Source organism: Proteus hauseri (assembly GCF_040139125.1).
Lineage (GTDB): Bacteria > Pseudomonadota > Gammaproteobacteria > Enterobacterales > Enterobacteriaceae > Proteus > Proteus hauseri_B.
Window position 1 is genome coordinate 1 of sequence record NZ_JBEEUB010000012.1, and the last position, 57,671, is coordinate 57,671.

General features: G+C 38.3%; 53 protein-coding genes (1 of these 53 running past the window's edge). 10 read left to right on the top strand and 43 right to left on the bottom strand.

Annotated features, from left to right (window positions below):
• Nucleotides 1–170: 170 nt before the first annotated feature.
• The 4 genes from ABN099_RS16750 to ABN099_RS16765 form a co-directional block, all read right to left on the bottom strand.
• The gene (locus ABN099_RS16750; RefSeq protein WP_349465439.1) at nucleotides 171–518 is read right to left on the bottom strand and encodes a YfiM family lipoprotein; all 348 of its coding nucleotides are present in this window, start codon (nucleotides 516–518) and stop codon (nucleotides 171–173) included.
• A gap of 131 nt (nucleotides 519–649) precedes the next feature.
• Entirely contained in the window at nucleotides 650–2,008 is a 1,359-nt protein-coding gene (gene pssA, locus ABN099_RS16755) for a CDP-diacylglycerol--serine O-phosphatidyltransferase (RefSeq protein WP_349465645.1), read from the bottom strand.
• A 188-nt stretch (nucleotides 2,009–2,196) separates the two neighbouring features.
• Entirely contained in the window at nucleotides 2,197–4,857 is a 2,661-nt protein-coding gene (locus ABN099_RS16760) for a bifunctional acetate--CoA ligase family protein/GNAT family N-acetyltransferase (protein ID WP_349465441.1), read from the bottom strand.
• Between the two features lie 28 nt (nucleotides 4,858–4,885).
• Nucleotides 4,886–5,587: a tRNA-uridine aminocarboxypropyltransferase gene (locus ABN099_RS16765; protein ID WP_349465443.1), complete on the bottom strand. Its 702-nt coding sequence runs from the start codon at nucleotides 5,585–5,587 to the stop codon at nucleotides 4,886–4,888.
• A gap of 140 nt (nucleotides 5,588–5,727) precedes the next feature.
• Between ABN099_RS16765 and ABN099_RS16770 the strand changes: the two genes are divergently transcribed.
• Nucleotides 5,728–6,807 (top strand): hypothetical protein, encoded by a 1,080-nt coding sequence (locus ABN099_RS16770; RefSeq protein WP_349465445.1) that lies wholly within the window; start codon nucleotides 5,728–5,730, stop codon nucleotides 6,805–6,807.
• Nucleotides 6,808–6,972: 165 nt separating this feature from the next.
• Complete coding sequence (locus ABN099_RS16775; RefSeq protein WP_349465447.1) at nucleotides 6,973–8,133, top strand: tRNA/rRNA methyltransferase; 1,161 nt, start codon at nucleotides 6,973–6,975, stop codon at nucleotides 8,131–8,133.
• A 99-nt stretch (nucleotides 8,134–8,232) separates the two neighbouring features.
• Here ABN099_RS16775 and emrB read toward each other — a convergent pair whose 3' ends face one another.
• The 8 genes from emrB to ABN099_RS16815 form a co-directional block, all read right to left on the bottom strand.
• Nucleotides 8,233–9,711, bottom strand: a complete 1,479-nt coding sequence (gene emrB, locus ABN099_RS16780) for a multidrug efflux MFS transporter permease subunit EmrB (protein ID WP_432807519.1) — start codon at nucleotides 9,709–9,711, stop codon at nucleotides 8,233–8,235.
• Nucleotides 9,712–9,768: 57 nt separating this feature from the next.
• A complete protein-coding gene (emrA, locus tag ABN099_RS16785) occupies nucleotides 9,769–10,944 on the bottom strand; it encodes a multidrug efflux MFS transporter periplasmic adaptor subunit EmrA (protein WP_349465451.1) in 1,176 nt (391 codons plus the stop codon).
• Nucleotides 10,945–11,138: 194 nt separating this feature from the next.
• Complete coding sequence (mprA, locus tag ABN099_RS16790; protein ID WP_349465453.1) at nucleotides 11,139–11,666, bottom strand: transcriptional repressor MprA; 528 nt, start codon at nucleotides 11,664–11,666, stop codon at nucleotides 11,139–11,141.
• Between the two features lie 493 nt (nucleotides 11,667–12,159).
• Complete coding sequence (locus tag ABN099_RS16795) at nucleotides 12,160–13,368, bottom strand: MFS transporter (RefSeq protein WP_349465455.1); 1,209 nt, start codon at nucleotides 13,366–13,368, stop codon at nucleotides 12,160–12,162.
• Between the two features lie 168 nt (nucleotides 13,369–13,536).
• Nucleotides 13,537–13,944 carry a hypothetical protein gene (locus ABN099_RS16800; protein WP_349465457.1) on the bottom strand — a complete coding sequence of 136 codons (408 nt, stop codon included), beginning with the start codon at nucleotides 13,942–13,944 and terminating at the stop codon, nucleotides 13,537–13,539.
• Between the two features lie 10 nt (nucleotides 13,945–13,954).
• Nucleotides 13,955–15,286, bottom strand: a complete 1,332-nt coding sequence (locus ABN099_RS16805; protein WP_432807520.1) for a phosphatase PAP2/dual specificity phosphatase family protein — start codon at nucleotides 15,284–15,286, stop codon at nucleotides 13,955–13,957.
• A gap of 106 nt (nucleotides 15,287–15,392) precedes the next feature.
• Nucleotides 15,393–17,162: a bifunctional alpha/beta hydrolase/class I SAM-dependent methyltransferase gene (locus ABN099_RS16810; protein ID WP_349465461.1), complete on the bottom strand. Its 1,770-nt coding sequence runs from the start codon at nucleotides 17,160–17,162 to the stop codon at nucleotides 15,393–15,395.
• Nucleotides 17,159–17,794 carry a CDP-alcohol phosphatidyltransferase family protein gene (locus ABN099_RS16815; RefSeq protein ID WP_349465463.1) on the bottom strand — a complete coding sequence of 212 codons (636 nt, stop codon included), beginning with the start codon at nucleotides 17,792–17,794 and terminating at the stop codon, nucleotides 17,159–17,161. The genes ABN099_RS16810 and ABN099_RS16815 overlap by 4 nt, the downstream gene beginning before the upstream one ends.
• A gap of 502 nt (nucleotides 17,795–18,296) precedes the next feature.
• Here ABN099_RS16815 and ABN099_RS16820 point away from each other — a divergent pair.
• The gene (locus tag ABN099_RS16820; RefSeq protein WP_349465465.1) at nucleotides 18,297–20,630 is read left to right on the top strand and encodes a TonB-dependent hemoglobin/transferrin/lactoferrin family receptor; all 2,334 of its coding nucleotides are present in this window, start codon (nucleotides 18,297–18,299) and stop codon (nucleotides 20,628–20,630) included.
• A gap of 85 nt (nucleotides 20,631–20,715) precedes the next feature.
• Here the strand turns inward: ABN099_RS16820 and ABN099_RS16825 are convergent, their stop codons facing one another.
• The 8 genes from ABN099_RS16825 to ABN099_RS16860 form a co-directional block, all read right to left on the bottom strand.
• The gene (locus ABN099_RS16825) at nucleotides 20,716–21,072 is read right to left on the bottom strand and encodes a ribonuclease G (RefSeq protein ID WP_349465467.1); all 357 of its coding nucleotides are present in this window, start codon (nucleotides 21,070–21,072) and stop codon (nucleotides 20,716–20,718) included.
• Nucleotides 21,073–21,457: 385 nt separating this feature from the next.
• Nucleotides 21,458–22,453 (bottom strand): glycine betaine/L-proline ABC transporter substrate-binding protein ProX, encoded by a 996-nt coding sequence (proX, locus tag ABN099_RS16830; RefSeq protein WP_349465469.1) that lies wholly within the window; start codon nucleotides 22,451–22,453, stop codon nucleotides 21,458–21,460.
• 126 nt (nucleotides 22,454–22,579) lie between these two features.
• Nucleotides 22,580–23,752 carry a glycine betaine/L-proline ABC transporter permease ProW gene (gene proW / locus ABN099_RS16835; protein ID WP_349465471.1) on the bottom strand — a complete coding sequence of 391 codons (1,173 nt, stop codon included), beginning with the start codon at nucleotides 23,750–23,752 and terminating at the stop codon, nucleotides 22,580–22,582.
• Nucleotides 23,745–24,944 (bottom strand): glycine betaine/L-proline ABC transporter ATP-binding protein ProV, encoded by a 1,200-nt coding sequence (gene proV / locus ABN099_RS16840; protein WP_349465473.1) that lies wholly within the window; start codon nucleotides 24,942–24,944, stop codon nucleotides 23,745–23,747. The genes proW and proV overlap by 8 nt, the downstream gene beginning before the upstream one ends.
• A gap of 622 nt (nucleotides 24,945–25,566) precedes the next feature.
• Nucleotides 25,567–26,535 carry a class 1b ribonucleoside-diphosphate reductase subunit beta gene (gene nrdF, locus ABN099_RS16845; RefSeq protein ID WP_349465475.1) on the bottom strand — a complete coding sequence of 323 codons (969 nt, stop codon included), beginning with the start codon at nucleotides 26,533–26,535 and terminating at the stop codon, nucleotides 25,567–25,569.
• Nucleotides 26,536–26,566: 31 nt separating this feature from the next.
• Nucleotides 26,567–28,693, bottom strand: a complete 2,127-nt coding sequence (gene nrdE / locus ABN099_RS16850) for a class 1b ribonucleoside-diphosphate reductase subunit alpha (protein ID WP_349465477.1) — start codon at nucleotides 28,691–28,693, stop codon at nucleotides 26,567–26,569.
• A 13-nt stretch (nucleotides 28,694–28,706) separates the two neighbouring features.
• A complete protein-coding gene (nrdI, locus tag ABN099_RS16855) occupies nucleotides 28,707–29,123 on the bottom strand; it encodes a class Ib ribonucleoside-diphosphate reductase assembly flavoprotein NrdI (protein ID WP_349465479.1) in 417 nt (138 codons plus the stop codon).
• Nucleotides 29,124–29,135: 12 nt separating this feature from the next.
• Nucleotides 29,136–29,360: a glutaredoxin family protein gene (locus tag ABN099_RS16860; RefSeq protein ID WP_349465481.1), complete on the bottom strand. Its 225-nt coding sequence runs from the start codon at nucleotides 29,358–29,360 to the stop codon at nucleotides 29,136–29,138.
• A 282-nt stretch (nucleotides 29,361–29,642) separates the two neighbouring features.
• Between ABN099_RS16860 and ABN099_RS16865 the strand changes: the two genes are divergently transcribed.
• Nucleotides 29,643–30,116: a methylated-DNA--[protein]-cysteine S-methyltransferase gene (locus tag ABN099_RS16865; protein WP_349465483.1), complete on the top strand. Its 474-nt coding sequence runs from the start codon at nucleotides 29,643–29,645 to the stop codon at nucleotides 30,114–30,116.
• Between the two features lie 197 nt (nucleotides 30,117–30,313).
• Nucleotides 30,314–30,523, top strand: a complete 210-nt coding sequence (cspE, locus tag ABN099_RS16870; protein WP_023581133.1) for a transcription antiterminator/RNA stability regulator CspE — start codon at nucleotides 30,314–30,316, stop codon at nucleotides 30,521–30,523.
• 111 nt (nucleotides 30,524–30,634) lie between these two features.
• Here cspE and crcB read toward each other — a convergent pair whose 3' ends face one another.
• From crcB to rsfS, 10 genes are all read right to left on the bottom strand, one after another.
• Nucleotides 30,635–31,009, bottom strand: coding sequence for a fluoride efflux transporter CrcB (crcB, locus tag ABN099_RS16875; protein WP_349465485.1), 375 nt, complete (start codon nucleotides 31,007–31,009; stop codon nucleotides 30,635–30,637).
• Nucleotides 31,010–31,022: 13 nt separating this feature from the next.
• Nucleotides 31,023–31,988 carry a lipoyl synthase gene (gene lipA / locus ABN099_RS16880; protein ID WP_349465487.1) on the bottom strand — a complete coding sequence of 322 codons (966 nt, stop codon included), beginning with the start codon at nucleotides 31,986–31,988 and terminating at the stop codon, nucleotides 31,023–31,025.
• Nucleotides 31,989–32,089: 101 nt separating this feature from the next.
• Nucleotides 32,090–32,734 (bottom strand): lipoyl(octanoyl) transferase LipB, encoded by a 645-nt coding sequence (gene lipB / locus ABN099_RS16885; RefSeq protein WP_349465489.1) that lies wholly within the window; start codon nucleotides 32,732–32,734, stop codon nucleotides 32,090–32,092.
• Nucleotides 32,735–32,895: 161 nt separating this feature from the next.
• Entirely contained in the window at nucleotides 32,896–33,159 is a 264-nt protein-coding gene (gene ybeD, locus ABN099_RS16890) for a DUF493 family protein YbeD (protein WP_349465491.1), read from the bottom strand.
• A 195-nt stretch (nucleotides 33,160–33,354) separates the two neighbouring features.
• The gene (gene dacA / locus ABN099_RS16895; protein WP_349465493.1) at nucleotides 33,355–34,566 is read right to left on the bottom strand and encodes a D-alanyl-D-alanine carboxypeptidase DacA; all 1,212 of its coding nucleotides are present in this window, start codon (nucleotides 34,564–34,566) and stop codon (nucleotides 33,355–33,357) included.
• A gap of 123 nt (nucleotides 34,567–34,689) precedes the next feature.
• Nucleotides 34,690–35,652 carry an endolytic peptidoglycan transglycosylase RlpA gene (gene rlpA / locus ABN099_RS16900; protein WP_349465495.1) on the bottom strand — a complete coding sequence of 321 codons (963 nt, stop codon included), beginning with the start codon at nucleotides 35,650–35,652 and terminating at the stop codon, nucleotides 34,690–34,692.
• A gap of 10 nt (nucleotides 35,653–35,662) precedes the next feature.
• The gene (gene mrdB / locus ABN099_RS16905; protein WP_349465497.1) at nucleotides 35,663–36,775 is read right to left on the bottom strand and encodes a peptidoglycan glycosyltransferase MrdB; all 1,113 of its coding nucleotides are present in this window, start codon (nucleotides 36,773–36,775) and stop codon (nucleotides 35,663–35,665) included.
• A gap of 5 nt (nucleotides 36,776–36,780) precedes the next feature.
• Complete coding sequence (mrdA, locus tag ABN099_RS16910; protein WP_349465647.1) at nucleotides 36,781–38,676, bottom strand: peptidoglycan DD-transpeptidase MrdA; 1,896 nt, start codon at nucleotides 38,674–38,676, stop codon at nucleotides 36,781–36,783.
• 37 nt (nucleotides 38,677–38,713) lie between these two features.
• Nucleotides 38,714–39,184 (bottom strand): 23S rRNA (pseudouridine(1915)-N(3))-methyltransferase RlmH, encoded by a 471-nt coding sequence (gene rlmH / locus ABN099_RS16915; RefSeq protein WP_349465499.1) that lies wholly within the window; start codon nucleotides 39,182–39,184, stop codon nucleotides 38,714–38,716.
• A 2-nt stretch (nucleotides 39,185–39,186) separates the two neighbouring features.
• Complete coding sequence (gene rsfS, locus ABN099_RS16920) at nucleotides 39,187–39,513, bottom strand: ribosome silencing factor (RefSeq protein ID WP_349465501.1); 327 nt, start codon at nucleotides 39,511–39,513, stop codon at nucleotides 39,187–39,189.
• 390 nt (nucleotides 39,514–39,903) lie between these two features.
• On the opposite strand from rsfS, the gene ABN099_RS16925 reads away from it, so the two are divergent.
• The gene (locus tag ABN099_RS16925) at nucleotides 39,904–40,647 is read left to right on the top strand and encodes a YbgA family protein (RefSeq protein WP_349465503.1); all 744 of its coding nucleotides are present in this window, start codon (nucleotides 39,904–39,906) and stop codon (nucleotides 40,645–40,647) included.
• 13 nt (nucleotides 40,648–40,660) lie between these two features.
• Here the strand turns inward: ABN099_RS16925 and nadD are convergent, their stop codons facing one another.
• From nadD to ABN099_RS16965, 8 genes are all read right to left on the bottom strand, one after another.
• Entirely contained in the window at nucleotides 40,661–41,332 is a 672-nt protein-coding gene (gene nadD / locus ABN099_RS16930) for a nicotinate-nucleotide adenylyltransferase (RefSeq protein ID WP_349465505.1), read from the bottom strand.
• Nucleotides 41,325–42,359 (bottom strand): DNA polymerase III subunit delta, encoded by a 1,035-nt coding sequence (gene holA, locus ABN099_RS16935; RefSeq protein ID WP_349465507.1) that lies wholly within the window; start codon nucleotides 42,357–42,359, stop codon nucleotides 41,325–41,327. The genes nadD and holA overlap by 8 nt, the downstream gene beginning before the upstream one ends.
• On the bottom strand, nucleotides 42,356–42,904 hold the full coding sequence (lptE, locus tag ABN099_RS16940) for an LPS assembly lipoprotein LptE (RefSeq protein WP_349465509.1): 549 nt from the start codon (nucleotides 42,902–42,904) through the stop codon (nucleotides 42,356–42,358). The genes holA and lptE overlap by 4 nt, the downstream gene beginning before the upstream one ends.
• Before the next feature lie 12 nt (nucleotides 42,905–42,916).
• Nucleotides 42,917–45,499, bottom strand: a complete 2,583-nt coding sequence (gene leuS, locus ABN099_RS16945) for a leucine--tRNA ligase (protein ID WP_349465511.1) — start codon at nucleotides 45,497–45,499, stop codon at nucleotides 42,917–42,919.
• Between the two features lie 339 nt (nucleotides 45,500–45,838).
• Complete coding sequence (locus tag ABN099_RS16950) at nucleotides 45,839–46,564, bottom strand: amino acid ABC transporter ATP-binding protein (protein ID WP_349465513.1); 726 nt, start codon at nucleotides 46,562–46,564, stop codon at nucleotides 45,839–45,841.
• A complete protein-coding gene (gene gltK, locus ABN099_RS16955) occupies nucleotides 46,565–47,239 on the bottom strand; it encodes a glutamate/aspartate ABC transporter permease GltK (RefSeq protein ID WP_349465515.1) in 675 nt (224 codons plus the stop codon).
• On the bottom strand, nucleotides 47,239–47,979 hold the full coding sequence (locus ABN099_RS16960; RefSeq protein WP_349465517.1) for an amino acid ABC transporter permease: 741 nt from the start codon (nucleotides 47,977–47,979) through the stop codon (nucleotides 47,239–47,241). Before ABN099_RS16960 ends, gltK begins: the two co-directional genes overlap by 1 nt.
• A 129-nt stretch (nucleotides 47,980–48,108) precedes the next feature.
• On the bottom strand, nucleotides 48,109–49,002 hold the full coding sequence (locus ABN099_RS16965; RefSeq protein WP_349465519.1) for an amino acid ABC transporter substrate-binding protein: 894 nt from the start codon (nucleotides 49,000–49,002) through the stop codon (nucleotides 48,109–48,111).
• Nucleotides 49,003–49,365: 363 nt separating this feature from the next.
• Here ABN099_RS16965 and ABN099_RS16970 point away from each other — a divergent pair, with 363 nt between their 5' ends.
• The 4 genes from ABN099_RS16970 (at nucleotide 49,366) to ABN099_RS16985 (ending at nucleotide 53,118) form a co-directional block, all read left to right on the top strand.
• Complete coding sequence (locus ABN099_RS16970) at nucleotides 49,366–49,755, top strand: metal resistance protein (protein ID WP_349465521.1); 390 nt, start codon at nucleotides 49,366–49,368, stop codon at nucleotides 49,753–49,755.
• 83 nt (nucleotides 49,756–49,838) lie between these two features.
• Nucleotides 49,839–51,884, top strand: coding sequence for a protein-disulfide reductase DsbD family protein (locus tag ABN099_RS16975; RefSeq protein ID WP_349465523.1), 2,046 nt, complete (start codon nucleotides 49,839–49,841; stop codon nucleotides 51,882–51,884).
• Nucleotides 51,884–52,615, top strand: a complete 732-nt coding sequence (locus ABN099_RS16980; RefSeq protein ID WP_349465525.1) for a DsbA family protein — start codon at nucleotides 51,884–51,886, stop codon at nucleotides 52,613–52,615. The genes ABN099_RS16975 and ABN099_RS16980 overlap by 1 nt, the downstream gene beginning before the upstream one ends.
• Nucleotides 52,615–53,118 carry a protein disulfide oxidoreductase gene (locus ABN099_RS16985; RefSeq protein ID WP_349465527.1) on the top strand — a complete coding sequence of 168 codons (504 nt, stop codon included), beginning with the start codon at nucleotides 52,615–52,617 and terminating at the stop codon, nucleotides 53,116–53,118. The genes ABN099_RS16980 and ABN099_RS16985 overlap by 1 nt, the downstream gene beginning before the upstream one ends.
• Nucleotides 53,119–53,126: 8 nt before the next feature.
• On the opposite strand, the gene ABN099_RS16990 is transcribed toward ABN099_RS16985, so the two are convergent.
• The 5 genes from ABN099_RS16990 to ABN099_RS17010 all read right to left on the bottom strand — a co-directional run.
• Complete coding sequence (locus ABN099_RS16990; protein ID WP_349465529.1) at nucleotides 53,127–53,813, bottom strand: hypothetical protein; 687 nt, start codon at nucleotides 53,811–53,813, stop codon at nucleotides 53,127–53,129.
• A 58-nt stretch (nucleotides 53,814–53,871) separates the two neighbouring features.
• A complete protein-coding gene (lnt, locus tag ABN099_RS16995; protein ID WP_349465531.1) occupies nucleotides 53,872–55,398 on the bottom strand; it encodes an apolipoprotein N-acyltransferase in 1,527 nt (508 codons plus the stop codon).
• 7 nt (nucleotides 55,399–55,405) lie between these two features.
• Complete coding sequence (corC, locus tag ABN099_RS17000) at nucleotides 55,406–56,287, bottom strand: CNNM family magnesium/cobalt transport protein CorC (RefSeq protein ID WP_064719314.1); 882 nt, start codon at nucleotides 56,285–56,287, stop codon at nucleotides 55,406–55,408.
• Nucleotides 56,288–56,358: 71 nt separating this feature from the next.
• The gene (ybeY, locus tag ABN099_RS17005) at nucleotides 56,359–56,826 is read right to left on the bottom strand and encodes an rRNA maturation RNase YbeY (RefSeq protein ID WP_349465533.1); all 468 of its coding nucleotides are present in this window, start codon (nucleotides 56,824–56,826) and stop codon (nucleotides 56,359–56,361) included.
• A protein-coding gene (locus ABN099_RS17010) for a PhoH family protein (protein ID WP_349465535.1) crosses the window boundary here: on the bottom strand, nucleotides 56,819–57,671 show its 3' portion. The gene runs 209 nt beyond the window's last position; only the last 853 of its 1,062 coding nucleotides appear in the window; its start codon lies beyond the right edge, outside the window — the gene reads right to left on this strand; its stop codon occupies nucleotides 56,819–56,821. The genes ybeY and ABN099_RS17010 overlap by 8 nt, the downstream gene beginning before the upstream one ends.

Sequence of the window (57,671 nt, forward strand, 5' to 3'; positions counted from 1 at the left end):
GTAGCGCCGATGGTAGTGTGGGGTCTCCCCATGTGAGAGTAGGGAACTGCCAGGCATTAAATAAGACGAGAAAGCCAACCCACTGGGTTGGCTTTTTTGCGTTTGGAATTTGGTCTGATTAATGAATTAATAAAACAAACATTATCATTTTGTATCTATTTTTCAGTCTATTACTTCAATTGTTGATAAAGTAGTGAACCCGCGGCTGCACCTGCAACATCATAAGCAAAATCGTGCCAACTCCAACCAGTACCTTCAGGTCGACTATCATATAACTCTTTTGCTGCACCTAATGCTATTGAAAAACTCAGTCCTAATAAGAGTCCCTCCCTATGCCCATAATTTTGATGATCAGCATAAGCATTTGCTCCTGCTGATGCCGCCATTGAAAATAAAAAATGTTGAGCTTTATCTTTTCCTCGCCAATTATCATTAGCAAAATGAAATGATTGGCAACCGGTTAAAAGAGTGATCGAAAATAAGATAACCAGATAATAAGAGTTAAGCTTTAGTTTCATAAAAATTAAAAGTCTTTTTACTAATAATAAAGGGTTATAGATGAATTTATTAAGTATAGAAGAGAATAGATAAAAATAAAAAAACCTTACTAAAAAGTAAGGTTTAGGATGAGAACCAGCGAGATTAAAAATTAAAGAATACGACTAATTAGTCTATCTACACGAATACGACGTAGACGCTTAATTAATTTTTTCACTTTAAGTGGATAAAGTTTAATACTCTCTAGATCCTGATAATGTTTAATAATAACAGTATGTTCACGAATACAGGTTAATTCTTTTTGGCGCTGTTCATGTAATTCATGGTTTGGATCATGAATTAATACAGCATTTTCTAAATCTAATCCCCATGCACGAGGATTGAGGTTATTACCTGTAATTAATTGCCATGTATCATCAACCCATATACCTTTTAAGTGATAGGTATTGTCGCTATCTTTCCAAAGGCGTACTGTTAATTGGTCATTATCTACAAATCGTTGAAAACGCGAAGTAAATTTACGCAGATTCATTTCATAGAGGTAAGGTAATGCACCAATAATTTTAAATGGTTCTTCTGGTGGAATATAAAAATCATTTGCTGTTTTATCACCAATAATAATTTCTACTTGTTTACCATTTCTTAATAAGTTACTAATTTGGCGAACAATAATGGCTGGTAAATTAAAATAAGGTGTACAAATAACTAATTTTTCTTCAGTAACAGCCATAAGGTGAGAAATAGTCTTATTTAGCAGGTTTTTCTTACCTAAACCCATCAATGGTGTTACAGCTAATTCACTGTTAGAGGCATTGCCTTTAATATCATAGCCATCGCGTGTGCGCAGATTAAAACGAAGTTGGCGTATATAATTTTTAATCTCAGCACAGCGCACTCTATCTTTAATATCGAGTCGCTGAATTGCATCTGACTGTAATAAATCAGCGATAACAAATTGCTTCATTGTTGCCGCAAGTTCAGCATTATGAATAATGTGATATCTGTCATAACGATATTTATCGAGTTTATGCAAGTAGACATTATTGATACTTGCACCACTATAAATAACAGTATCGTCGAAAATAAAGCCTTTTAGGTGCAATACGCCTAACGCTTCTCGTGTATTAACAGGAATACCATAAATAGGAACTTCTACATCAGGGTGTTGTTGAGCAACATGGTAATACCAATCTGCATTTGTGGCATCTGAAGAGACACCAATACGTCCACGTTGTGCTCGATGCCAGTCAACAATAACAGTAATAGACAGTTCAGGTCGTTGTTGTTTTGCAGCATAAAGTGCAGCAAGGATCTCTTCACCAGCTTCATCATGTTCTAAATAAAGAGCAGTGATAAAGATCTCTTTCTCTGCTTGAGCAATATATTTCAATAAGGTGCTGCGAAACGCGGACGTTTGATAAAGCGTTTCAACATCAGCAACTGACTGAGCTAATTTAGGCAGTTGTGCAAGGTGTTGTTGATGCTTTGCAAGTTTTAATTTAGACAACATCACAGTGCTTATTTCTCTTGTTTATGATGGCAGATGGAGCCACCGTCCGTAGTTAAATTTTCTTAAACCAATCTGCTGATCATAACATTAGTTATATGGGATGTACGCATAAAATCATCATATCTTGCTAATTTATCAAAGGATACGTGAACTATCACATATCGAAACTTTAGTTGATGATAATAATATTAGGTCGCTTTTGGTGGTTCAAGAAGTAAGTCAAGATTAACAATTCCTTCATCAAACTGTACTTCAACGCTAAAGCCTAGTTTTTTCGCTAGACTGATCATATTTCGGTTTTCAGGCATAGTAATCGCCGTTAAACGTTTAATACCGTGTTCTCTAGTATAGTTAATAAGTTTAGTCATAAGTTGATGACCGAGAGTATTTCCTTTTAGATCTGAACGCACCAATATAGCAAATTCGGCTTGTTGATTATCAGGATCTGCCATTGCGCGAGCTACACCAATGATCTCTGGTTGGTTATTTGAGCTTCTTATTGCGACAAACGCCATTTCACGGTCATAATCAATTTGCGTCATATTTGCGAGGTCGTCATGAGTAAACTCACTTATTTCACTAAAATAACGGTAATAAAGATCTTCTTTTGTGACTTGATTGATAAAAATTTTTAATAAAGGCTCATCTTCAGGCAAAATTGGGCGAATAAAACAAGGAGTGTTATCTCTTAATAAAAAAGTCTCTTCTAGTTCATTAGGGTAAGGGCGAATGGATAACCGTTGATGAGGATCGCCACTTAATGGTGCTAACTCCATTGCGACATCTAATAATGTAAAATCATTGCCAGAAACTAATAGCGGATGAATATCTAGTCGCATAATTTGAGGGCAATCCAATAATAGATGTGAAACTTGAACTAAAAAATGACTTAAACTCAAAATATTTAAAGGTTGTAAGGCGCTTCTAGGCTGTATTTTTCCACTCTTAATCGCATTAATAACCAGATATCGCGCAAGTGCCATATTGAGTGGTGGTAATGCCACAGCTGCTTTGGTTTCTATTTGCCACTCAACGCCGCCTTCACCTAATAAAATAAGAGGACCAAATATAGGATCTTGCTCAATAGCGACACGCAACTCTTGAGAACCCGCTCGGTTTGCCATACTTTGCACTAATAAGCCTTGGATTTGAGCTTGAGGATAGTGTTCACTTACCCGCTCAATAATCGCGTGAGCAGCAGATTCAACTTCTGTTTTATCTCTTAAATAGAGCATTACCCCTTGCACTTCTGATTTATGAGGAATGTCAGGAGAGCGTAATTTTAAGGCAACGGGATAACCAATTTTTTCAGCAATATTAACAGCTTCTTGTGCATTATGGGCAATCCATGTGGGTAATGTATTAAAACCATAGGCTTCCATAATGGGTTGTACTTGATGTGTATCTAATCGATACTGTTTTTGCTCTAGAGCCTCTTCAATGCAGCGATGTGCTTGTTGAGTATTCATTTTGACATCTAAAGGTAATGCGGGGGTCTCTTTAAGCTGTTTCTGATTTCGGCGATATTCCACCATATGCATAAATGCGGTTACTGCACCTTCAGGGGTACGATAAGTAGGAATGCCCGCTTCACTAAACAACTTACGTGATTGTTGAGAGGAGTATTCACCACCCCAGTTAGTAAAAATGGTTAACCACTTTCTTCTAGGGTGCTTTGCGATAGTATCGATAACCTTTTGTGCGGTTTCAATACTTGGTGCTATTGCACTAGGCGTATGAATTAATAGTAACGCGTCATGATCATGACTATCTAGTAAACAGTTAAGTGCGGCAATATAGCGATCGACTGTTGTATCATCGCCCAAATTTAGAGGATTACGTAGAGTATTTTTTTCTAGTACTACTTTTTGTAATTGCAGCTGTGTTTCTTCAGAAAGTTGAGCAAGTTTGCCTGAGTGTAAGAATAGTTCATCAACCGCCATTGCCGCAGGGGCAGAGCCATTACTAATAATCATCACTCTTTCCCCTTTTAACGGGGTCATATAACTGAGTGTTTCGACCGCTGAAAACATTTCGTGAGTATCTTGAACGCGTAGTAATCCAGCGCGTTGAAAAGCGGCGTCGTAAGCCACATCGTAACTTGGAGTATCGCCTAATAAGAACTGTGCTTTTTGAGTTCGTCCGCTTTTAATAACCAAAATAGGTTTATTACGTGAAGCACTACGAGATGCCGACATAAAGCGTCTTGCGTCATGAATATGTTCTAAATGTAATAATATGGCACTGGTTTTGCTATCTCTTGCGAGAAAGTCGAGCAGATCATCAACTTGAATATCTTGGTTATCACCCAGTGCGATAAAATAAGAAAACCCGATATTGCGATAATATGCCCAATCTAAAATAGTATTGGCTACGGCTGCCGATTGTGAAATAAAAGCCAATTTCCCTTTTTTAACCGGAAGTGGAGAAAAACTCGCGTTTAATCCTTGCCAAGGCGCTAATAATCCCAGGCTATTAGGACCAAGTAAGCGAATATGGTATTGCTGACAAATCAATTTCATTGGCTGAAATTGTTCGGGTTGTGCAGAAAGTACAATCACCGCTTTACAGCCCGATTTACCCAACTGTTCAAGTAGTTCAAGGTTTCGATGATGATGAGTACAAATAATTGCCAAATCAGGAATTTGTGGTAATTGGCTTATTTCAGGATAAGTAAACACACCTGAAACTGAGCGACGAGAGGGATTAACTGGAAACACGGGGCCATTGAATCCACCACTGAGCAGGTTTTTCATCATGGTTGTACCTGCTCTGCCTATTTTTTCAGAGGCACCAATAACAGCGATTGATTTCGGGCGTAATAGTGCTTCAAGACCTCGTTGGCTCATATCAACTCCTGAACTTTGTAATCATCATTTATTCAATGTAGCTGATTTGTTCTTCTTTTGCTGGGTGTCTGTCGGGTTTTCCAAGTAAATATTGCTGGCGAAAGTAGGAAAAGTGAGAAAACAGCTGTTGTGCTGCTTGAGTGTCATTCATGCTTTCTAAAATAGAAGCGGCAACCTCGGCAGTACAGTGTTGGTCTTCTCTAGCGGCTTGGCGAAGTACGTACTCGCATTTAGTCGCTTCATTGATAGAAAATAGAGGTAATGAATCTAGATAGGGGCTTTTACGAAACATCTTTCTTGCTTCGGCCCATGTACCATCAAGCATAATAAAGAGGGGGGGTTTGCTATTTTCTGGTACTTGGTTATAAACCACACGACCACTTGGTGCGTAACTTTCAGGAAAAACCACATAAGCTTGGCGTTGCGGATCGTTAATTAGATCTAGAAGCGCTTTTTCAGGATTAGTACGTGACCATAAAAAAGCCTGCGTATCAGGTAATATATCTGCAATTAGTTTTCCGGTATTACTGGGTTTCATTACCTCAGTATCATACATCATTAAACAGAAACGACTTTTTGCGGTTTGAGCGACAATTGTTTCACATAAGCACAGTTTTTCAGGTAATAAGCAGTAAGCGCAACGTATTACACGAAAACCTCTAGCTTTAAAAGGGCGGGTCGAAATAGATAATCGATATTGACGAAGTCGAGATACTGCATTGTCACGCATAACAGATAGACCAAAAATCATAAATAAAGAAGTAAATATTACCATGATAATAAAAAGTCTACTATCAGTTGTTTTTTTTATGAAAGTTAATTTATATGGCAGTAATAGGATTATTATTATTTAATAAATTATGGTGACTTATGAATATAACACCAATCTCTTTTATAGATAATAGACAAAATATTAAAGCTAATGAAATCAAATCGCTTTTTGATATCTTTAATATACAATTTTATGATGTTAATAATGATGAGTTTGATTATGATTTTAACATTGCTGAGGCTCAAATAAATGAACTCGCTGACTCAATAAAGAAAGGAAGCTTAAAGGATCTGGAATATTTAATAAACATTATGTTTCATAAGGATTTAAACATAAGTTTATGTGCAACTAACCAACTTTATTTACTCTATTCAGAGTTACATGATTCGGTAAAAATAGATATTAAAGAATTTATTAAATCACTTTATACAATAAAAATAAAAGATGATAAAGAGTACTTTAAAGAGCGACCTCTTTTAAGTGCAATGGCATGTGGATCTGAAATAGCCACACAGCAAGGCGCAGGGAATAACACCTTTATCTCAGCGATTGATAACTATTTAAATATGAAATGTAATTATGCTGTATTGGCTAATAGTACTGAAAGCGTAAGTAGTAGTGACCGTTATATATCCTCATCAGAATTAGCATCTTGGATTTCATTTAAACCCTATCAATGTGATATCGGTGGATATGAAACCATACTTGATAAAATAGAAAATACTAAAAAGTCAGATGAGTTAAAAAATCACGTAATTTTAGTAAATAACAACCATTGGGTTGCATTGTTTACTTATAAAGATAGTTGTTTTTTATGTGATTCATTATCATCAACCAAGAGAGAAAATGATGACCGCAATAAATTATTAACCAGACTAGAGGAAAAAGGATTTAATTCCTTTAATATAGCCGATAATTTACAAAAAAACGCGCCTAATGGATGTGGTCTTTTTGCACTTAATTACATTGATAGTTTACAAAATGAATTGAAAAAATTAAATAATGAAAAAGTAACCGATTTAACATCTACAATAGAAACCGTATTACAAAATACCGGAAAAATTTTTCTAAGTAAGAGTGATATAGACCAAGCCGCATTTAATCATGACGCTAGAAAAACATTGATAATGGATGCACTTTATCGTTCTGTTGAGAACCGTTATAAAAAACATCCTTAAATGTTGATATGCAAGTGGTTTTTTATTGAAGAAAAGTTAAATTTAATCTTATTTTTACAGAGAGTGTTTTTTGATATAGGTTTATCTCTTACTCTGCGTGATTCTCTCGGTGACAGTTGCTAAACTATCAGGTAATCTGCGCCCCTATTGCAGTTGGAGAGACAAATGAACGATTCCTATCAAGGTAAAAACGGCAAAGTAAAAGTAATGTATGTCCGTAGTGAAGACGATGCCGATAATAAACCGAAAAAACCATCCCGTCGCCCAGAAAATGGTCGTGGTGATAGCCGTGATAACAAACGCGGTGATAACCGTGACGACAAAAATCGTGATAACAGACGTGGTGATAACCGCGATGATAAAAATCGCGATAATAGACGTGGTGATAACAAATTTTCTCGTCGTGATGACCGTGGCGCAGGTAAGCCTTCTGGACGTGGTACATCACGTAATGAGACCAAACCAGCTCGTGATGATGAAGGTGGTAGCTTCTCACCTTGGAGAACGATTTCTCGTCCTGGCGAAGAGAGCATCAAAGATCACGACGGTATTACAGGGAAAAGCCAAATTGACCCTGAACAACTACGTCGCCAGCGTTTAGAAGAAACCCGTATTTATGGGGAAAATGCTTGTCAGGCAATGTTCAAAAATCGTCCCGATGCTATTGTTCGTGCATGGTTTTTACAAGATGTAACGCCACGTTTTCGTGATGCACTAAAATGGATGGCTGCTAACCGCAAAGCCTATCACGTTGTTGAAGAAGAAGAGATGGTAAAAGCAGCTCGTACTGACCATCATGGTGGTGTCTGCTTCCTTATCAAAAAACGTGCTGGTCATGATGCTGAAACGTATTTGAAAGATGCACCAGCACAAGATTGTGTTCTTGCACTTGAAGATGTCGGTAATCCACATAACGTGGGTGCTATTATGCGTAGTTGCGCTCATTTCGGTGTGAAAGGAGTTATCTCACCTGATTCAGCCGTATTAGAGTCTGGTGCTGCTGTTCGTACTGCTGAAGGTGGTGCGGAATATATTCAAGGTATTGATGCTGATAACTTTATTCAAACTTTAGATCAATTCAGAAAAGCCGGCTATACATTAGTAACGACCTCTAGCCATAAAGGCAGTGTGCCATTAGCTAAAGCTCAGTTACCTGCAAAAATGGTATTGATTTTAGGTCAAGAGAAAGATGGTTTAAGTGAAAGCACTTTAAACCAAGGTGATATGAGTATCTACATCGGTGGTACAGGACACGTTGAAAGCCTGAATGTTTCTGTTGCTTCAGGTGTGTTATTAGCGGAATGGTGGCGTCAGCACCAAAATTAATCGCAACTTATCACATTAAGTTATGAATAAAAAAACCCCGTTTTAAACGGGGTTTTTGCTATCAGTAATAGATGATTTTTACTGGTATTAGTGTAAAAATTATTTTCCTGGTGAGAATGGTGGTCTAGCAAACCAAACAACAACCATCATGATAAGGAAGATACCTGCGGCTAGCCAAAAAATCTCATTAGCTGAAAGAATAAGCCCTTGTTCTGTAATAGTTTTGGCAATATAAGCAGACGTTTGTTCATTAGAAAGACCTAATTCGCTCATTTGCTGATAAACCATTTGTGAATCAGGATCAAAAGGATTTATTTTTTCTACAAAGGTTTCATGGTGCAGTGATTCTCTTTGTGTCCAAATCGTTGTGGTTAATGACGCACCAATAGCGCCCGCCAACGTTCTTAAAAAGTTCGATAAACTAGATGCCGAAGCCATTTTTTCTGGTGGTAATCCAGATAATGTCATAGTCGTTAATGGCATAAAGAAACATGCAACCGCTAAACCTTGCCAAAACTGAGGCCATGCCACGGTGGCAAAATCCATTCCTGGTTCGAAAGTATAAGCTCGCCAGTAAAAGCAAATAGCAAACATAACAAAGCTAAAACTGATGATATAGCGCAGGTCTACTTTGCCACCAAATTTACCAATCAGTGGTGTGATAATCAGAGGAAGTAATCCTACCGATGCAGAAGCAAGTCCAGCCCAAGTTGCGGTATAACCAAAGACTTCTTGTAAAAGCAAGGGAAGTAAAACAATCGTTCCAAAGTAAATCATATAAGCGAGACTTAGCGTTACACACCCAATGGTAAAATTTCGACTTTTAAATAATGAGAGGTCGATAACAGGGTGGTCATCCGTTAATTCCCAAACGATTAAGAAACTTAAAGCAATAACGGCAACAACAGTAAGTACGATTATCTCCGTTGAATTAAACCAATCGAGCTCTTTACCTTGATCAAGCATTATCTGCAATGCACCAATACCGACAACCAATAGCACTAAGCCAATGGTATCGATGGGCTTGATTTCTGTTTTCGTTTCTCGTCCTTCTAACGTATTTGATATACACATAATTATCAAAATGCCAAAAGGAACGTTAATAAAGAAAATCCATCCCCAATGATAGTTATCACTAATATATCCACCCAAAATAGGACCAAGAATAGGGGCGACAACGATAGTCACTGACCATAAAGCTAACGCCATATTACGTTTTGCTGGCGGATAGTTATTTAATAACAAGCTTTGTGATAACGGGATAAGTGGTCCTGCAACTAAACCTTGAAGTACACGAAAGAAGATAAGCATTTCAAGACTTTGTGAAATACCACACAGCCAAGATGTTAATGCAAAAAGTGCAGTTGACCACATAAATAGCCGAACTTCGCCTATACGTTTTGCAAGCCATCCGGTAATGGGAATAGAGATGGCATTGGCAACACCAAATGAGGTAATAACCCAAGTTCCTTGTGAATTCGAGGCTCCAAGGTTTCCTGCAATAGTGGGTATTGCTACGTTTGCGATAGTAGAATCGAGAACTTGCATAAAGGTTGCCAGCGCTAATGCGATGGTCATTATGGCAAGTTTCCCTCCTTGTAATGGCCCTTTAATCACCTTTACACCTCGCCTTTATTATCCTGCATTTTGTTCAATGATTTTATTGATCAGTTTATTTATCTCTGACATATCAATAGTAAGAGCGTCAGTATGATAAGCAGGGGCTTGGCGTTCACTTTGCGATAGAACTTTGCCATCAAGGTTTATGGTATCAACGGTCACTTCTGTAGAAAGACCAATACGCAATGGTTTATCTGTAACTTCTTTTTCATCAAGTGCAATACGAACAGGTAGACGTTGTACTACTTTTATCCAGTTACCACTTGCATTTTGTGCGGGTAATAAAGAGAATGCGCTGCCAGTTCCCATATCTAAACCAAGCACAGTACCGTGATAAATAACTTTTTTACCATAAAAATCAGTCGTGATTTTAGCTGGTTGTCCAATACGCATGTTGGCAAGTTGAGTCTCTTTAAAGTTGGCATCAATCCACATCCCTGTTGCTGGAACAACGGCCATTAATGGTTTTCCAGGAGCGACTTGTGCGCCAACTTGTACACTACGACGTGAGATATAACCATCTGCGGGACTAAGAATTTTGGTTCTTTCTAATGCCATCCATGCGTTACGTACATCTGTTGCTGCTTGTAAAACAGGGGGTTGTTTTGCAATTGGGGTATTTAAAATAATTGCCTGATTTGCATTATATTGCTCTTTAGCAACCTCTAATGCTGCTCTTGCGGTCGTTACTGCTTCTCTGGCATGTTGAAGTTCTTCTTTGCCAATAACATTGCGCTCACCTAATACTTCTCGGCGTCGTAGATCATTTTGTAATTTTGTGAGTTCAGTTTCACGTAACACAATATTGGCTTTTAATTGACGGCCATTAATTATCTGCTGATGCATTTGGCGAACACTATTTGCTAACGCCGTTTTCGCTTTTTCTAATGCGAGTTCTTCATCACGAGGATCTAATTGTACTAGTGGTTCACCCGCTTTTACATAATCAGTATTATCAACAAAAACTGTTGTCACTGAACCTGAAATTTGTGGCATAACCATAATTTGATTGCCAGTAACATAAGCGTTATCGGTAGTTTCATGATGTCTTAATACGGTAAACCAATAAGCTGTATAAGCCGCCCCTGCAATAAGAAACAAAAAGGTAAGTAGCAATAAAACGTTTCGGCGAGTTCGTTTTTTATTGCGAATGGGAGCCTGAGGGGGGATATTTTCCTCATTAACACTCATTTAGAAGATCTCCATAGAAACCAGAAAAACATCATCAGATATGTTTCCAGTATTGATACTGGAAACATAGGTATAAGGTTAATCTTAGAATAATTATTAGCGTGAGGAGCAGATTATAATGGCTAATGAGTAAGTATGTTTGCCGATTTATGGCGTAAATAGGATTAGATCAATAAAACTATTTATTCCGTTGCTTATTCACAGCCTTTTTCAGCTAAGGTATCAAGTTGTAACAACAGTTTACGCATTAGTGTTTCTAGTTCTTTTTGTTCATGAAAGTCAAGAACTGACCAGATTTTTTTCAGACACTGATGCTGTGGTGGTAACAAGCTATTTAAAAACTCTTCGCCCGCGTCGGTAAGATGAAGATGTAAACAACGGCGGTCATTGTGGCTTTCTCGACGTTCTATCCAACCTTGTTTTTCTAGCTCATCCGCGATACGAGTGGCATTAGTTCTTGAAGAACCTAATGCTGCACTAAGCTCAGAAGGCTGTATGCTGCGGTTTTCTGTTGTATCTAAAATCATTAGTGCCATAAATAGCGTCTCGTTAATACCTTGAGACTTCAACATATTATTACGACTTTCAAGAAGTTTGCTTTGTACGTGCATAGAAAGACGGGTTAACAAAATTTCTTGATAAGGAATATCCTTGTTAAGCGATTTCTGTTGTGTAGCGCGAGTGTTTAGTAATTCTTCTGTTGGCGTAAATGAGCTTTCCATTTTTAGACACCTTGTTAGTTTCGAAAATTAGGATAACTGCTGTTATCAACATGTTAAATGGTATATTAAACACACAATTTAGCAATTTTTATTATTTATAGGCACTCTATTTTTTTGATTATGCTACCTGATTCATAAATTTTATGAATGATAACACAAAAAAATGGATCGGTGCTTATCTCTTTGCAATAAGTTAACAAAATCAATTTATCACTTATCCGACAATGAATAATAGTCTATTTGCGAAAGAATGGATCGTTTTTTACGACAATACACGTAATAAATTTATTGCTTTGGGTAATTATTTTCTTGTTGATATTACCATTTTGAAACTATATTTTTAATAGTTTATTGGCAAGATTGATATAATTTTCTTAATAAAGAATGAATTGATGATATACATCAATAGTAATCACGGAGTTAAAACATTCATGTTTTATTCTGAGTGGCGAGGAATTCGAGGAATAAAATAACCCATCCTTGGTAAGAATAATTATTCAGCCTGAATAATTGGATCATTTTTATAACCTAGTAACCATGCAAGAAGTCCTAAGATGCCGATGACTAAACCTGCAATAGAAACACCAATCCATCCATATTGATGATAAGCATATCCTGATAATAACGACCCTAAAGCACCACCAATAAAGTAGCTTGTCATATAGGCAGCGGTTAAGCGGTTTCTTGCCTCTGGTAAAATACGATAAATAGTACTTTGATTGGTAACATGAACACCTTGAACTGCTAAATCTAGCAGAATAACGCCAATAATAAAGCTAATGACACCAATCCAGTGAAAATAAGGCGCAACAATAATAAATCCCCAAGAAATAAATAGGATGATTAATCCGGCGGTTGTCGTGGTTTTTCCTTTTCCTTTATCAACCCATACGCCCGCTTTACCTGCCATTAATGCACCAGCGGCACCAATAAGACCAAATAATCCAATGACAGCATCTGAATAATTAAAGGGATCTGACGACAATAGAAACGCCATTGATGTCCACAATAAACCAAAGTGAGCAAAAATAAGCGCACCAATTAATGAACGTGTTCTTAATACTGGTGTGGTGACAAAAAGTTTAAAAATAGAGCCTAATAGCTGAAAGTAATTGAGTTCTGTTTGGCTTTTATAGGTGGGTAAACAACGCCATAAGGTGATAGCCAATATAGCCAAAAATAGACTCGCAACCCAGAAAATACCTTGCCAATTAGTAATGGATGCCATTAATCCTGAAACTGTTCTTGCGAGTAAAATACCCAGCAATAAACCACTCATAATAGTTCCTACCGCTTTTCCTCTTTGATGAGGTGCAGCAAGCGTTGCCGCAAAAGGAACGAGTATCTGAGCTACAACCGAAAACATACCTGACAATGCCGTGCCAAGCAGCATTATCCAGATATTAGAAGCCATTGCGGTGATCAATAGACCACTGGCAGAAATCAATGTCATCGTAATAATGAGTGAGCGACGTTCAAAAATATCGCCAAGAGGAACTAATAACATCAACCCAATGGCATAGCTTAGTTGAGCGGTTGTAACAATAAATCCAGTCATAGTGGCTGAAATATTAAAATAAGTTGCAATAGAGTCGAGAAGTGGCTGTGCATAGTAGTTACTGGCAACAACCATACCTGTGGCAACTGCCATTAAAAGGATAAGCCCCTTACTGAGAGAGGTTTGCGGTGCTGTTCTTTCCATAATATTCAAGGCTAATATTTAATAAGGTGAATGATAGTAGCACGAGTTATTTTTTTGCGGAAAGAATTACCTTGATAGATGGATTCAATTATTCTGATATAAGTTGTTGTGTTTTATTGTTATAACATACTGTTTTTACATAATAAATAAATGTTTAGACAGCGTCCTTTAGTAACTAAAAAGAGTAAAAAAGAGGATCGCTAAACTCCATATCCATTGCATCGAAACCCCAATTACTGCAAAAGAGAATAGACGCTTAGTTCCCAGCCAGCGGGTTTCCATAGTCTGTTTTTTAGGGCGTTTAGGAAATAGCGTAGAGAGGCTTTCATCAAAGCTAGCATCGTCTTGATAGCGATAAAGTGCTTGAAAAAAATGACTATCAAGCCATAAACGAAAAAGGTGATACTGGGTAAATAAAAATAAAAGGGAAGCAACAAAGAAAGCCAGTTTATTATGAAAATGAAGGTTAAACACAGGCAATGTACTTAAATAAGGTAAAAGTGATAAAAACAGTAAATAACGCCAACTTTGTGTTAAAGATACAATCACTTTACCGCTAGTTTTGGTTGTGAGCATGGCTGTCTCGTTATTTATCTTGCTGAAAATGTGAATACCAAATTTGTAGTGCCTCTCGTGTTTCTGGATTTAAAATAACTTGAGGTCGAGCTGCATAAACTTGTTGTAATGCTTCTGCTAAATCTTGAGCTTTACCACTATAAACTAGCCACGCGACGACAACAGTCGCACTTCTTGAATAGCCTAATTTGCAATGAATATAAACCGTACCTTGTTGGTTAAGTTTTTCCATTGCTTGCATCGCGTTGTTAATGTCATTTGGTGATAAAGGCAACAAATCGATTTGAGGTTGAGCCAAATAATACTGTTTTTGACTAAATTTATTTCTTGGCCACTCACACGTTAAATCAAAAACAGCATGTGCATTTAAATGATAAAGCGGACGACCACCTAATAGAATATTGTCAGTAACTTGGCTAGGTGTTTGGCACCGCTTTAAATAATAGCGATAAGTGCACCAAGCAAAAAAACGATAAGGTAATAGGATTATTTGTGCTGAAAGTGAGATATCACCTTGTGGCGTTTTTTGGAAAATAGAAGCACCAGCGCCTAAATAACCTAATGTCACAAATGTTAATGTGATTGCAGGCCAGAGAAAAAAACAGAAGAAACCTTGTAATACAAACGCCAATAAATAGAACAGAGTTGCAGATAATGCATAGTTTTTGGCAATACGTAAACTGCGTTTACTTCCTGTGTATCGCCATTGCCAACGTGTTTTTATTGGTAATAGATAACAGACAAGCAGACCAACAGCAAACCCAGTAATAATATCGATAAAATGATGTTGCCAAGTCGTCAGTACAGAAACAGCAATTAATAGCGACCACAGGTTTAGTACCCAGCGCCATGATTGTGGTGTATGTGCGCGAAAGCGTAGCCAGATTATCCACAACAAAATAATATGCAGGGAAGGCGCTTGGTTATAAGGTAAATCAAACCCTTCAAGCTGGGTAAATAACCAACCAGAAAAACCTTCTGTTATAGGGCGAGTAAAACTAAATTTTAAAGGAAATAATAAAAAACCAGCACAAGCAATAACAGAGGCAACAATTAAACGCAATCCATGAATAAACTGTTCTCTTAATGTCGTACAGATAAACAGTGAAATACCATAACCTAGATTAACACTCCAATAGGGAATAATGGTCCACGGTAAGAAAGGAATAGCCTGTTCCCATGAATAAACAAAAGAAGGAACATCAGATAAAGTAGAAGTATAAGTGTTGACTTGCATATAAGTTAAATAGAAAAAAGGCGCAAGAAAAAGCAGCCACAAAATACCTGCGAGCCAGATCCATTTTTTATTTGATGATGTAGGAGTATGAGCGTATCCACTCATCATAAAATTCCTTTCTCTATTTAGTAAATAATATCGCCATATGATAGCCATATAGCGATATTATTGATTGATTTATTTACGTTTCATTCGGTATAAACCGTGTAAATTAGCGACGTTTTGCAATGGATACGCTAAAAATACCCCAATGATCAATACTTTGATCAAGCTTTTCAAAACCAGCATCATCAACCAATGCATCCATTTCCCCTTGGCTTCGACAACGCATAATCCAAGGTTGTCCATCTTGGTGGCTTGGTAATACGCGAGCAATCATTTCAAGTTGTGGATGCCAAGGTTGGCAAGTATAAATAAGTAAACCACCTGAAGGAATGGCTTGAGATAACCCTTTTAGCGAGGCTTTGAGGAGTTGATTGTCAGGAAATAATTCATAAAGCCCACTGACGATACCTAAGGTTGGAGAAGGTGAAACAGCACTAAGGCTTTCCGCATCAAAGGCATTTCCTTGTTCAAAATGAACTTTATCTTCTAAATGTCGTTCTTTAATTGCGATATGCCCTTGCTCAACATTAATCGAGCTATAATCTCGCATTAAAATAGAGTCTACTTTGCCATAATCATTAATAGCATCAAATAAATAGCGACCTTGTCCTGCAGCAATATCCATAATATGAACAGGCATATTATTTTGTGTTAATTGTCGAATGGCAAAGCGAATAGTATTTTCGATATTAATTTTTCGCTGACGAATGCCTTGCCAACCAATACTATTTAAATATTGTTTATCGATAACACGACCAAATAAGCCTTTACCTTGAGGATGATTACGATAGACGTAATCAAGGGTTGAACCTGAATCAAAGCCTTTATCATAACCGAGTGCAACACCTTCAGATGCTTTACCTAAAGTCTTCATTGAGTGGCTAAGGATCTTATAATAAAGTCGTTTGGGGCAATATTTAGGTAGTGGAGTAAGCAAAGAGCGATAAACATCAGCACTGTGGCTCCATTTATCTTCTTGACTATAATCATGCTGATAAACAGGTTGAGAAAACAGTGTTTCAATAAAATCGCGCATTTTATCTATCGCAATAACGCGCTCTTTTTCACCTAAAGTGTCATGGTAAAAGCCTGGCAAAACATGTTTTTCTTTAATTGGCGTATTTAATCGTTGATAAAAAAGATGTTGTGGTTTTGCATGTACAACATGGTCATTACCCGAAATAAATAGCTGTGTGGGGAGCGTAATTGCGCTAGCGTCTTCTACAACTCGGTCAGCTGTTTTATAAAGCTCTAATAAGATATTAACCGCAATAGCACGAGTAATAAGAGGATCTTGATTAAATGAGTCAATGCGACTTTGATCATGAGTCAGATACTTGGCTTTTACATAAGAGTTCACATAGAAAAGACCACGGATCTTTTGCATCAAAGCAAGACCAGTACGAGCAAAAGGTACATAGAGTTTTACTTTAAATGCCGGAGACGCCAAAATCATACCTCGGATTTTAGGGGCATAATCATGAACCCAACCCGTCACTAATACCGCACCTACACTCTGACCAACAACTATAATATTCTCTAGTGGAATATTATAGTTGGTTGATACATAACGAACAAACTCATCTATATCTTTTATCGATGTGCCCATTGATGGGCTATATCCTCTTGCCCCCTCATTTTTACCATGTCCACGAGCATCCCATGCAAACATTGAAAAGTCGGGTAGGTCAAGTTCATCAACAAGGTGAGCAACACGCCCTGAGTGTTCATGACCGCGATGGAATAAAATAATCGCTTTATTTTCAGTGGTAATTTGAGTGGGCCAATAGCGATAGAAAAGGGGCGTTTTATCGCTGGTGGTAAATTCAGACTCAACCATATTCCTTTGTGTTTGATATTGTAATTGTTGATTCATAACGATGTATCCTTATCTTTACCTGTCAACAGTGCTTCTTTTAATGCACGATGAATGCGGTGATAACAGGTCAACAAGAGTAATAAATTGATAATAATAAAGAGGTAGAGGGTATTTTCTGATAATGCCAGTGAGGGAAACAGGGCAATAAAAAAGGCGATTGTACCAAAAACAAATGCCCTATCACTTTTACCCATAGGTCCGTCATAACGTCGAGTCGCATAAATAGTTTGTGCAAGTACGCCAATAAATTCTGTCATTATCATTAAAAAAAGAGCCAGAATTATCCACCAAAAAGCCTGTGGAAAAATAAGAACAAAAGGGAGGTAAAGGGCGATATCAGAAATAACATCGCTGGCTTCATTTAATATGGCACCTAATGCACTTTTTTGATTGTGTTCTCGTGCAAGCATGCCATCAATGGCATTAAGAGCCATACGAAAAAAGAGGATAAAAGGGAGTAACAAAAAGAGTCGAGGAGCGGGATAAAGCAATAATAAGCCACCCGTTGCAACAGATAAAAACAGAGCAAAAAGAGTGACCTGATTGGCGGAGATCCCTTTTTGAAAAAGTTTTATAACGTAAGGGCGTAGCAGTGTTTGGAATTTAGGTTTTAGGTCATAGATAGTCATGACGCTTCCTTGTGCTCTAAAGTTTGAATATTAACCTAATACTCATTGTTTTTATTTTTAACTGATTTTCATCTAATTGAATATCTTTATTTTTATGATTTTTATTAGTTTCATAATTGAAATCGCAGTAGGTGCAGAAAATTACTTGAGTAAAGAGTTAGATAGCCGAATAAACAAGCCATTAAAGGTAAATGTAGGCACAGCATTATCAGATAGTTCTGTGCGAGTCATGTAGGTTTTATTTAAAAAGAGGAAGTGATAAGCATCACGTAGATATTTTATTTCCTTATGATTTCTAATGGAATCGGTTTAATTGAATGTAAATATCTCTTTGGCTGAAATATAATTTTAATGATTTTATTATTGCAGTGTAGTTTGCTGAATTAATTCAACCCGTCAATAAAAGTAGATAATGATAATTATTATCATTATCATATTTGCATCGTTACTTGATTTTCTAACTATTTATTAGACTTATAACCATACAAAAGATACTTTTATTATGATCTGTTTATCAGCAAAGAAACCTGTCTATCATCAGGGGATTGGGGTATTTTCATTTTCATCATCAGCCATTGCATTATTATTAACATCGCTGACTTCATTAAATAGCTATGCTGCTGAAAATGTAGCACCAGAAAAAACGATTTCTTCTACATCAGTAATACAAACTCAAACAGAACAGCGCGAGAAAATTGTTATTGAGCCTATCTATGTTGGTGGAGAATTAAACTCAAGCGTTGATGCTGGAAGTACTGTTCTTACACTTAAAGATATCAATAGAATACAACCTAATAATATTGCGGAATTAGTTGATAAGTTACCCGGTATTTCCTCATCAGGTTCACCAAGACCCGGTGGACAAACGTTAAATATTTGGGGAATGGGTAATCCTGAAGATATTAAAATTACATTGGATGGAACACCTAAAACGTTTGAAAAATATCGACAAGGCTCGATATTTATTGATCCCGAATTAATACGTCGTCTCGATGTTGATAAAGGACCTCATAATATTACTCAAGGAAATGGGGGCTTTGGTGGTTCGGTTAGAATTGAAACTAAAGATCCTGATGATTTACTGTTACCTGATCAAAATGTAGGCATGTTTTTAAAATATGGTCATCACACTAATGATAAACAAAATCGTTATAGTGGGGCGGTATATGGAAAATTACCAGATGGAAAGGCGGATGGATTATTCTATTTTAATCGTCGTGAAAGTGATGATTTAAGACGTCCTGATGGCACTAAATTTGGTTATTCTCAATCTGATCAAGATTCATTTTTAATTAAAACAAATCTCTATTTAACGGATGCTCAAATATTAACATTATCAGCGTCAAGATCAGAGAGTGATGGTTGGACTCCTTGGGCTGCTAAGCGTGATGAATTAGCGAAACCAAGCCAAGGTGATGTGGATAAATATGGTTTTGATGCCGCGATGAAACGCAAATTAGTTTATCGTGACCAAAAAGATGACACTTTCAGTGTGAAGTGGAATATTCAGCCAGTTGATTCTGATTTAATTAATTTAACGCTGACTTACGGTTATTCAAAAACCAAACAGAATGATAGCCGCCCTGAAACCGCTAGTTCATATTTTAGTGGCAGCATGGGAAACCAAAGCTGGGTTGACTATAAAAATCATCAAATTGAAATTAAAAACGAAAGCACACTTATGCATGGTGCATTTGAGCATCAGGTAATGATTGGCACTCGTTGGCACCGAAATGATCGTGATGTTTTAATGTTTACTCGCGATAAAGCCAAAAATCCAAATTACAACTATGGTTATTATGCGCCGCCTTATATGCCGGAAGGAACGCAAACCACCACCAGTTTCTATTTACAAGATTCTATTAGTTATCAAAATTTAACGATAACCCCTGGTGTTCGCTACGATATTGTAAAGAACCAAGGAAAGGGAAGTCGTGCTACTGTTTATCAAGATCCTAACCCTTATTTTGGTCATGACTATTCTGATGTCACTTATCGTGGCGCAACACCGCATTTAGGTTTGTTATGGAAAATGAATCAAAATATCCGCTTCTTTAGTGATCTGACTTATACATGGCGAGCGCCGCTTATTGATGAGCAATATGAAGTTCAGTCAAGTATTTCGAGTCTAACGGGAACAAGCCGTCATTTAGATAAAGAGACAATACGCGCATTTCGTATTGGTGCGATAGCCGATTTTGACAATGTTTTTCAGCAACAAGACCAAGTACAATTGAGAGCCACTCTATTTGATAGTCATGGTAAAGATGAAATATTCCGTCGCCGTGGTGTCTATTGTGAAAGTAATAAAACGCAGGGCAATAATGGAAGCTGTCCACCATCTATTGGTAACTACCGTAATTTGCCGGGTTATCATATTCAAGGAATGGAAATTGAAGCGTTTTACGATAGCTCAAATCTATTTGGGCGTTTAGCTTATTCCACAATGAAGGGAACGCGAGATCAATCACCTCGTGATCCATGGTTTGGTCAAAAAACTTGGATTGCTGAAATTCAGCCAGATGCTTTACATGCCACCATTGGGGTAAAGGTGCCGCAAATTAATGTAAATATGGGATGGACTGGTGACTTTATTGGCGCTCAACGTCGTTCACCAATGGATAGTGATCCTGATGCGGTTTATTGGTCACTACCAAAAAGCAAGGGTTATTCTGTTCATGGTTTATTTGCTAATTGGGAACCCTCTTTTATTAATAATACCGAAGTACGCTTTACCGTAGCTAACTTATTTAATCAAGATTATTACCCTTATTTAGGCGAGTCGGTTTCTGGTGTCGGACGTGATTTTAGATTTACAGTAATGAAACGTTTTTAATATTTGTTTGAGCAGACTTTATTAAAAAACAGACCTCAGTTTATCAATTGAGGTCTGTTTTAAATAAATAGTATTCACTGCTTTATTATTGATACATACCTTGTGAGGCTGAATTAGCAATAATAGCCATCATTGTTGAGAAGAAAAACAGGAAGAAAATAACGGCAAATATAATACTTACAATAAAATAAATAAATCCGGCTCTATTCCATGTCTCTTGTACTTTCATAAAAGTCTCAACAGAATCATAATCACCTTTTTGCCAAGCCCATTCATTGCCTTTTAATCCACAAACAAAAATCCACACAAGATTTAGCAAAGGCACGAATACTAATAATGGTAAATATGAGCGATTACCAAAGCCCCAAATAATATTAAACATGAAAGCACCCCAATTCCAACGTTTAATCTCTTCTGGTACGGTTTTATTAGTGTAAGACATGTCTACTTCCTTAATCAAAGTAATAAAGTTAGAGTGAGAAAAAGAATAATAGACGAAGGTGGGGGGTAAGTGAAATATTATATTTAATATATCCATATATAATAATCATAATTGGAGTATGTTTTTAAAGGGTGCTTAATATTGATGGCTATTTTAAATTATAGCGATATAACCTTTAGAGATGATTAATTTAGCCAATTTAAATAATAATTATAGCCACCATTAGATGACTTTTTTCTTGATAAGAATAAGGAAGTAACTAATTTAATGGTTTGATCTTTATGAATAAATATATGAGTAAATATAAGGTAATATAAAAGAAAGATCGCTTTCGCGACCTTTCTAGAACTGAATATAAAAGAGAGATGAATTTACTGAGTACAACTTATTCTGCGGCTTTACGCGCCTCTTCGACCCATCCATCAAAGGTTTTTTGATGGGCTTTGATCCATGCATTTGCATGACGCTCAATATCAGCCTGTGATTTTTGACCATTATGCATACGTAAGTTTTGCGCATTAATATCAGCAACGGAGACTTTCATCACTTCGAAAAGTTTTGCCGCGGCTGGATTGGCTTCAGCCCACTGTTTATTTGCAGCAATATGCATAGTACTTGGTGGAAAACCATAATTTTTACCATTAGGTAAGGTTGTATCAGTTTTGTCATCACCCGGTAGTGAAGAGAATGGCACTTGTAACCATACAACGTCTTTACCCGGTTTTAAGACATCACTTATCCAATAGGGTGTCCATGTATAATAAAAGATAGGTTTCCCTTCTTTATAACGAGTGATGGTATCTGCCATCATCGCTGCATAGTTACCTTGGTTATGAGCCACAGATTTTTCTAAGTCATAAGCTTTTAGATGATTATTAATTGCTTCTTCACAGCCCCAACCTGGATTACATCCAGTTAAATCTGCTTTACCATCACCATTAGCATCAAATAACTTAGCTATTTTCGGATCTTTAAATTGCTCGATATTGGTGATGTTATATTTCTCAGCGGTTTTTTTATCAATTAAATAACCCTGAGCGGCATTTACAACATAATCCCCTTTGCGATAAAAGGTATTATCACCACCCGCTGCGGCATATTGTGAATTATGAAGTGGTACCCAACTTACTGCCATAAAAGTGGCATCACCATTGGCGATAGAAGAGTAAGCAACGTTATAGTCAACTTCTTTGATTGGTTGAACGGTGTAGCCTAATTGTTCGAGTGCTTTATTGACGATTAAAGTCTGAAAAGTTTCTTCAGAAATTGTACTTTGCACGGGTTGAACCGAAACCCCTTTACCGGGTAAATCAGCAGCGGATAACTGGGTGCTTATCAGTGTGGCGGACAATACTGTTGCCCAGAGAACTGGATTACGCATAGTTTTTCCTTCTGTTGTGATGGTAAGAGATAAACAGCAGTCACTTAACAACTGCTCCTATCTCTTATATTGATTGAACGTTATGTTCTTTATTGAATTATAGTAATAACAACGTAGGTATTAGGCTTATGCTTTTTTGCCTGCTAATCGGCACAGTAAGCCAATAGGACCTGTTAGATACCAGCGTCGATTACCTTTTGAGCGACTATTTTGCCCTAAAGATTGTGTTAGTCGGTCGAGGATAATTGCCAAAATAACAATACCAGCACCACCAACGGCAGCGAGTCCCATATCAAGACGACCAATACCGCGTAAGACCATTTGACCTAACCCACCAACCGCAATCATTGAGGCAATAACCACCATTGAAAGGGATAACATTAAGGTTTGGTTTACCCCTGCCATAATGGTTGGCATTGCTAATGGCAATTGCACTTTAAATAGCATTTGGCTAGGGCTTGCACCAAAAGATTGTGCAGCTTCGACTAAATCTTCAGGCACTTGTTTGATCCCTAAAATAGTCAGTCGCACGATAGGGGGCAATGCAAAGATAATAGTGACTACAACACCGGGTACGTTACCAATACCAAAGAGCATAACAATAGGAACTAAATAGACGAACGCGGGTGTTGTTTGCATAGCATCTAAGAGTGGTCTGACTATTTTTGATGCTCTATCACTATGAGCAAGCCATATTCCTAATGGAAGCCCAATAATTAAGCAAAACAGTAAAGAGGTTAACACTAATGAAAGTGTGACCATTGCTTCAGACCATGCACCAATAGCGCCAATTAAGATCAATGAAATAAAAGAGGCGACACCCATTACTTTTCCTGAAAGCTGCCATGCAATCAATGAGAAGAAAATAATGGCAATGGGCGCTGGCATTGAGGTTAAAAAGTTCTCAAATCCACCTAATACAAGGTCAACAGGAACTCGTATTCCTTGGAATAGGGGACGAAAATGAAGTACAACCCAATCTATTGCCTCAGTTACCCATGAATCTAATGGGATCAGGGTATGTTGAAAGGGATCTAAAATATTAAACTGATCAGTTGCTGTATCTGTTGGTACCGCATCTAGCCAGTCACCGCCAGCAGATGATGTATCAACCGTTTCAGTTCCACCTGTACCCCAAGGGTCTGCATCGGTTGTTGTACTGTCCGCAGTGCTCCATGGATCGTCATCTACGGTACTATTTTGCGCCTCTTGTGGCGCTGTTTGCGCTGAGGCATTTTCTGTTGCTGTTTCTTGAGTCTCCATTTCCCAAGGATTGGCTTGGCTGGTTGTATTACTCATTAGGTGTCTCCTTATCCAGTGCTTGTAACAACATTCCTTTTGAAATTAAACCAAGGTAGCGATTTTTATCATCAATAACAGGAATGGCACAGGGAGATTGTGCAACAGTGGAAATTAGTTCATTCAATGGTGTGTCGCCATTAATGGCACAAGGCTCTGTTAAAATAGCGGATTCTATTGGTTGTTTATTTTTTAACGCCTCTTCAAGAGAATTAACAGAGACAATACCAATAAATTTTCTTCCTCGTTCAATGAGATAACCAAAGTTTCTATCTTCATCTTCAAGTACTTTTAATGCAGAGCGAGGACCAAATCCTGGTGCAACATGTAACAGTGTTTCAGGGCGACGTTTGGCAACATCTTTTGCGCTAAATACGTGACTAATATCGACACCTCTAAAAAAGGTTCGTACATAGTCATTGGCTGGGTTATTTAATATTTCGTCAGGGGTACCAATCTGAACGACAACCCCACCTTGCATAATGGCAATTCTGTCACCAATACGCATTGCTTCATCAAGGTCATGAGAAATAAACACTATCGTGCGCTGTTTATCACCTTGTAAGCTCAGTAGTTCATCTTGCATTTCAGTACGGATCAGTGGATCAAGTGCGGAGAATGCTTCATCCATTAATAAGATATCAGGATCGTTTGCCAATGCACGAGCAAGCCCTATACGTTGGCGCATTCCTCCGGAAAGCTCATCAGGCCATGAGTTAGCGTGATTACCAAGGTTAACTTGTTCTAAAGCCGCCATGGCTTTTTCATAGCGCTCTTCTTTGCTTAATCCTGCGAGATCCATACCGAAAGCCGTATTATCCAGTACATTCATATGTGGCATTAAAGCGAAAGACTGAAACACCATACTGATTTTTTTACGACGTACTTGGCGAAGTTCTTTATCAGAGATGGTAGCAATATTCTCACCATCAATAAGTACTTCACCTTGGGTTGGGTCTATCAGACGATTGAGAAGGCGCACTAATGTGGATTTACCAGAGCCTGATAATCCCATGATGACAAATATTTCGCCTTCTTCAATGGCCAGATTTGCATTTTGAACACCTACTGTTAACCCTGTTTTATCAAAAATCTGATCTTTATTCATACCAGATTCTAATAAATCAAAGGCGCGTTTTGGGTGCTCACCAAATACCTTATAGAGGTTTTTAACTTCTAATTTAATTGCCATGCAATATATCGTTTCCTATTAAAATAATGGAAGGAATAAATAGAAATATAATGTAATTATTGTGCTGAATTTCCTAATTAACGTTTTTTAGTAAGGGAAATACCCTACCATAATGAAGCTGCCTGACAACCCTATGTTAATTAGAATTAACTAAATAAAATTTCATTTTTTATATCATATTGTTAATGATTAATAATTAAATAAAGTTAAATAATCTCTTTTTATAGAAATTTAATTGCTATGATAACTTGCTGAAATAACGCTATTTTTATAGATATTACTATTTTAATTATGATCTCAATAAAAAGGTAATGAAAAGGCTATTTGAAAGAAGTTTAAGCGGAAAAGAAAAATGAATAAAAATGGATATATATTAGCATTTTTAATGTTTATTTGTTGTTGATAGAGGGATTATTGAAAAAATAACTAAAAATCATTCGTAAAAAATTGGTTATTCTGAGTAATCGAACGGTAAAAATCATACAATTAGATTAATTAATGAGCGATAAAGAATGCACTAAAAAATAAGCTATATTTTTCAGTGCATTATGTTTTTCTCCAAATACATAATTAAAATCAATGTATGGGATTAATTCTTTTGATGAGACACTTTGATGCTAAATTAAAAATCCCAATCATCATCTTCGGTATTGATTGTTTTTCCAATAACATAAGATGAACCAGAACCGGAAAAGAAATCATGATTCTCATTAGCATCAGGTGATAATGAAGAGAGAATAGCAGGGCTTACCTCTGTTAATTCGTCAGGAAATAAAGCCTCATAACCTAAATTCATTAATGCTTTATTGGCATTATAATGAAGAAACATTTTTACATCTTCAGTCCAACCTACAGAGTCATAAAGATCTTCAGTATATTTCACTTCATTGTCATATAAGTCTAATAGTAAAGAGAATGCAAAATCTTTAATTTCTTGCTTTTCTAATTCAGATTTATTTAATAACTGATTTTGAAATTTGTAACCAATATAATAACCATGAACTGCTTCATCTCTAATAATAAGACGAATAAGATCGGCTGTATTGGTGAGTTTTCCTCTACTCGACCAATACATTGGTAAATAGAAACCAGAATAAAACAAAAATGATTCTAAGAAGACGCTGGCGATCTTTTTCTTAAGTGGATCGGCATCTTGATAGTAATGCAGTATAATTTCGGCTTTCTTTTGTAAAAAAGGATTTTCTTCACTCCAGCGATAAGCCGCATCTACATCTGTAGTTAAACAGAGCGTTGAAAATATTGAACTATAAGAGCGAGCATGTACCGCTTCCATAAAACAGATATTAGATAATACTGCCTCTTCATGAGGTGTTAAAGCATCTGGCATTAAAGTTGGAGCACCTACTGTATTTTGAATAGTATCGAGTAGTGTTAATCCAGTAAAAACACGAATAGTTAGCTGCTTTTCTGCTTCTGTCAGTGTGTTCCATGAAGGAATATCATTAGAGAGTGGCATTTTTTCAGGTAACCAAAAATTCATGGTTAGACGATTCCACACTTCGAGATCTTTCTCATCTTCAATACGATTCCAATTAATCGCATTAATACGATTTAAATAAGGTGCTGACATATTGCATCCTCCTTATTGTTATTTGTTGTTATTAAAGCGCACATGAAACACAGCCTTTTACTTCGGTTCCTGCTAATGCGGTTTGTCTAATTCGAATGTAATACAGAGTCTTAATACCTTTACGCCAAGCATAAATTTGTGCCTTATTGATATCTCTTGTTGTTGCTTCATCAGAAAAGAACAAGGTTAGCGATAAGCCTTGATCAATATGTTGTGTAGCTTGAGCATAGGTATCAATGATTTTTTCAGCACCAATTTCATAAGCATCTTGATAATATTGGCGATTTTCATTGGTCATAAAAGGGGCTGGATAATAAACACGCCCAATTTTGCCTTCTTTTCTTATTTCAATTGGCGCTGCTATTGGATGAATGCTTGAGGTGGAGTGGTTAATATAAGAAATAGAACCTGTAGGCGGTATTGCCTGTAAGTTTTGATTGTAAATACCATAACTCATTACAGACTGTTTAAGCTTTTTCCAATCTTCTTGAGTTGGAATATGCACATTTGATTGGCTAAATAGCTGGTGGACTTTTTGTGTTTTAGGCAGCCACTCTTGTGATAAATACTTATTAAAATATTCACCTGATGCGTATTTTGAATTTGAAAAGTTATTAAAAGCCTGTTTTTTTTCAATGGCTAACTGATTTGATGCTAGCAAAGCGTAATAAGTGACGGTATAAAAATAAATATTAGTAAAATCTAAAGCTTCTTCAGAGCCATAATAAATACCTTCACGGGCTAAATAGCCATGTAAATTCATTTGCCCTAAACCAATCGCGTGAGAGGCTTGGTTACCTTTTTCAATAGAAGGTACGGATCCTATTTGGGTCATTTCAGAGACATTGCTTAGCGCTCTAATGGCAATATTAATTGTGTGAGCAAAATTAGGAGAGTCCATTGCCATGGCAATATTCATTGAACCTAAATTACAGCTGATATCATGACCAATATGACGATAACTAAGATCAGGGTGATATTCACTAGCACTATTAACTTGAAGAATCTCAGAGCATAAATTACTCATATTAATCCGACCAGCAATAGGGTTATTTCGATTTACTGCATCTTCAAACATGATATAGGGGTAGCCCGACTCAAATTGGATTTCAGCTAATGTTTGAAAAAATGCTCTGGCTTTAATTTTCTTTTTGCGAATATTGGCGTTATTCACCATTTCAGCATATTTTTCGCTAATGCTTATTTCAGACATGGGGACACCATAAACGCGTTCTACATCATAAGGTGAGAACAGGTACATATCTTCATTGCGTTTAGCGAGCTCAAAAGTGATATCAGGAATAACCACACCTAAAGAGAGCGTTTTAATTCTAACTTTTTCATCTGCATTTTCGCGTTTGGTATCAAGAAAATGATAAATGTCAGGGTGATGAGCATGCAAGTAAACCGCTCCAGCACCTTGCCTAGCACCTAATTGATTGGCATATGAAAAGGCATCTTCAAGCATTTTCATTATAGGGACTACACCAGAAGATTGATTTTCTATACGTTTAATGGGGGCGCCAGCTTCACGTAAATTAGTCAGTAAAAAGGCAACCCCACCGCCTCGTTTTGAAAGCTGTAGTGCAGAGTTAACTGATCTGCCGATAGATTCCATATTATCTTCAATACGTAGAAGAAAGCAGGAGACGAGTTCACCCCGTTGCTGTTTACCACAATTTAAAAATGTAGGGGTTGCAGGTTGGAAGCGACCGCTAATAATTTCATCAACAATATGTATCGCAAGTGCTGTATTTCCTTGTGCTAGTGTCAATGCCACCATACACACTCTGTCTTCATAGCGCTCAAGGTAGCGCTCGCCATCAAAAGTCTTTAATGTGTAGCTGGTATAGTATTTAAAGGCACCAAGGAAGGATTGAAAGCGAAATTTCTTACTATAAGCATGTTTGAAGAGCTGTTTGATAAAAGAAAACGCATATTGTTCTAAAACATGTGCTTCGTAATAGTGCTGTTGTACTAGAAAATCGAGCTTCTCTTTAAGATCGTGAAAAAACACCGTGTTTTGATTAACATGCTGGCGAAAAAAATGATGTGTTGCTAGTTTGTCTTTTTCAAATTGAATATTGCCTTGTTCATCATAGAGATTGAGCATGGCATTTAATGCATGGTAATCAAGTTGTTCAGTTGATTGTGTCATGTTTATTATCTCATTACGTCGATAAGGTCATTTCAATCGTTGACCAAAACGTACTTAATCCTATTTTTATACGCTTAACATCTTCTGGTGTGCCTAGAAGTTCAAATCGATACAGAAAAGGCACTTGGCATTTTTGAGCAATAATATCGCCTGCTAATCCATAGGCTGCGCCAAAATTAGTGTTTCCAGAAGCAATGACTCCGCGTATTAAATGACGGTTTTCAGGAATATTTAAAAACTGAATAACCGCTTTTGGTACTGCACCTTTAGTACCACCGCCACCATAAGTAGGACAAAGCAACACAAAAGGTTGTGTCGCGAGTAGCTTCTCATCTTCAATTAATCTTGTTGCTTGTAGATTGAGTTTTTGCACAAAGCGATGGCAATTTTCAGAGCGACTTGAAAAATAAATTAAAGGTGCAGTTTGCATTAGCGACTCCTTTTAGAGCGAAATTTCTCTTATTTTGTCAGGACAAAAACCAGACCAATGTTGTTCACCATTAACAACAACAGGCACTTGTCGATATCCCATAGAGACAATTTGCGCTAATGCTTGTGTATCTTTCGTGAGATCTACAGCGACAAACGGAATATTTTTCTGTTTTAACGCACGTTCAGTGGCGCTACATTGAACGCAATTCGGTTTGGTATAGAGGATCACAGACATAAACTAACCCTTATAAAAATGTGAATGCAGCAGAAATAGCAATCACAATGAAAAGTGATTAAATACTATATATAGATTCATTTATTTTCAACCACACAAGATATGGTGTTTTTGTTATTTGATAATGATTATTATTAAAATTAAACAGTTAGCGAGCTAACTTTATTTTTCAATCGCTCTATTGATCAATTTTTATTAGATATACGAGTAATTAGATAATTGCTTTATGAATAAACCATGATTTAATCTTGTAAATACAGACGGGTCAGCAGAGAAAACATTATGTACCAAGACTATCTCGATACACCGAAAGAATTTCCTAAACCCTATATCTCGATTACAGCAAATGAAGAGGGGATAACGAGTCTCTATTTTGTGGATGAAAAAGAAGTTGCAGTCAATTCGAGTCCGACAATTAATCAATGCATTAAACAACTAAAAGAGTATTTTGCGGGTAAACGTACGACTTTTTCAGTGCCATTAGCACCTGAGGGAACTGAATTTCAAGGTCGAGTGTGGAAAACGCTTCAAACGATACCTTATGGTGAAATTTGGAGTTATAAGAAATTGGCACTTACATTAGGTTCAGTCAATTATTGCCGAGCGGTAGGAATGGCAAACTCACGTAATCCAATCTCTTTAATTATTCCTTGTCATCGTGTTATTGGGCATAACGGAAAATTAGTTGGTTACACGGGAGGGTTAGATATCAAACGTTGGCTGCTTCGTTATGAAAAAGTTGATATTGATGAATAGTTCATACTGTTAGTATTAAGTATTATTTCTTAAGCGAACTATAGCTTAAGTCATGGGATTTGTCTGAATATTAATCGTTTGGCAGAAAAAAAATGCGAGTTTCGTGATCTAGGCTGTGGACAGCGAATCATCATTTTTGTTTTACTATAGCCAACGCAAAACGCTTGCGTTTATTTTCTATTTTAAAGGTAAACTTGATGTCTAAATTAAAAGGTAACGTTAAGTGGTTTAACGAAACTAAAGGTTTTGGTTTTATCACTCCAGAAGATGGCAGTAAAGATGTATTTGTACACTTTTCAGCTATTACATCAGAAGGCTTTAAAACCCTTGCTGAAGGTCAAAAAGTAGAGTTTGAAGTTACTGACGGCGCGAAAGGGCCATCTGCTGCAAACGTTGTCGCTATCTAATTAACGACTTCTTTGAGACAGTAAAAACCCGTTATTTAACGGGTTTTTATATTTCTAGAGCTAACCCGTTATTTAACGGTTTTTTATATTACTAATTTTATGTTTAGAGCATTACATTTCTCTTAATAGCCAAAATGCAAATGCAGTCATTAAAAATGAGCCAGCTAAGTTTGCGCCCATCGTTCCTAGTGCCCAACCTATTTTACCCTCAGTAAGTAGTGCTACAACTTCAACCGAGAAGGTTGAAAAGGTTGTTAATCCGCCACAAAACCCCGTAGTTAACATAATTTTCCACATTGGGTCGATATGTGGGGCTTTACTAAACCAAGCAATACCAAAAGCAATAATAAAAGCACCAATGCAGTTGGCAACAAGTGTGCCTGTTGCAAAATGAGGAAAGAGTGAATTTAGGCGGTAGCTAATTAGCCAGCGTAATACGCTACCTAATCCACCGCCTATAAATACAGCAATTGCAATATTGAGCATAAGAGATTAATCGTTATTTAACCTCAATCCCCTGAGCTTGAAGATCGGCATGATAAGATGAACGAACAAATGGTCCACAAGCGGCATGGGTAAAGCCCATTGCTAGTGCTTGTTCTTTCATATATTCAAACTCGTCAGGACTGACGTAGCGTTGAACAGGGAGATGATGACGGCTTGGCTGTAGATATTGCCCCAATGTCAGCATCGTTACCCCATGTTTGCGCAGATCACGCATAACGTCAATAATTTCTTCGTTTGTTTCACCTAACCCAACCATTAAGCCAGATTTTGTTGGAATATCAGGGTGCGCCTGTTTAAAACGCTCTAATAGTGTGAGTGACCATTGGTAGTTAGCGCCAGGGCGTACTTGGCGATAAACACGTGGTACGTTTTCTAAATTGTGGTTGAAAACGTCAGGTGGTGTTTCGGTTAAGATCTCTAGTGCTTTATCCATACGACCACGGAAGTCTGGGACTAAAGTCTCAATACGAATAGTTGGATTTTTTTCGCGGATCGCGGCGATACATTCAGCAAAGTGCTGAGCACCACCATCGCGTAAATCATCACGGTCTACTGAAGTGATAACCACATAACGTAGACCCATATCTTTAATGGTTTGAGCGAGTTTCTGTGGCTCTTGAGGGTCTGGTGCATTTGGACGACCATGTGCCACATCACAAAATGGGCAACGGCGAGTACAGATGGCACCTAAAATCATAAAGGTCGCTGTACCGTGGTTAAAACATTCCGCTAGGTTAGGGCAAGAGGCTTCTTCACAAACTGAATGAAGACCATTTTTGCGCATTGCCGCTTTGATACCTTGAATTTTACTTGAATCAGCGGGCAGCTTTATTTTCATCCACTCAGGTTTACGTAGTAGTTCTTCTCGTTCAGTAACGACCGTTTTAACAGGAATAAGTGCCATTTTATCGGCATCGCGATATTTAACTCCGCGTTCCATCTGAATAGGTTTACTCATAATTGTGCCAGTTCCAGTTATCTAGAGTGATTAACACGATGTGACTGAGGTAATCAGGGTTTTAAAAAAAAATGACAAATGTTAAAAAAATTATAGCATTTTTATTGCTGTGGTTGGAATCCTAGTTGTGTACAAAAATTTTTCACTAATAATGATGCTACCTGTTCAGTGGTTATATCAGGCACAAAATCAATGAGTTGTGTCATTTTTAGGTCAGGGTAACCACAAGGATTAATACGCATAAAAGGTGATAAATCCATATCAATATTTAATGCTAAACCATGAAAAGAGCAGCCTTTACGAATACGTAGTCCTAATGAACAAATTTTATCACCATTTACATAAACACCGGGTGCATCTGTACGTGCATAGGCTTCAACATTGAACGAAGCAAGGGTATCAATAACGGTGTTTTCTAATGCAGTGACTAATTGGCGTACCCCAATATGATTACGCTTTAAATCAAGTAACACATACATCACTTGCTGACCAGGACCATGATAAGTTACTTGACCACCACGATCTGATTGAATAACAGGGATAGTACCTGTATTTAATAGATGCTCTTCTTTACCTGCTTGCCCTTGGGTAAATACCTGTTCATGTTGAACGAGCCAAATTTCATCAGGGGTGTGACTTTCCCGTTTTTCCGTAAACTGATGCATAGAATCAGAAACCGGTAAATAAGGTTTTACACCTAATTGGCGAATAATGATTGTTTTGTCTTGCACCGTGAAAATCTTCATTTGTAGCGTAATTGTGAAGAGCAGTATAGCGCTCTGACAAATGAACTACCAGATTGAGATGTTTTTTTTGCGAAAGTGATAAAAAATTAGCAAACGAAAATATAAAAAAAGCGCCTAACTAGGCGCTTTTTCAAAATAGATTACCTAATGAAAATAGGTAATTATAGAACCATACGAACTAATTCAAGTTCACCAAGCTCTTTATATAAAGTCTCTACTTGGTCAATATGCGTTGCATTAATGGTAACAGAAACAGAGTGGTAGTTACCTTTGCTGCTAGGTTTAACTGATGGTGTATAGTCACCTGGCGCATGGCGTTGAATAACTTCAACAACTTGATCAACCAGCTCTGGTTTTGCATGTCCCATTACTTTATAAGTGAATGAACAAGGGAACTCTAGCAGCTCGTTTAATTTGGTTTTCATATTAAGTCCTTAAAGCAACAGGTATTATCGTTGCCATCAATATATTTATATACCCAATATTAACAAATAAAAAGCGCATTCCTTAGCGAATAAGGAATGCGATAGTGTTATTAGGGTAAATATCAAACAGGTAAATAGCGTTAAGCCAATATCTATATGTTAGTTATATATGGACAGATTTACCCATTTCAAGGTTTAGCCAAACCAGTGAGAGAATAATAATTTGATATAGTCAATAATGCGACTGAAGAAGCCACCTTCTTTCACTTCATTCATAACAACTAATGGACGTTGTTCAATAATTTGCCCATCAAGTTGGAAATTAATTACACCAACAACTTGATTTTTAGCAACAGGAGCATGAAGTTCAATATTCTCAAGAATATAGCTTGCTTTTAAATCTTTTAAGCGACCACGAGGGATAGTTAAATAAACATCTTTTTCTACACCCAACTGCACTTTATCCGTTTCGCCATACCAAATAGGTTCAGCCGCAAACTCTTTACCTACTTGTAGTGGTTTTACCGTTTCAAAAAAGCGAAAACCCCAAGTGAGTAATTTCTTACTTTCAGTATCACGGCCTTTAGATGAGTGTCCACCCATTACCACAGAAATTAAACGCATATCACCTTCGGTTGCTGAGGCGACAAGGTTATAACCTGCCGATGCTGTGTGACCCGTTTTAATACCATCAACATTTAAGCTGCTATCCCATAACAGACCATTACGGTTAGTTTGGCGAATATTATTATAGGTATACTCTTTTTCTTTATAGATAGCATATTCATCTGGTACATCACGAATAAGTGCAGCACCAATTAGTGCCATATCGCGAGCTGTACTGTATTGACCTGGAGCATCAAGCCCATGAACCGTTTGAAATTGAGTGTTTTTTAAACCAAGACGTTTAACGTAGTCATTCATCATTGTGACAAAGGTATCTTGGCTACCTGCGACATAAGATGCCATTGCAACACAAGCATCATTACCAGATTGCAGATTAATACCACGCGTAAGTTGAGCAACACTCACTTGATCGCCTGGTTTTAAAAACATCAGTGATGAACCACGAAAAACAGGATTACCTGTTGCCCACGCTTCTTCGCCAATGGGGACAATGTCGCTGTTTGAAATTTTACCAGCACGAATAGATTGTCCAATGACATAGCTGGTCATCATTTTGGTTAAGCTTGCTGGATCACGACGAACATCTGCGTTCATTTCAGCCAGTACTTTCCCTGAATTATAATCGATAAGAATATAAGATTCGGCTTCGATACTAGGAACAGCAGGTATCATTGTTTTTATTGAATCATCAGCGAAGCTGTTATGGCTAAAAGCCAGTAAAGCAAAAGTGGTGCTGAGTATGCTGGTTCTTAGTAATTTAGCTGGGAGTATCTGTTTCATTCTGTTTGTTTATTCCGGAAATTCAGGGGAAAAATAGAGACCGATAAATAAAATATCAGCAAACTTATAAGAGTTTACGCTTTAATTTGCTGATATAAAAAGAGTTAAATACGAATATTATCATTATTGGGTAATGATAAACGCATTAATATCTTTAATTTGTTTAAGCTTACTTTTTATTGTTTCAGCTTGTTCTTTTGATGAATAAGGACCTAACTGCACTTTATGTAACCCATCAGCAGTAATAATAAGACCTTTAGTATTCAACGAAGACGATAAATCATTTAGCCAAAACTGTGCATTATTGGCATTACTTAATGCACCAACTTGTACATAGTAACCTTGCGCAAGTGATGTTGATGAGGATACTGCCTGCGGAGCTGGAGCTGGAGCTGGAGCTGGAGCTGGAGCTGGAGCTGGAGCTGGAGCCATAGTTACTGATGGCGTTGTTGGCTGCGATACAGGCATTGGCGCTGTCGTTGCCGATGAAGTACTTAAATTAGGACGCTCAGGCAGGGCTGCTGTTTTTTTCTCTATTTGAGCACCATGTGTACCGATACCACTCATATAGCCATTTTGATCAACAACAATACCTTCAATCTGTAATGGAGTGGTTGGCATTATGCGCAAGCTATCAGCAACCGCTTGGGTGACTTGCAACTGTTTGTTATCAACATAAGGACCACGATCATTGATACGCACAACCATTGTGCGACCATTCATTAAGTTGGTCACTTTGACATAACTAGGAATGGGTAACGTTGGATGCGCAGCGGCAAATTCATAAGGATTGATACGTTCACCAATAGCCGTTAAACGACTCATCGCTAAACTATCATAGACAATAGCTTGTCCTCGTTCGCTAAAATTTGCGGGATCTTGAACGATATGATAAACGACACCGTTTTTCCGATAGTCTTGATTTGCGGTTGGGTGGTAAGGCTCATAGCGAGGCTCTGCACCCAAGACTCGTTGAGCTGGGACATTCGGTAAGGGGGTAGGTTGCTTGTTATTTACGGGTCTATCGACACCACACCCTGACAGTAGCAATGCACTGAAACCAATCAAAACCCATTGCAAACGCATAGAAACCTCATTATAAACTTTTTGATAATAGTTTTCGGTGTGTATGAATAGACATTACAATGCCGAACCCTGCCATTAAGACGATAAGTGCAGAGCCTCCATAACTCACTAAAGGTAACGGCACACCTACTACAGGAAGGATCCCACTGACCATCCCTATATTAACGAATACATAAACAAATAGGATTAGCATTAACCCGCCAATCATAACGCGACCAAATGTATTCTGTGCTTTCGATGCAAGGTAAAGACCTCGCGCAATTAAGAGTATATAGAGCGTAAGCAGTATCAGAACACCGATTAATCCTACTTCTTCAGCCAAGACTGCAAAAATAAAGTCTGTATGGCGCTCTGGTAAGAATTCTAATTGAGATTGCGTGCCTTGTAACCAACCTTTTCCATGTAATCCGCCAGAACCAATAGCAATTTTAGATTGGATGATATGATATCCCGCGCCTAACGGATCAGTTTCAGGATCAAGTAGCATCATTACCCGTGTACGTTGGTAATCATGCATCAGGAAAAACCAGAGTATAGGAATAAATGCAGCAATAAGCAGTACCGCAACAGTAATTAAACGCCAGCTCATTCCAGCGAGGAAAATAACAAAAATACCTGATGCAGCAATTAAAATAGAAGTCCCTAAATCGGGCTGTGCGGCAACTAAAAGAGTAGGAACAAAAATAATCACTAATGCAATTGTGGTATTACGTAGTGTCGGTGGGCAGACATCTCTATTCATAAATCGAGCAACCATTAGAGGCACTGCGATTTTAGCAATTTCGGAAGGTTGAAAACGAATGATCCCTAAATCTAACCAACGTTGAGCACCTTTACTGATGTGCCCAAAAACATCAACAAAAATCAGTAGTACAATACAGAAAAAATAGAGGTGGGGTGCCCAGCTTTCATAGACTCTAGGGGGAATTTGCGCCATAACGATCATGACCATAAAACCCGTTGCAATTTGCCCCATTTTTCTTTCCATCATTTCAGGATCTTGACCACTCGCACTCCACATAATAAATGCGCTATAGGCGAGTAAGGCAATAATACAAAGCAGAAAAAGGGGATCGATATGTAAGCGAGTCCAGAGTGATTTCTTTTTGTTATTTTCAGTCATAATAATTATTCCTCTGAACCACGTGGAGAAGGTGGAGATATTGGCAATACGGTGTTGTTATCCCCCAGTAAAATGTGGTCAAGTATCTGACGAGTGATATCACCCACAGAAGGACCCGCTCCTCCATTTTCTAAAATAATAGCCACAGCAACGGTTGGTTTATTATAAGGTGCAAAGGCTATCATCAATTTGTGGTCACGTAGATGTTCAGCTAATTGGCTAGCATTATAGGTTTCATAACTAAATACCTGAGCAGTACCCGATTTGGCTGCAATTTTATAAGGTGCATCAGCAAAACTACGACGAGCTGTACCATTTGGTAGATTGGCAACACCATACATACCATGTTTGGCGAGCTCCCAATAACCTGAGTTAATATTACCAATTTGGCGTGTTTCAGTATCAACATAAGGTAACATCTCATTACCTAATTTTGTGCCATAAAGTAGGTGAGGTGTTTTTACTTGCCCATCGTTAATGAGTGTCATGAGCGCTTTTGCCATCTGGATTGGTGTTGAGGTCCAATAACCTTGACCAATACCTACGGGAATGGTATCACCTTGATACCAAGGTTTTTTATAGCGCTGCTGTTTCCACTCTCTCGTTGGCATAATGCCGTTGCGTTCTTCAGATAAATCAATACCTGTGTATTCACCATAACCAAAACGGGTCATCCACGTAGAAATGCGGTCTATTCCCATGTCGTAAGCGACCTGATAGAAGAAGGTATCTGCCGATTCAATAATCGATTTGGTCACATTTAATTTGCCATGTCCCCAACGCTTCCAATCTCGATAACGTTTTTCAGAGCCAGGTAATTGCCACCAGCCGGGATCATGAATGGTGGTATTTGCTGTAATTACCCCTTCACTTAATGCAGCAACAGACATAAAAGGCTTAACGGTTGAGGCGGGTGGATAAAGCCCTTGTGTTGCTCGGTTAATCAGTGGTCTATCAGGGTTATTAAGTAGGGCTTGATATTCAGTGTTGGAAATACCACCGACAAAAAGGTTTGCATCATAACTTGGGTTAGAAACAAGTGCTAAAATCTCGCCATTACGGGGATCGGTGACAACAACCGCAGCGCGGCTGGTTGTAAGCAGTGTTTCAATATAGGTTTGTAGCTCAAGATCAATAGTAAGGTAAATATCTTTACCTGCTTGTGGTGGTTGTTCATGCAATTGACGAATAACACGACCTCGGCTATTAACTTCAACCTCTTCATAGCCTGTTTTTCCGTGTAAAACAGACTCGTAGTAACGTTCAATACCTAACTTACCAATATCGTGAGTTGCGGCATAATTGGGGTATAATCCCTCTTTTTCTAAGCGTTCAACGTCTTTATCGTTAATTTTGGCAACATAACCAATCACATGGGTTAATGCTGAACCATAAGGATAAAAACGACGTTGGTAACCTTTAATTTCTAAACCAGGATAGCGATACTGATTGATAGCAAAACGCGCTACTTGTACTTGGCTAAGGGCTGTTTTTAGCGCAATAGAGCTAAATCGGCGCGAGCGTTTACGCTCTTTTTCAAATGCGGCGATATCTTCATCAGTTAAGTCGATGACGTCTCTTAGACTATCTAATGTCTCTTGTAGATTGGCGACTTTTTCAGGCACAATTTCTAATTGGTATATAGTCCGATTTAGTGCAAGAGGTACGCCTTTACGGTCGTAAATAATGCCTCGACTGGGTGGGATCGGTACCAGTTTGATCCGGTTATCATTTGAACGTGTTTGATAATCATCATGGCGAGCAATTTGTATGTGGTAGAGGTTAAAAACCAGAATGCCACTTAATACAATAATGACTGAAAACGCGACGATAACACGGCGGATAAACAGTTTTGATTCCGCAGTATAATCTCGAAACGGGGTGCGCTTTCTTTTCTTCATCCCATTAGTTGATTTCACTTACTTACCCGCCAATTTATTATTCCCGATGATAAGGATGATTTGTGGTAATGCTCCATGCTCGGTAAAGGCTTTCTGCAACCACTACACGAACAAGAGGATGTGGCATCGTTAATGGAGATAAAGACCAGCTTTGATGTGCAGCTTCTTTGCAAGCAGGCGCTAACCCTTCAGGGCCACCAATTAATAAACTGACGTTTCTACCATCAAGCTTCCAGTGCTCAAGCTGTTCTGCTAACTTTGGTGTATCCCAACGAGCGCCAGGAATATCGAGAGTGACAATACGGTTACCTTTACCTACCGCTGCCAGCATCTGTTCGCCTTCTTTTTCAAGAATGCGTTTGATATCAGCATTTTTTCCACGTTTACCCGCTGAAATTTCAATTAATTCCAATGGCATATCTTTGGGAAAACGGTTGAAATAATCCATAAAGCCGGTCTGGATCCAGTCCGGCATTTTTGTACCAACGGCAATGAGCTGTAATTTCAAACTCAGCTCCAGAGTTTTTCGAGTTCGTACATGCGGCGGCTATCTTCTTGCATTACGTGAACCATGGCTTCACCAAGGTCAACAACAATCCAATCTGAAATACCTTGTCCTTCAACACCTAAAGGTTGTAATCCGGCTTCGCGGCAATCATCAACCAGATTATCAGCGACAGACATCAAATGGCGATTTGAGGTACCAGTACAAATAATCATGTAATCAGTTACACTTGATTTTCCGCGGACATCCAATGCAATAATATCTTGAGCTTTAGAATTCTCAAGTTTATCAATAATAAATTGCTGTAATTCTGTGCCTTGCAAAAGGGTCACCTTTTTCTATTTAGTTAACTCAATCGAGAAAATAATAAAGCGCTATTTTAAAGGAATTTATACCAATAAATCTATTTTACTCGATGATTAATTCCAGTTATCGATAACAAGAACACACATCAGGTTTTCCTGTTTTTCGATGATTGATTTAGAAAAGTTTATATATGCCTATTTATTGCGCCATAATAAATAATAAAAAGCTGGCAGATAAGAACTTTCCAGTTAGACGACAGTTTTACTTTACAGTTCCCTTCACGGTCGCTGAGGGTGAGAATAACAGCAAAACCTCGTCTGTCAATGTTCGTGAAACACCTTATAACGCTGTTATTACATCACTGATTGCACATTATACGACGTAATACAGATATTTTTACTAAGAGAAAACGATGAATGAAAGAAAAATATTATTACCTCGAGCTTTCTTCAGAAATAGAAAGTAATAACAATAAGTTGTTACATGAAAAATTACATCAATTTTGTGCGTTACTTCATCGTGAAAATATTGAAATAGAGCAAGTTAAAGGCAACGAAACAAAAAATATACTCTTAGTGCGCTGTTTTGAAGAAAAAAACGTGAAATTGCAATCAGTACTAGAGCAAGGAACATTACAATTAACGTTTGAACAACTTGCACAACCGAGAGCACTTGACCATTTTCTTACCCAATTCTTTGCGTTAATTGATTATCATCAGCAAGTCACTCTTTTTATGAGTAAAAAGGCGCTTATTCAATTTCATAGCCGATATAAATATTTACTGATGGCTTATTCTCAAGTGGCTTATCGAGAGTTAGGGCGTTATATGGCAAATATCCCTGATACTTTACCATTAGATGAATTTGCTTATCATTATCAAACCGGACTGATGAGTGCATTAGCTGTCGCACCAAGCCGAGAGGGGCATACAAATGCACTCATGCATATGGCAGGCTATTTTAAGCGCGCTTTAAATACGGAACAAAAACAGCAACTGACACAAGATATTTTGCGTTATCGTCAAGGTATTGTGCCTTTATCTGTTCCATGTTTACGTATGAAAGATTGTTTAGTTATTTATTCTGATAGCTATCTAATCCAGCAGCGCTATTTCTCACCTTATCCTGCCAGTTTTGACTATTTAAGAGAGCAGCTTTGATGATAAAAATAGCTTACTGATATAACCCTTGTTGATGAATATAATTTTCAACAGCATCAGGTAATAGATCACGGCAGTCTACGCCTGCTTTATGGCGAGCTCGAATATCTGTTGCAGAAATATTATAGAGTGGGGTGTCCGCAAGTAAGATTTTACCCGCAGGTAAACAGTGAATATCTTCTTGTTGAAAAGTTTGGTGTTGTTCTAGCCAAGTTTGCATTTGTGGTGTTTCAAAGTGAGTTTGATAGCCAGGGCGAGCGCAAACCAATAAGTGGCAGACATCAAGTAAGTTTTCCCACTGATGCCATGTGTTGATTGATAATAATGAATCTTGTCCAATAATAAATGCCAATGGCTGTTTAGCGCCTATCTCTTGGCGAAAGTCACGTAATGTCTCGATAGTATAAGAGGGTGTTGGTTTCTCAAGCTCGCGTGTATCAACTTTAAATGAAGAAAAAGGGTGTAGCGCGAGACGAACCATCTCAAGGCGTTGTTGTGACGATGCTTCAGGTTGTGGACGATGAGGCGGAATATTATTAGGTAACCAAATAACTTCTTTTAAACCAATTAATCCGGAAAGTGCTTCTACAGGACGTAAATGCCCATAATGGATCGGATCAAAAGTACCGCCATATAAAGCGATGGCTTGATTAATTAAAGGTAATTTATTATTGCGGTTAGACATCACTGACAAATCCTTCTGGTAATACCTTTCCACACAGCAATAACCCAAGCGCAGTTAAATCATGCCAGACAGTTTGTCCATAATCTTGTTTAATAGTAATTTCGATACTTGTTAATAAGCGTATTGCTGTGAGTAATTGATATTCTGAGAGCCGTTGTAATGCAGCACTGAATATCGGGCGTCGATTTTGCCAAATTCGGTGTTGATCAAATACTGATTTTATCGGTGCTTTTTTTTGTTCACGCTGTAGTGTAATTAACTGCATTAATTCACGCTGTACTGTTCTTAGCAAAATAACAGGTTCAACATCTTCTCTTTTAAGCTGTTGTAAAATATGCCAAGCACGTTGTGCTTTTCCGGCTAATAATGCATCAACCCAATGATAGGGCGAAAAATGTGATGCATCATTTACTGCGGCTTCAATACGCGGTAACGAGAGTTTGCCATCAGGGTAAAGCAGTGAAAGACGCTCTACTGCTTGTGATAGTGCTAATAGATTTCCCTCATAGCAGTAGCAGAGTAATTGATTACCTTGCTCATCTAGCGTTAACCCTTTCTGTTTTGCTCTGCGAGCAACCCACTGTGGTAATTTATCAAGTTCAGGTGTGATACATGTGACATAAGTCCCTTGTTGGCTTAAGGCTTTAAACCAATCACTATTTTCTTGTGCTTTAGTGAGTTTATGTCCACGTAAAATGAGCAATAAATCTTGATGCAACTCTTGAGCTAAGTGTGACAGTTTCTCTGACATTGCCGCATTAGGACCATTTTCAGGCAAATGAAGCAAAATAGATTGTCTTTGAGAGAAAAGGCTTAATGACTGACAAAGTGAGTAGATTTCATTCCAATCAGTATTGTTATCAAGGGAAAACTGATAATGCTCAGCAAATCCTTGTGTTTTAGCAACAGATACGATGGCATCTTGAGACTCTTGGAGTAACAAAGGTTCGTTACCCCAGAGTAGGTAACTTTGGCGCAGCCCCTCTTGGAGCTGCGCGTTCAGTTGTTCTGGATATAGACGGATCATTTGGCTGGTGAGATTATCTGTTTCGCCTGAGCGGCTTCTGACGCCTTTTGACGTTCAGCATTGTGAACAACCAATAATTTACGCACTAATATCGCCGCCGCTTGTTCACGCATTTCTTGCTTGATAATGTCATTTTCAGCATCTTTTGCTAATGCTTCCAATGGGTTATCAAAGAAGGGACGTGATACTTGGGACGAAATAGGGTAAATAGTGCCGTCAGGTATAATAACTTGTGCATTCAGTGTGAAAGTTAACTGACGTTCTGCAGTTTTACCATCTTGGTAAACAGAAACAGTTTCCTTACTCTCTGAAGAGCCAATAATTTTTAAAATTGGGATATCAGTTGTTGGATTTTCAACTAGCTGAACGCCACTTAATCTTAATTGTTGACGCATTACACGAGACAAAGGCCCATAAGGGTCACTAGAGCTCAGATAAAGTGTTTTTAATTCAGGTGGAACCTGTGTTTTCCCTTGTAAATGAAAACCACAGCCAGCGGTGATTAACACCGCCAACCCGAAAAATAGCGAAAATAGATATCGCACTAGGCCTCCTTATCAGCCAACAACGATGTTCAGTAATTTACCAGGAACATAAATGACTTTACGAACAGTCACTTCTTCCAGATATTTAGCAACACTGTACTCTTTTGTTGCCATTTCCTGAACATATTCTTTTTCTGCATTAGCAGGAACCGTGACACGACCACGCACTTTACCATTCACTTGAACAATAATAAGTTTAGTGTCATCAACCATTGCTTCTTCATCTGCGACAGGCCATGGTGCAACATCAACGTCTTGTTTACCACCTAATGATTGCCACATAACAAAGCAAGCATGAGGAATAATTGGTGAAAGCAGACGAACAATGGCTTCTAACGCCTCTTGCATTAATGCACGATCTTGCTCGGTTTCTTGTGAAGCGCGAGTCAGCTTATTCATTAACTCCATGATTGCAGCAATCGCGGTATTAAATGCTAATCGACGACCGATATCGTCAGAAACTTTAGCTATGGTTTTGTGCAGATCACGACGTAAATCTTTCTGTTCTTCCGTTAATGTTGTGATATCCAGTGCTTGAGTCGCGCCTTTTTGCGTATGTTCATGCACTAAACGCCACAGACGGCGTAAGAAACGGTTAGCCCCTTCAACGCTAGACTCTTGCCATTCCAGTGTTAATTCTGGTGGAGCAGCAAACATCATAAACAGACGTACTGTGTCAGCACCATAACGTTCAACCATAGTTTGTGGGTCGATACCGTTATTTTTGGATTTAGACATTTTGCTCATGCCAGCATAAACCAGTTCATGACCTTCGCTATCTGTTGCTTTGATGATGCGGTTTTTCTCATCACGTTCAACAATAGCTTCTGCTGGCGATACCCAATGACGAGCGCCGTCTTCACCGGTGTGATAAAACGCATCTGCTAATACCATGCCTTGGCACAGTAAGCGTTTTGCTGGTTCATCAGAATCAACCAGACCAGCATCTCGCATTAGCTTATGGAAGAAGCGGAAATACATCAGGTGCATAATAGCGTGTTCGATACCACCAATATACCAGTCAACAGGTAACCAATAGTTAGCAGCTTTAGGATCTAACATGCCTTTATCGTAGTCAGGGCAAGTATAACGTGCATAATACCAAGAAGACTCCATAAAGGTGTCGAAAGTATCGGTTTCACGCAGTGCAGGTTGACCATTAATGGTTGTTTTTGCCCACTCAGGATCAGCCTTAATTGGGCTTGTGATCCCATCCATTTTGACATCTTCTGGCAGAATAACCGGCAGTTGATCATCAGGAACAGGAACAACAGTACCATCTTCTAAGGTTGCCATAGGGATTGGCGCACCCCAGTAACGTTGACGAGAAACACCCCAGTCACGTAAACGATAATTTATTTTACGCTCACCGACACCCATTTGGGCTAATTTGTCAGCGATAGCATTAAAGCCTGCTTGATTATCAAGTCCTGTGAACTCACCAGAATTAATCAGGCTATTTTTTTCAGTAAATGCACCTGCTGATAAATCAGGTTGATTACCTTGCGCATCTGCAATAACGGCTTTAATTGGTAAATCGTATTTATTAGCAAATTCCCAGTCACGTTCGTCATGACCTGGAACTGCCATCACAGCACCTGTGCCGTATTCCATTAATACAAAGTTAGCAACCCAAATAGCGACTTTCTCTTTCGTTAATGGGTGGATGGCATACATACCCGTTGCCATACCTTTTTTCTCCATTGTTGCCATTTCGGCTTCTGCCATTTTCATGTTACGGCATTCATCAATGAAGTCTTGAATTGCTGGGTTATTTTCAGCGGCTTTTTGCGCTAACGGGTGACCCGCTGCAACAGCAACGTAAGTCACACCCATAAAGGTATCTGGGCGAGTTGTATAGACCGTCATTTTGTCGTTGCTATCTGCAACATCAAAAGTGATTTCTACACCTTCAGAACGACCAATCCAGTTACGTTGCATGGTCTTAACTTGTTCAGGCCACTCATCTAACGTATCTAAATCGTTTAACAGTTCTTCTGCATATTCAGTGATTTTAATAAACCACTGTGGAATTTCTTTACGCTCTACTGGGGTATCGCAACGCCAACAGCAGCCATCGATAACTTGCTCGTTAGCTAATACCGTTAAATCATGAGGACACCAGTTAACCGCCGACGTTTTTTTATAAACTAAGCCTTTTTCATATAACTTAGTAAAAAACCACTGTTCCCAACGATAATATTCAGGCGTACAGGTCGTTACTTCACGATCCCAGTCATAACCAAAACCCAGTTTTTTTAACTGGTTTTTCATGTAATCGATATTTTCATAAGTCCACGGAGCGGGTGCCGTGTTGTTTTTTACTGCTGCACCTTCTGCGGGTAAACCAAATGCATCCCAACCAATGGGTTGTAGGACGTTTTTACCTAGCATACGTTGATAACGGGAAATCACGTCACCAATGGTGTAATTGCGAACGTGTCCCATGTGAAGTCGGCCAGAAGGATAAGGTAGCATAGACAGGCAGTAATATTTTTCTTTGTTATTATCTTCTGTCACTTTAAATGTGTCGTTCTTTTCCCAGTATTCCTGGATAGTTTGCTCTATATCTTCGGGACGATATTGTTCTTGCATGGCACCGATAATCCTATGGTGAATTAATGGCTACCGGAGGGTAACCGCTATTATGAAATTAAGTCTTGCATAGCATAGCTGATTTTGTCTAATCGCCACAACTCTCTTTCTTAATGATTACCACTGTTTGCCTAACATTTTTAGGCGAATCACGATATTTGCTGATGTGGGGTAACGTATAATCGCTATAAATGCGTATTTTTTCGGGAAGTTGTTCTGATATTGCGGAAAAAAAGAAAAAATTGATATCACGTTGCGAGATTAATCTAAATAATCCCTTTAGTGCTGACATACAAGAAGTACGCCAGCACTAGGATTAAATAGATAAGGTAATCATAATTAGTGAAGTATTTTGGCTAGAAAATCTTTAGCACGATCTGATTTAGGGTTATCAAAGAAGTCATTTTTAGGGCTATCTTCAACAATACGACCTTCATCCATAAAAATAATACGGTCTGCAACTTTTTTTGCGAAGCCCATTTCATGGGTAACGACCATCATGGTCATTCCTTCGTTAGCAAGCTCAACCATAACATCAAGGACTTCATTGATCATTTCAGGGTCAAGTGCTGATGTTGGCTCATCAAACAGCATCGCTATCGGATCCATACATAGTGCGCGAGCGATAGCAACACGCTGTTGTTGACCACCAGATAGTTGTGCTGGGAATTTATTTGCGTGATTTGATAAACCAACACGCTCTAAAAGTTTTAAGCCTTTTTCTTTTGCTGCCTCTTTATTTCTATTGAGCACTTTAACTTGAGCAAGCGTCAAGTTTTCAATAATAGAAAGATGTGGGAATAGTTCAAAATGTTGGAATACCATGCCCACTTTGGCTCGTAACTTAGCAAGGTCTGTGCGTTTATCGTTTACTTTAGTCTCATCAACTAAGATCTCACCATGTTGTACTGGTTCTAATCCATTAACTGTTTTGATTAGTGTCGATTTACCCGAACCTGAAGGTCCACAAACAACAACAACTTCCCCCTTTTTAACTTCAGTGGAGCATTCAGTCAGTACTTGAAACTGACCATACCATTTGGAAACATCTTTTAGGGAAATCATCTAGGTAGTCCTTTTTTTAAGAAAGTTCACTAACATTGAAGCAGAGAAACTAATAACAAAATAGATAAAGCCAGCAAAGAGGATCATTTCAACTTGAGTACCATCACGTTCGCCAATATTTGCAGCGGTACGGAAAAAATCAGTCAGACTTAATACATAAACTAACGAGGTATCTTGAAATAAAACAATACCTTGAGTTAGCAATAGTGGGATCATGGCACGAAAAGCTTGAGGTAAAATAACTAAACGCATAGTTTGCGACTTAGTCATACCTAATGCCAATGACGCAGAAAGTTGCCCTTTACTCACACTTTGAATACCGGCTCTGATTATTTCAGAATAGTAAGCTGCTTCAAATAAAGAGAACGCTATCATTGCTGAAATCAAACGGATATCGTTTTTAGGTGAAAGCCCTAGAACATTTTGTAATATGTTAGGCACAATAAGATAAAACCACAGTAATACCATCACCAATGGAACAGAACGAAAGGTATTAACATAAGCTGCGGCAAACCAGCGAATAGGTTTAATAGTTGATAAGCGCATCACCGCCAGAACGGTTCCCCATAAAATCCCCACAACAATCGCGGTTACTGTGATTTTTAAGGTGATTGCCATCCCATCCACTAAAAACGGTAAACTAGGAACAACAGAACTCCAGTCAAATTCGTACATTATTGACCTCCTGTTGTGCCAGGCAAGCGCACCCGTTTTTCAAGCCAGTTCATTACGATCATAATAACGACGTTGATCAATACATAAGCTAAGGTAATTGCAGTAAATGACTCATAAGCTTTTGCTGAATAATCTAATAGTTTATTTGCTTGAGCCGCCATATCGATAAGACCAATAGTTGAGGCGATAGCTGAGTTTTTAACGAGATTGACCATCTCAGATGTCATTGGCGGAATAATAACGCGATAAGCATTGGGTAGCAGAACATAACGATAAGTTTGAGGCAACGTTAAGCCTAATGCTAATCCTGCGGCTTTTTGACCACGAGGTAATGAATCAATTGCTGCTCTAACTTGTTCACACATACGAGCAGCAGTAAATAAGCCTAAACATAATGCAGAAGATAAAAAGAATTGTATATTTGGTGCGAGCTCCATTTTGAACCAATCACCAATAGATTGTGGTAATAGTTCTGGAATAACCAAATACCAAGTAAAGAATTGCACAATTAAGGGTACGTTACGAAAGAGCTCGACATAAATAGTCCCTAAGCTTGAAAGCCAACGATTAGGCACTGTACGCAAAATACCAAACAGAGAACCAACAAGAAAGGCAATAACCCAAGCGCATAAGGACAAGGCGATAGTGACTTGAAAGCCAGATATTAGCCAACCTAAGTAAGTGGTGTTTCCGAATGGGGCTTCATGGAAGAATATCCCCCAATCCCAATCTATCGACATGATTTCACCTCCGGTGAAAAAATTGGGGCAGGGAACGGCTGCCCCAAACTTTACTGATCTGTCTGTCCAACAGATACTTTATAATTATCAATTTGGTATTTCTAAATCATAAATATTGATTAATAAGAATTAATTTAGTGCTTTATCATTTGGTGCAGCAAACAGGGCTTTCATTTCGTCTGAAATGGTGAACTCTAAATTAAGATTTTTAGGTGGAACCGGGGCATTAAACCAACGATTAAAGGATTTTTCAGCCTCACCGGATTTTTGTGCATTGGCGATAGTGCTATCAATCAGTGCTTTAAATTGCGCATCATCTTTACGCAACATACAGCCATAAGCTTCTTCAGATTGTGGTGTACCTACTATCTCCCAAAGTGCAGGTTTTTTGGCTTTTGCACGTTCACCAGCAAGTAGTGCATCATCCATCATAAAGGCAACAGCACGACCTGATTCAAGGGTACGGAATGAGTCGCCATGGTCTTTTGCGCTAATAATGCGCATATTCATTTTTTTCTCGTCATTTAGCTTATTGAGTAACATCTCAGAGGTGGTTCCTGATGTTACAACCACATTTTTTCCGGCTAAGTCAGAGAAGTCTTTAATTCCCGTATCTTTTTTCGCCAGTAACCGAGTACCAACGATAAATATAGTGTTTGAGAAAGCCGCTTGTTGTTGGCGAGCTTCATTGTTAGTTGTAGAGCCACATTCAAAGTCAAAGGTACCATTTTGTAATAATGGAATGCGATTCTGAGAAGTGATAGGGATCAAGCGAACTTGAAGATTTGGTTTACCAATTTTCTCTTTTACCGCCTCAACAATAAGGTTGGAATAGTCTTGAGAATAGCCGACTACTTTTTGTTGATTATCATAGTAAGAAAATGGAACGGAAGATTCCCGATGCCCAACGATAATAATATCGTTATCGCTTATTTTTTTTAAGGTTCCAGTGAGTTCTTCTGCTTGTACAGCTCCTGCAGCCCCTAAAAACATTAATGATAATGCTAGTTTACGCATGCGCATAATAACTCCTGTCGTGGTAAATGTGATATGGATGTGTTGCTTGATGTTTGTTTTTTGTTTTAATTTGTTTTGATAATGTTAATAGATAGAACAAATAACATACTGTTGGGAAGTGCATTTTTTGAAATACGAGAGCTATCTCTCAATAAAAGAATGAAATCAAAAATAGTTTATAATTTTATTGGAAATTGTTTTCATCTTTTAAAATTATTGTAGTAGAGACCACACGAAAAGAAAGGTTAAAGGCGTAGATATAAGACAAATAAAAAAATAGAAAAGTAGATACTTTGTAAAGTTTATCTTAAGGAGTTGTTTGTCTGTAGATTACCGTTAAGATAGCAGGTTAAATAATGAGGGTTTTCTATGAGTCATTGGCGGTCAGGTCGCTGGTTGGTGTTTATAACAGTAATGCTGATATTATGTTGTATTATTCAGCGCTCTCTTGGTGCACACATAATTAGTGAGCGCTTAGCGAGTTCTATTACCCAAACCCAATATATGCCATCAACGCCAATGATTGACAATAATAGTGAAAAAGCATCTTCTTATTCACTCTCTACTTGTGATTTAAGTGCTAAATCCTTGTTAGCTGTCCCGCCATTAGCCATCGAGCCTTTTTTCCACTCTTGGGCTGTATTGCTTTTGTTGAGCATGGCTGCTATTTATGTCTCTCGCCAACGCAGTCAGAAAAAACATCACCATCCCCCACCTCGAATAAGACTTCATCTTCATTATTGTATTCTGAGGGATTAGCGACTTCTTTAACTAAAATATTATGCGTCTATTTTAAGGCGTAGCTTTAAGTGTAGCGTTAAAGGAATTTTTAGGGAGTTGCTATGTTTCGTGCTTTTATTATGGCGTTAGTATTAACGTTATTTACTCTATCTTCATCTCAAGCCGCAGATACTGGCTGGTTAACTACGCCAGATAATAATCATGCACAAGTCAGGGCGACAGCGCAAAAATCCCCTTCAGGGAGTGTCAAAATCTTGCTTGAAGTGCAATTAGAGTCAGGATGGAAAACCTATTGGCGTTCTCCTGGTGAAGGTGGTGTGGCACCTGAAATAAACTGGTCACAAGATGTCGCTGAAATGGCGTGGCATTGGCCATCACCTTCTGCTTTTGATGTGGCGGGTATTCATACCCAAGGTTATGATAAACAAGTGGTTTTCCCTATTGAGCTTGGCGCCATTAACGGTGGCTCGCTGGATGGTATTTTAACATTATCAACCTGTAGTAATGTCTGCCTTTTAACCGATTACCCATTAACCTTAGATTTTAATCAACCTGCTCCTGCTGATTTTGAATGGCAATATAATCAAGCTATGGCAAAAGTGCCTGTTACAACAGGACTTGTTAGCTCAATTTCATCTAATTATCAACGTAGCCAACTGAATATTGCCTTACAACGTGACAATGGTAATTGGATTGCACCCAATGTTTATCTCGACCCTCCTGCAGGTATGCTTTATGGCATTCCTCAAATCACCAAGAAGAATGCGCAATTATTTGTTTCAGTAGATGTCACCGATGATTGGGGAGATAAAGCCGGAGATCTATTAGGAAAGCAGCTCTCTTTTGTGGTTACTGACAACGATTTTTCACGTCAAGTTAATAGCACAATAGGTCAGGGTAATCTTAGTATTACACCTCCCACATCAACAGTAGATGGCATGGGATTATGGGGTATTGTCGCTTTTGCGTTATTAGGAGGCTTAATTCTTAATTTAATGCCTTGTGTTTTGCCTGTGCTGGCAATGAAATTGGGTTCGATATTACATACTGAAAAACGCGATACGGGCACTATTCGTAAACAATTCTCGCTCTCTGTTGCGGGTATTTTAGTCTCATTTTGGGCATTAGCACTGTTTATGACTGGCTTACGTTTTAGCCAAGAAGCAATAGGCTGGGGCATTCAATTTCAAAGCCCTTGGTTTATTGGGGTTATGGTGCTGGTTACTGCTATTTTTACCGCTAATTTATTTGGATTATTTGAACTGCGTTTATCGAGTAATATCAATACTAAAATAGCAACAGCTGGTGGACAAAATAACAGCCGACATTTCTGGGAAGGGGCATTTGCTACCTTATTAGCTACACCTTGTTCTGCGCCGTTTCTAGGCACTGCGGTTGCTTATGCTTTAATTGCACCATTAAGTGAGCTGTGGCTAATTTTTACCGCTTTAGGTATTGGTATGAGTTTGCCTTGGATATTGGTTGCACTTTTTCCATCAGTAGCAAAAGTTTTACCAAAACCGGGTAAGTGGATGAATAAGCTAAGAGTTATACTTGGCTTTATGATGCTGCTTTCATGCATTTGGTTAATTACTCTATTAATCCCTCACTTTGGTGTCGCTATTGTTGCGGGTATTTTTACACTTATTGCTCTGTTATTGCTGGTGGCTATTGCAAAACATTATGGCAAAAAAACATTATTAGTATCAGCCGTGATCACTGCAATTTTAGGCGGCAGCAGTTATGTGTTTACCATACAGCCTGAAGCGCAAACTTTGGCGGGTAAAGATGTTATCAATTGGCAGCCATTAACAGAACATGCATTACATCAGGCATTATCAGATAATAAACGTGTATTTGTTGATATTACTGCCGATTGGTGTGTAACCTGCAAAGCGAATAAATACAATGTATTATTGCGTGAAGATGTCCAAAAGGCGCTTTCTGAATCTGATGTCGTCGCATTACGAGGTGATTGGACTAAACCTTCTGACGAGATTACGCAGTTTTTAAAACAACGCGGTCAGGTCGCGGTACCTTTTAATCAAATTTATGGACCTTGTAACAAGGAGGGGGAGATCCTACCGCCTCTCTTAAATAAAGATTCGATGTTAACTATTCTTTCAGAGGCTAAAGGAGCCCAATAATGAAAAAAACACTTTCGGCACTGGTTATCTCTTCGTTACTTTTTGGTGCGAATGTACAAGCTGCCGCTTTGAATGCCGATCAAGAGAAAGAAGTTCGTGCATTAGTTCGTGATACGCTGATTAGCAATCCAGAAATTTTGGAAGAAGCGATTATGGCATTACAAACTAAAAAAGCGGATGAACAACAATCACAATTTCGTAAAGCCTTAGTTGCAGAGCATGATGCGTTATATAACGATGCTTCAAGTCCTCGTATTGGTGCTAAAGATGCAAAATTAGTGTTAGTTTCATTCACCGATTATAACTGTCCTTATTGCAAGCGTTTTGACCCACTATTAGAGCAAATTACTAAACAATATCCTGATGTTGCAGTTATTATTAAACCGCTGCCATTTAAAGGTGAAAGCTCAGTTAAAGCGACTCAGGCCGTACTTTCTGTGTGGAAAGAAGATCCTAAAGCCTTCCTTGCACTGCATCAGCGTTTAATGCAGAAGAAAACCATGTTAGATAGCGCAAGTATTGATGATGCAATGAAAAGCACCAATACCAGCAAAATTAAGCTAACTGAAGATAGCCTGAAAGCATTGCAAAACAACTTAGATTTATCGCGTAAACTTGGTATTCAAGGCACGCCAGCAACGGTTATTGGCGATACCATTTTACCTGGTGCAGTTGATTACGCACAGTTAGAAGTTATCGTTAAAGAACAACTGGCTAAAGTGAAAAAATAGTGCTTAGTCGATTACGCAAATGGGGAAAAGAGCTCATTGTTCTTGTCGCTATTTTCGTTTTAGTCTCTTTTGTTATGGACTGGTGGCGGCAACCTACGCCACCAGTGCTAACAAATATATCCGAGCTTTATACTGTCGATAATAGCGTGGTGTCTTTAGTTGAACTCAGTGAAGAAAAACCCGTATTAATCTATTTTTGGGCAAGTTGGTGTGGTATTTGTAAAATAACGACTCCAACAGTGAATTCATTAGCACAAGACGGCTATAACATTACATCTGTGGTTATTCGCTCAGGTGATGATGCAAAAATAGTGCGTGGTATTAAAGCCAAAGAGTTAGTTTTCCCTGTCATTAATGATGATAAAGGTGCTATTTCGCAGCAATGGGGAATTAGCGCAACACCTTCTTTTGTTATTATTTATAAAGGGGAGATGGTGAGCTTTACCAGTGGTTGGACATCTTCATGGGGATTAAAACTACGATTATGGTGGGCTGGCTTTTAAATCGATTATCAGAGTTTAAGTGAAGAAAAAATGATACCAGGTAAGCTCGCCATAAAGAGAATGATCTCATAAATAAGATTTTTACGTCTTCGTTCAATTTTTGCTTCTTGGGTATTTTCAGCTATTAACGCTTTTTCATCGGTAATGCGTTTTGAGGTATTAATGTGTATTGGCACAATATTAATAGGAATAACGATTTGATTATTTTTATTGGTAGGAGCTAATTGGGCGAGTGTCCAACCATATTGATGCAGTTTATCTCCAAACGCATTTTTTTGAATAACATAGCCATAATAATCTTTACGAAAACCTTTTTCTTCATTATCACTGGAAATTTTATGGGCATTTTTCCAATAAGCTTGAATATCTACTGATGACTGAATTAGTTGAGAGAGGGCGAGTGGTTGAAGTAAGGTGACACTAACGCGTTTAGAATCAGCCTGTTGTTTTCGTTGATTAGCTATCGCCGTTTTCCAATGTAAAGGCACAATAGTTTTATCTTCAATCAGTTGGTTAATTGACTCGGGTTGTCTTGATAATACCCAACCATATTCTTGTTCCTGCTGATTAATATGTTGTCGCTTTATCCACCTTCCTGAAGTGTCTTTACGAAATCCTTTATTTTCGTTGTCGGCAGAAATAACCGTAGCGCGTTGCCAAATAATATCAAGAATCTGTTCAGGGTAATTATTCATGTTATTCGAACCTTATAATAAAAACCCCAACATCATATTGGGGTTTTACTATGAACAGTTATTTATTGCGGCGTTTAATAAAAGCTGAAACAAGAAATAGACCGACTATTATCCAAAGAGGGTAATTTCCTAAACGATAATAGGGGGTTAATCCGGTTGTTGGTGTCATTTTTTCAGCTAATGAATTTTCTTCAAATTGAGCAAGCTGAGAAATCACATCACCATTTGCGGCAATAAAAGCAGTAATACCATTATTTGTTGATCGCAATAATGGACGACCTAACTCTAATGCACGCATTCTTGCCATTTGGAAATGCTGCCAAGGGCCAATAGAATTACCGAACCATGCATCATTTGAAATAGTCAGTAAAAAGCGGGTATCAGGTTGGAAATTAGCGCGAACCTGTTCGCCTAAAATAATTTCATAGCAAATAGCCGCAGTAATTTTAGCGTTATTAACCGTAAGTTGAGGTTGAACATATTCACCTTGGCTTAATGATGACATTGGCAAATTAAAGAAAGGTGCCAATGGGCGTAATAACGACTCTAACGGTACGTATTCACCAAAAGGAACAAGGTGATGTTTGTTATATCGGTCTGTTGCTGGATATTGATAGGCAAAATGTTCACCAAGCGTAATGACGCTATTATAGAAACGATAGCCCTCTAGTGTTGGGCGAGCATCAATAATACCTGTCATTAAGTGAGTATCTTGTGCTCTTAATTGCTTATCAAGCTCAGCTAAAAATGTCTGTTGTTGAATCTCAATATCAGGAATAGCGGATTCAGGCCAAATAATAAGGTTTGCCGTACCAATATAAGGGCGACTAAGAGTCAGATAAGTGGTTAATGTTTTCTCTAATGCGTCAGGTTGCCATTTTAAAGATTGCTCAATATTACCTTGTATTAAGGCAATTTCTTGCGTTTCTTCTGGTAACGGCTGATACCATTGATACGATTTAAAACTAATTGGCAGTAACAGTAATATCGCTGCCGCTAATAGACTGTAACGTGATTTTCGATAGATGGCATGAGCAATTAATCCACTAATAACGGTAAGTAGCAGCGTTATCATGGTAACACCCAAAATAGGTGCAATACCTTTTAAAGGACCATCAATCTGACTATAACCAAATTGTAGCCATGGAAAGCCGGATAATACCCAACCTCTTAAAAACTCAGTGACTTGCCATAAAGCTGGGGCGGCAAAAGCAAAACGCCAAAGCGTAGGGTTTGGGAATAATTTATTTAATAAGCCAGCAAAAAGTGAAGTATAAAGCGATAAATAGAGTGCCAATAAAATAACTAAGAAAATATTTATCGCAAAGGGCATACCACCAAAATTGGCAATACTGACATAGACCCAATTGACGCCACTACCAAATAATCCAAAACCCCAAGAAAAACCAAGAAAGGCACCTTGGCGAGTTGTTCGTTGATTAATGACAAGAAGTAAGCCGGATAATGAGATCAGTGCTGCTGGCCAAAAATCAAAAGGTGAAAACGCCAGTGTACCTATTGCACCGAAAAAAACCGCCAGTAGGGCGCGAACCCACTGGCGGTTTAAGAAAGAGATATTATTCATTTATATCCTAAGCATCGTTACCTAATTCAGGGATTGGTGCGTCATCGGGAATATGCACATATACCTGAATTATCTTACGGCTATCAGCCATAACGACTTTAAATTGATAATTATCAATGGTAATAGTTTCACCACGAGCAGGAAGGTGACCAAAGGCTTGCATTACGAGTCCACCAATAGTGTCAACTTCATCGTCGCTGAAATGAGTCCCAAAAGCGTCATTGAAATCTTCTATCTGGGTTAAAGCTCGAACTGAGTAAGCGTGACGACTTAATGGACGAATATCGATATCGTCTTCATCATCATACTCATCTTCAATTTCGCCCACGATAAGTTCAAGAATATCTTCAATCGTTACCAGACCAGAAACACCACCGAATTCATCGATAACTATCGCCATATGATAGCGTTGAGAACGGAACTCTTTTAATAGGCGGTCTACGCGTTTACTTTCAGGTACAACAACCGCAGAGCGTAGAACTTTATCCATACTAAATGGCTCTGCGCTACTACGCATAAATGGCAATAAATCTTTTGCCATCAATAAGCCTTCAATATGATCTTTGTCTTCGCTGATAACGGGAAAACGGGAATGCGCTGAATCAATAATGACATCTAAGCACTCATCAAGAGTTTGATTGCGTTTTAGTGTCACAATTTGAGAGCGAGGGATCATAATATCCCGAACACGTTGTTCAGCGATATCCATTACCCCTTCAAGCATGTCGCGGGTATCAGGATCGATTAATTCTTTCTGTTCAGAATCGCGGATAAGCTCCATCAGATCATCACGGTTTTTAGGTTCACCGTGGAACAGCTGATTAAGCAGTGTGAGAAACCCTCTTTTAGGACCAGGGTTATCGTTACTCGAAGATTGGTCGTCGCTCATGGCGTTTTAACTATTTTTCCTCATTGAATGGTCTATTAGATATATTATTTATCATAAAAATAAGAGAACTGTTACTCTTTTTCTATCAAATAGGGATCTTCATAGCCTAATTTTTGTAAGATTTCTGTCTCTAAACTTTCCATTTCTTCAGCTTCATCATCTTCAATATGATCATAGCCTAAAAGATGAAGACATCCATGAATAACCATGTGTGCCCAGTGTTCTTCAACCGTTTTATTCTGTTCAATCGCCTCTTTTTCGACCACTTGACGACAAATAATTAAGTCACCTAACAGTGGCAGTTCAATTTCAGGCGGTGCTTCAAAAGGAAAAGAGAGCACATTAGTTGGTCTGTCTTTTCCGCGATAAGTCAGGTTAAGCTCGTGGCTTTCTGCCTCATCAACAATACGAATAGTGACTTCACTGACAGGTTGAAACTGTGGCAATACTGCTTCTAACCATGTCATAAATTGGGCTTCGTCAGGAAGCCCTTGTGCGTTTTCAGTCGCAATTTGTAAATCAAGGATAACTTCACTCATGATTTTCTCTCTGAAGTTTCTCTTTCTCTGCTTTGATAGCTTGACGGCGTTTTTGATCTTCCGTTTCCCAAGCTTCATAGGCAATAACTATTTTGGCAACGACAGGATGGCGAACAACGTCTTCGCTATGGAAGAAGTTAAAGCTCAGGTCGTTAACCTCAGATAACACCTCAATCGCGTGGCGTAAGCCTGATTTACTACCTCTTGGTAGGTCAATCTGAGTAATATCGCCAGTTACCACCGCTTTAGAGTTAAAGCCGATACGTGTTAAGAACATTTTCATCTGTTCTATCGTGGTGTTTTGGCTCTCATCAAGAATAATAAAGGCATCATTAAGCGTTCGCCCACGCATATAAGCAAGTGGGGCGACCTCAATAACGTTGCGTTCAATGAGTTTCTCAACTTTTTCAAAACCTAACATCTCAAATAACGCATCATAAAGTGGTCGTAAATAAGGATCGACTTTCTGGCTTAGGTCGCCGGGTAAAAAACCCAGTTTTTCACCGGCTTCAACTGCGGGACGCGTCAGTAAAATGCGGCGAACTTCTTGACGTTCGAGTGCATCAACAGCGGCAGCAACAGCCAGATAGGTCTTCCCTGTACCAGCAGGTCCAATACCAAACGTAATATCATGGGTCTGAATATTTGCGATATATTGCGCTTGATTTGGTGTGCGTGGTTTGATCACACCCCGCTTTGTACGAATATTGGTAGATTTTCCAAATTCAGGTACACGTTCATCCGTTTGCTCAAGTACACGGCTTTCGGTGATGGCGAGATGAATCTGTTCAGGGTCGATATCGGGGATCACACCTTTAATTGGCGAGGTTTCCACATACAGGTGA

Excerpts from the sequence above, each read along its gene's own strand:
- ABN099_RS16750 (WP_349465439.1), bottom strand. The coding sequence starts at position 518 with ATGAAACTAAAGCTTAACTCTTATTATCTGGTTATCTTATTTTCGATC.
- pssA (WP_349465645.1), bottom strand. The coding sequence starts at position 2,008 with ATGTTGTCTAAATTAAAACTTGCAAAGCATCAACAACACCTTGCACAA.
- ABN099_RS16760 (WP_349465441.1), bottom strand. The coding sequence starts at position 4,857 with ATGAGCCAACGAGGTCTTGAAGCACTATTACGCCCGAAATCAATCGCT.
- ABN099_RS16765 (WP_349465443.1), bottom strand. The coding sequence starts at position 5,587 with ATGCGTGACAATGCAGTATCTCGACTTCGTCAATATCGATTATCTATT.
- ABN099_RS16770 (WP_349465445.1), top strand. The coding sequence starts at position 5,728 with ATGAATATAACACCAATCTCTTTTATAGATAATAGACAAAATATTAAA.
- ABN099_RS16775 (WP_349465447.1), top strand. The coding sequence starts at position 6,973 with ATGAACGATTCCTATCAAGGTAAAAACGGCAAAGTAAAAGTAATGTAT.
- emrB (WP_432807519.1), bottom strand. The coding sequence starts at position 9,711 with ATGACCATCGCATTAGCGCTGGCAACCTTTATGCAAGTTCTCGATTCT.
- emrA (WP_349465451.1), bottom strand. The coding sequence starts at position 10,944 with ATGAGTGTTAATGAGGAAAATATCCCCCCTCAGGCTCCCATTCGCAAT.
- mprA (WP_349465453.1), bottom strand. The coding sequence starts at position 11,666 with ATGGAAAGCTCATTTACGCCAACAGAAGAATTACTAAACACTCGCGCT.
- ABN099_RS16795 (WP_349465455.1), bottom strand. The coding sequence starts at position 13,368 with ATGGAAAGAACAGCACCGCAAACCTCTCTCAGTAAGGGGCTTATCCTT.
- ABN099_RS16800 (WP_349465457.1), bottom strand. The coding sequence starts at position 13,944 with ATGCTCACAACCAAAACTAGCGGTAAAGTGATTGTATCTTTAACACAA.
- ABN099_RS16805 (WP_432807520.1), bottom strand. The coding sequence starts at position 15,286 with ATGAGTGGATACGCTCATACTCCTACATCATCAAATAAAAAATGGATC.
- ABN099_RS16810 (WP_349465461.1), bottom strand. The coding sequence starts at position 17,162 with ATGAATCAACAATTACAATATCAAACACAAAGGAATATGGTTGAGTCT.
- ABN099_RS16815 (WP_349465463.1), bottom strand. The coding sequence starts at position 17,794 with ATGACTATCTATGACCTAAAACCTAAATTCCAAACACTGCTACGCCCT.
- ABN099_RS16820 (WP_349465465.1), top strand. The coding sequence starts at position 18,297 with ATGATCTGTTTATCAGCAAAGAAACCTGTCTATCATCAGGGGATTGGG.
- ABN099_RS16825 (WP_349465467.1), bottom strand. The coding sequence starts at position 21,072 with ATGTCTTACACTAATAAAACCGTACCAGAAGAGATTAAACGTTGGAAT.
- proX (WP_349465469.1), bottom strand. The coding sequence starts at position 22,453 with ATGCGTAATCCAGTTCTCTGGGCAACAGTATTGTCCGCCACACTGATA.
- proW (WP_349465471.1), bottom strand. The coding sequence starts at position 23,752 with ATGAGTAATACAACCAGCCAAGCCAATCCTTGGGAAATGGAGACTCAA.
- proV (WP_349465473.1), bottom strand. The coding sequence starts at position 24,944 with ATGGCAATTAAATTAGAAGTTAAAAACCTCTATAAGGTATTTGGTGAG.
- nrdF (WP_349465475.1), bottom strand. The coding sequence starts at position 26,535 with ATGTCAGCACCTTATTTAAATCGTATTAATGCGATTAATTGGAATCGT.
- nrdE (WP_349465477.1), bottom strand. The coding sequence starts at position 28,693 with ATGACACAATCAACTGAACAACTTGATTACCATGCATTAAATGCCATG.
- nrdI (WP_349465479.1), bottom strand. The coding sequence starts at position 29,123 with ATGCAAACTGCACCTTTAATTTATTTTTCAAGTCGCTCTGAAAATTGC.
- ABN099_RS16860 (WP_349465481.1), bottom strand. The coding sequence starts at position 29,360 with ATGTCTGTGATCCTCTATACCAAACCGAATTGCGTTCAATGTAGCGCC.
- ABN099_RS16865 (WP_349465483.1), top strand. The coding sequence starts at position 29,643 with ATGTACCAAGACTATCTCGATACACCGAAAGAATTTCCTAAACCCTAT.
- cspE (WP_023581133.1), top strand. The coding sequence starts at position 30,314 with ATGTCTAAATTAAAAGGTAACGTTAAGTGGTTTAACGAAACTAAAGGT.
- crcB (WP_349465485.1), bottom strand. The coding sequence starts at position 31,009 with ATGCTCAATATTGCAATTGCTGTATTTATAGGCGGTGGATTAGGTAGC.
- lipA (WP_349465487.1), bottom strand. The coding sequence starts at position 31,988 with ATGAGTAAACCTATTCAGATGGAACGCGGAGTTAAATATCGCGATGCC.
- lipB (WP_349465489.1), bottom strand. The coding sequence starts at position 32,734 with ATGAAGATTTTCACGGTGCAAGACAAAACAATCATTATTCGCCAATTA.
- ybeD (WP_349465491.1), bottom strand. The coding sequence starts at position 33,159 with ATGAAAACCAAATTAAACGAGCTGCTAGAGTTCCCTTGTTCATTCACT.
- dacA (WP_349465493.1), bottom strand. The coding sequence starts at position 34,566 with ATGAAACAGATACTCCCAGCTAAATTACTAAGAACCAGCATACTCAGC.
- rlpA (WP_349465495.1), bottom strand. The coding sequence starts at position 35,652 with ATGCGTTTGCAATGGGTTTTGATTGGTTTCAGTGCATTGCTACTGTCA.
- mrdB (WP_349465497.1), bottom strand. The coding sequence starts at position 36,775 with ATGACTGAAAATAACAAAAAGAAATCACTCTGGACTCGCTTACATATC.
- mrdA (WP_349465647.1), bottom strand. The coding sequence starts at position 38,676 with ATGAAGAAAAGAAAGCGCACCCCGTTTCGAGATTATACTGCGGAATCA.
- ABN099_RS16925 (WP_349465503.1), top strand. The coding sequence starts at position 39,904 with ATGAAAGAAAAATATTATTACCTCGAGCTTTCTTCAGAAATAGAAAGT.
- nadD (WP_349465505.1), bottom strand. The coding sequence starts at position 41,332 with ATGTCTAACCGCAATAATAAATTACCTTTAATTAATCAAGCCATCGCT.
- holA (WP_349465507.1), bottom strand. The coding sequence starts at position 42,359 with ATGATCCGTCTATATCCAGAACAACTGAACGCGCAGCTCCAAGAGGGG.
- leuS (WP_349465511.1), bottom strand. The coding sequence starts at position 45,499 with ATGCAAGAACAATATCGTCCCGAAGATATAGAGCAAACTATCCAGGAA.
- ABN099_RS16950 (WP_349465513.1), bottom strand. The coding sequence starts at position 46,564 with ATGATTTCCCTAAAAGATGTTTCCAAATGGTATGGTCAGTTTCAAGTA.
- gltK (WP_349465515.1), bottom strand. The coding sequence starts at position 47,239 with ATGTACGAATTTGACTGGAGTTCTGTTGTTCCTAGTTTACCGTTTTTA.
- ABN099_RS16960 (WP_349465517.1), bottom strand. The coding sequence starts at position 47,979 with ATGTCGATAGATTGGGATTGGGGGATATTCTTCCATGAAGCCCCATTC.
- ABN099_RS16965 (WP_349465519.1), bottom strand. The coding sequence starts at position 49,002 with ATGCGCATGCGTAAACTAGCATTATCATTAATGTTTTTAGGGGCTGCA.
- ABN099_RS16970 (WP_349465521.1), top strand. The coding sequence starts at position 49,366 with ATGAGTCATTGGCGGTCAGGTCGCTGGTTGGTGTTTATAACAGTAATG.
- ABN099_RS16975 (WP_349465523.1), top strand. The coding sequence starts at position 49,839 with ATGTTTCGTGCTTTTATTATGGCGTTAGTATTAACGTTATTTACTCTA.
- ABN099_RS16980 (WP_349465525.1), top strand. The coding sequence starts at position 51,884 with ATGAAAAAAACACTTTCGGCACTGGTTATCTCTTCGTTACTTTTTGGT.
- ABN099_RS16990 (WP_349465529.1), bottom strand. The coding sequence starts at position 53,813 with ATGAATAATTACCCTGAACAGATTCTTGATATTATTTGGCAACGCGCT.
- lnt (WP_349465531.1), bottom strand. The coding sequence starts at position 55,398 with ATGAATAATATCTCTTTCTTAAACCGCCAGTGGGTTCGCGCCCTACTG.
- corC (WP_064719314.1), bottom strand. The coding sequence starts at position 56,287 with ATGAGCGACGACCAATCTTCGAGTAACGATAACCCTGGTCCTAAAAGA.
- ybeY (WP_349465533.1), bottom strand. The coding sequence starts at position 56,826 with ATGAGTGAAGTTATCCTTGATTTACAAATTGCGACTGAAAACGCACAA.